Genomic DNA, 52,546 nt, shown 5'->3' with positions numbered 1-52,546 from the left:
CACAACACGTCGAATGTCCCCCGCAGTTGCATCTGATGCAACTCTGCGGGTTACCATGAGCGACGCGTACGTGTGGCGCAGGTCGTGGCCGAGCCCGGAACCGGTCGCGGGCAGTGCCAGCCCCAGTGCCGCAGCGACGGAAGGTGGTCGATCGACCACGCCCGGCACGGAGTCGTCCTGATGGCATGCTGGGCCGGTGAACCCCCCGGATGACGAGACGCTCCCGGCCGACACGCACGTCCACGACCGGGACCAGACCGCGGACGACCGGGATCGGACCGCGGAGGCGCACGATCGGGCCTCTCTGGCCCGGGACGAGCGATCCGACGCACGCGACGTGCGGGCTGACGAGCGTGAGCAGGGCCAGCGGTACGACCCGACGGCGGCTGCGGACCGGGCCGGGGCCAAACGGGACCGGCAGGGCAGCGCGAGCGACCGTCAACATGCGGAACACGACCGGGTGGCTGCCGCCACGGACCGGGCCCTGTCCGCGCGGGAACGGGACGCCCTGCTCGTCGACGGGCTGACCGGGGTGCATCGCCGCGAACCTGGCCTGGTGGAGCTCGAACGGGAGATCGTGAAGGCGCAGCGGACCGGGCAATGCTTCGTGCTCGGCTTTCTCGACGTGGACGGACTCAAGAACACGAACGACACCCAGGGGCATGCCGCCGGTGACGAGCTGTTGAGCCGCGTCGTCGAGACCGTCCGCGGTGTGCTGCGTGAGTACGACTTGATCGTGCGGTACGGCGGAGATGAGTTCCTGTGCGGTGTGATGGGTTTGCCGGCGGCCGAAGCTGCGTTGCGGTTCGAGGTGGCCAACGCCAACCTCACGGCCACCCGGGACGCGTCGATCACCGTCGGTCTCGCGGAACTCGGCCCCGACGACTCGCTCGCGGAGCTGATCGCGCGCGCCGACGCGGCCATGTATCAGGCCCGGCGAGCCCCCGGCCGGAGTTGACCGGACCGGCGACGCGCCTGCCTCGGCGCACTCGAGGTTTCGCGGACCCACCTCGCTGCGAGCACCTCCGCGGCGAGCGGTCCTCGTAGCCCCGCTGCCGCAGGTCAGCAGGCAGAGCGGAGGCGGATGGGAATCGAACCCACCAGGACCGGATACCGACCCTCACCGGTTTTGAAGACCGGGGCGCCCACCAGGAACGCGTACGCCTCCCTCGTCGGTGGCCGGAGCCGCCGCGAGACCGACAGGCTACTTCGGCTGCAGCCGGGCGCCGCCGTCGATGCGCACCACCTCGCCGTTGGCGTAGGAGTTCACGAGCAACTCCACGACCATCGACGCCAGCTCGTCGGCGGCGCCCAGCCGCTTGGGGAACAGCACGTCGCGCTTGAGCTTGTCCTTGAACTCCTCGGCTGCCGCCCCCTCGCCGTAGATCGGTGTGTCGAACAACCCGGGTGCCACGCAGTTCAGCCGGACGCCGACGGCGGCCAGGTCGCGGGCCACCGGCAGGGTCATGCCCACGATGCCGCCCTTGCTGGCGGAGTAGGCGGCCTGGCCGATCTGGCCGTCGAAGGCCGCCACGGAGGCCAGCGTGACGATCGCGCCGCGACTGCCGTCGGCGTCCACCGGCTCGGTGCGGCCCATGGCGGTCGCGGCGAGGCGGATGCAGTTGAACGCGCCGATCAGGTTGACCGTCACCACCTTGGTGAAGGCGCCCAGGTCGTGGGCCGAGTCGAAGGTGCCGTCGCGGCCGACGGTGCGGCTGGCCCAGGCGATGCCGGCGGCGCAGACCAGCGTGCGCAGCGGCCCGTGTTCCTCGGCCGCGGCGACGGCGGCCGCGACCTGCCCGGGGTCGGTGACGTCCGCCCGCACGTATCCGCCGCCGATGCTCCCGGCTACCGCCGCCCCCTTCTCGTCGTTCAGGTCGACGACGACCACGGAGGCGCCGCGGGCGGCGAGCGCACGCGCGGTGGCTTCACCCAGGCCGGACGCGCCGCCCGTGACGAGAGACGAGGTACCGGTGAGGTCGAGCAAGGAAGGCTCCTTCGTTGTCGGTGGCGGCCATTGCATCAGGTAGCACCGGACGTAGGCTCACCGGTATGCCAGTGGTCGGCGCGGTCGTCCTGGCGGGGGGTCGCTCCTCGCGTATGGGCAGCTCCAAGGCCGGTCTCGAGTGGCACGGCTCGACCCTGCTGCGCCGCGTGGTCGGTGTGCTGGCGCGTGGCGTCGACGGTCCCGTGCTGGTGGTGCGGGCGGCCGGCCAGCAGCTGCCGCCGATCCCCCCGTCCGTCGAGGTGATCGACGACGCCGAGCAGGGACGCGGGCCGTTGCAGGGTCTCGCCGCCGGCCTCGGCGCGCTCGCCGGCCAGGCGGAGGCCGCCTTCGTCTGCTCGACCGACCTGCCGTTCCTGCATCCCGCGTTCGTGCGCCGCGTCACCGGCGCCCTCGACTCCGCCGACATCGCGCTGCCCGTCGTCCACGGCTTCCGCCAGCCGCTGGCCGCGGCCTACCGCACCACCCTCGCCCAGGCCGCGCTGGACCTGCTCGCGCAGGACCGGGCCCGGCCGGCGTTCCTGCTCGAGCACGCCGCCGTGCGGGTCCTGGACGACGCCGTCCTGCTGGAGGACGCCCGACTGCGGGCCGGCGACCCCGACCTGGCCTCCGTCACCGGTGTCAACGACCGGACGGCGTACGCGCAGGCGCGCGCCCGACCCGCCCCGGAGGTGGTGGTCCAGCGGATCGGGGTGCTGGCCGCGGCCGGCGGCACGGGTACGACGACGGTGCGCGCCGCCACCCTGGGCGCCGCCGCCCAGGCCGTCGGGCTCGTGCTCGACCGCCACCTGCTGGCGGCCGTCGACGGCGACCAGGTGGTCCGCGACGTCGAGACGCCGCTGGTGCAGGGTGACGTCGTGACCTTCCTGTCGGCCGACGCCGGTGGCTGACACGCCGGGCGGCTACTTCGGTCGCGCCCTCGTCGTCGACGTCGGCGACGGGTCGACGTCGGTCCTGCCGCTGCCCGAACAGGTGCTGCGCGACCACCTCGGCGGCGCCGGCCTCGGCGCCTGGCTGCTGCTCGAGCTCGCCCCCCCGGGCGTCGACCCCATGGCCCCGGAGGCGCCGCTGGCCTTCGTCTTCTCCCCCCTGGTCGGCACCCCACTGACCACGAGCGCGAAGTTCGCCGTGGTCGCCAAGTCACCGCTGACCGGCATGCTCACCGACGCCCTGGCCAGCAGCCACTTCGCGATCGCCGGCAAGCTCACCGGCCATGACGCGATCATCCTGGTCGGGGCCGGGTCGGCGCCGGTCACGGTCGTCGTCGACGGCGGCCAGGTGCGGCTGCTCGATGCCCGCGCACAATGGGGCCGGTCGGCGGCTGAAGCGGAGGCGGCGGTTCGCGAGCAACTCGGACGCGGCTGGCAGGTCGCGTCCATCGGCAGCGCCGGCGAGCGCGGCGTCCGCTACGCCACCATCTCCCACGACGGGCGGCACGCCGGCCGGGGCGGCCTCGGCGCCGTGATGGGGGCCAAGAACGTCAAGGCGCTCGCTGTTCATGCGACCACGAAGGTGGCGCCGGCCGACCCGGCCGCCGTGCTGGCCGCCGCCCGGGACCTGCGCGAGAAGTCCCTCGGCCGTGCGACCCAGAAGTACCGGGAGGTGGGCACTCTTGCCAACGTACTGGCCTTCAACGCCCTGAACACCCTGCCGACGCGCAACTTCCAGCAGGCGAGCTTCGACGGCGCGCCGCAGCTCGCGGCGGAGGAGCTCGCGCAGGCGCGGTCGGTGACCAAGAGCTCGTGCGCCTCGTGCGCCATCGGCTGCGAGCACATCTACCGCGGCAAGGGCGGCCGCACCGTGCGGATGGAGTACCAGAACGTCAGCGCGCTCGGGCCGATGTGCGGCGTGTCCGACCCCGACGACGTGCTCGCGGCCAGCGCCCGCTGCGACGACCTCGGCATCGACACCATCTCGGCCGGCGGCACGATCGCCTGGGCGATGGAGTGCGCGGAGCGCGGGCTGATCGACGCACCCTGGCTCCGGTTCGGCGACGGCGCCGCGCTGCTGCGCGCCCTCGACGAGATCGGCTCCGGACAGGGACTGGGTCCGCTGCTTTCGCTCGGCAGCCGTGCCGCGGCACAGGTGGTGGGGCAGGGATCGGCGGCGTTCGCGGCGCACGTCAAGGGCCTCGAGCTGCCGGGCTACGAGCCCCGGACGATGCAGGCGATGGCCCTCGGGATGGCCGTGAACGCGCGCGGCGCGGACCACAACCGATCCGGCGCGTACGAAGCCGACCTGTCGGGCGACCTCGACCGGCTCTCCGGCGGCGAGGCGCACGTGCGCGGCGCGATCGAGGCCGAGGACCGCAGCGCCGTGATGGACTCGCTGATCCTCTGCAAGTTCCTGCGGGGCGTGTTCGAGGAGCCGTTCGCCGAGTGGGCGGCCCTGCTGGCGTCGGTGACCGGCTGGGACGTCGACGAGGCGGAACTTCGCGCCACCGCCCAGCGGATCGTGCTGCTCAAGCGCGCGTTCAACCTGCGCGAGGGCTGGCAGCCCGAGGACGACTGGCTCCCCGACCGCTTCCTGTCACAGGACCTGCAGCTGACCTCGGGTCGCACGGCGACGCTGACGCCCGCGCGGCTGCGTGCGATGGTCGACGCCTACTGGAGCGCCCGCGGCCTGGACGGGCACGGAAGACCGCCTGCCGGCTGAGGAGCGGACCGAACAGCCTCAGCCGGTGAACAGCGGCAGGGCCTTCTTCACCGTCATGACGACGCCGTAGGCGAGCGGCACGCCTACGAACAGCCAGGCGCCGATCAGACGTGCCTTCAGTCCGGTCATGTCCTCTGCCGACGAGCTGTTCACTGCGTACCTCCGGAGGTGGGTCGGTCGGTCGGGGAGGCGCCGGGGGTGGCGGCGGCCGCTCCCTCGAGCTCGTTCGAGTAGGGCGCCGCGCCGTCCTCCGCGACGTGGTGCTTGGCGGCCACCGGGCGCATGAGCAGGTTCGCGACGAAGCCGACGACGAGCAGGCCGACCATGACCAGCAGCGACGGCCGGTAGGTCGCGGCGCCCTCCAGACCGGCATCTTCGGCCCGCTCCCGGATGACGTTCACGATCAGCGGTCCGGCGACGCCGGCAGCCGACCAGGCGGTGAGCAGGCGGCCGTGGATCGCGCCGACCTGGAAGGTGCCGAACATGTCCTTGAGGTAGGCCGGGATCGTGGCGAAGCCTCCGCCGTAGAAGGACAGGATGATCGCGGACAGCACGATGAACAGCAGCACGCTGGTGGATCCGGCCGTGGCCAGGAAGAAGAAGGCGACCGCGCCGACGCCGAGGTAGAGCATGTAGGTCGGTCGGCGCCCGATGACGTCGGAGGTCGAGGACCACACGATCCGGCCGGCCATGTTGAACAGTGACAGCAGCCCGACGAAGCCTGCGGCCGCCGCAGGCGACACCTCGTCCGGGAAGAAGTCCTGGATCATCGGCGAAGCCTGCTCGAGGATCCCGATGCCCGCGGTCACGTTGCAGAACAGCACCGTCCACAGGAACCAGAACTGCGGCGTGTGCAGCGACTGCTTGGCCGAGACGTTCGCGGTGGTGCGCATGCCGCCGGCCGTCTCCGTCCTCGGCACCCACCCCTGCGGCCGCCAGCCGTCCGGAGGGATGCGGACGGTCAGGACGCCGAACGTCATGAAGGCGGCGTAGAGCAGGGCAAGGGTGAGGAAGGTCGGGACGAGCGCGTCCGTCGGCTGTTCGCCGGCCGGGCGGGAGGTGTAGGCCTGCAGCAGCTCGTTCGACAGGGCGGAGGCGATGAAGGCACCGCCGCCGAAGCCCATGATGGCCAGCCCGGTCGCCAGGCCCGGCCGGTCCGGGAACCACTTGATCAGCGTCGACACCGGGGAGATGTAGCCCATCCCCAGGCCGATCCCGCCGAGGACGCCGTAGCCCAGGTAGAGCAGCCACAACTGCTCGGTCGCGATGCCGAGCGAACCGACGACCAAACCTCCGGTGAAGCAGACAGTGGACAGCGCCATGGTCTTGCGCGGACCGTTGCGCTCCATCCACGTCCCGCCGAAGGCCGCGGCCAGACCGAGCATCACGATGGCGATGGAGAAGACGATGGCGATGGCGGTGTCGCTGACGGCGAAGTGCTCGACGAGCGGGTTCTTGAAGACGCTGAACGCGTAAACCGAGCCGATCGACAGGTGGATCGCCAGGGCGGCCGGCGGCACCAGCCACCGGCTGTAGCCGGGCCTGGCACACGAGTGCTCGCGGTCCAGGAAGCTCAGGGCTGCCACGTCGTTACTCCTCCTGGGTTGCTGCGGGCAGCGGATCTGCCGCCCGGATGGTCGTCCTGCCGGCGGCGGTCGAGGCGCTCGCGCTGTGGCACGACGGTGTATTTCGGGTCGCGCGCCGACTCCTGCCCCGCCTCGAACACGCCGAAGCGCAGACAGGCCGAGCCGGCGAGCAGCGCCGCTCCCGACAGGGCGGAGGCGGCACGGCTGCGGCGGCCGACGACGGCGCCCAGCGCACCGGCCGCGGTGAGCAGCGTACTGGTCCGCATCAGCGTCCCGGCATGGCCGGCGTGCAGCGGCTCGGCGGTGATGCCCATCGACCGCTCCATCTGCTGCTCGACGGCCAGCTCGAGCAGCGCTCCCCCGACGGCCAGCCGGCGGGCCGGGCCGGCTTCGGCGACAGGTGCGCCGATCAGGCCGAGCCCGCCGGAGGCGGCGCAGGCCGAGCCGACGAAGACGAACGGCAACTGACGGTGGGCGTCGTGCCAGGTGGGTGTCGCGGTGTCCGACAGCAGCACGGCGGTGTAGGAGGCGACGGCGGGAGCGAGGCCCGCGGCGACCAGCCCGGCCGGGCGCGCCGAGGCGCCCAGCAGCCTGCCGAGAGCTCCCTCACGGACCCGCCGCGGCATGAACCGCCGCAGCTCGGCCGCGGCGGCCAGCCCCGCGAACGGCCCGTACGCGGTCAGGATCCACGTGCCGACCGACATCGGCGAGGTGGGCTTGGCGACCCGCAGCATGTGGTGGAAGCGGGCGGGCCGGCCCAGGTCGTGGACCAGCGCCACCATGCTGAGGGCCAACCCGACGAGCGCTCCCAGCCTGCCGGTGCGGCGCAGGGCCGGCCGTTGCGTCAGGTCGGCCCCGGCCGACAGCAGTGAGGAACCGGCCGCGACGCCGCCGAGGAACAGGTAGGCCGGGATGTCCACCTCCCACGGCGCCGCCTTGACGATCGGCCGGCCGTAGTAGGAGGTGAACTCGGCATCCGGGACGACGGCGTTCTTGTCACCGCGCCGCCCGGACCGGTGTCCGGCCCGGCTCATCGGCCACCCCCCGTGAAGACCGCGATCGCACCGGCGAGCATCGTCACCGCAGCGAGGCCTGCCCTGCGCCACATCTCGGGGAGGTCCTTCGTGGTCACGACCGCGTCCGGCGGCAGGCCGTAGACCTCCGGCTCGTCGAGCAGCAGGAAGAACGCGCCGAGCCCCCCGACGCCGTCGTGGCTGTTCTCGCCGTAGAGCCGGGCGTCGTGCACCCCCTCCGCGTGCAGCGCGTCGACCCGTCGCTGCGCCCGCTCACGCAGCTCGTCCACGTCGCCGTACTGGATCGACTCGGTGGGGCAGGCGGTGGCGCAGGCCGGCTGCAGGCCCGTGCCGATCCGGTCGTAGCACAGGGTGCACTTCTGGGCCAGCCCCTCGTTCTTCGTCACGCCCTTCTCGCCGACCCGGCGGTCGATCACCCCGAACGGGCAGGCGGGAACGCAGTAGCCGCAGCCGTTGCAGATGTCGTCCTGCACGACGACGGTTCCGAACTCGGTACGGAACAACGCGCCGGTGGGGCAGACGTCCAGGCAGGCGGCGTGGGTGCAGTGCTTGCAGACGTCAGACTCCATCAACCACCGGAACTCGGTGCGTTGCGCGCCCTCGGCGTCCCCGGGCAGGGTGGTGCTCGGGAGGCCGAGGTCGACCTTGTTCGACGTGCCCAGGCTGCTCCGGTCCCCTGACAGCGCACTGTCGGAGGTCTTGTTGAGCACGTCGCTGGCCGGCGGCCCGACCGGCGTGCCGGCGATGCCGGGCTCCTGGGTGCCGAAGGATTTGGGCTGCTCGATGAACGCGACGTGCCGCCACGTGCTCGCACCCAGTGCACCGGTGTTGTCGTAGGACGAGCCCAGGAAGTTCATCCCGTCGTCGGGGATGGCGTTCCACTCCTTGCAGGCCACCTCGCAGGCCTTGCAACCGATGCAGATCGACGTGTCGGTGAAGAAGCCCTTGCGGGGCTGGCGCTCGCCGTCGACCCAACCGGCGTCGGCCGCCGGGTCGGCCAGCGGGCCAGAGAAGGAGTTGCTCACTGCTGCGCCCCCTCGTGCGGCGTCAGCCGCGTGTTGCCCGTGTCCGTGGTGATCCCGGCACGGGTGACGTAGTCCTCGACGAAACGCACCAGCGCCGGCCCCGTGGGACGTCGTCCCGGGCGGATGTCGCAGGAGGCCGCCTTGGACTCCTGGATGTGCACGTTCGGGTCGAGGGCCAGGCCGAACAGGTCGTTCGCGGAGTCGCCGCTGACGACGGCGTCGCCGCCGACGCCCCAGTGGTAGGGCAGCCCGATCTGGTGAATCGTGTGGCCGCCCACCGTCAGCGGCACGACCCGGTCGGTGACCAGCACGCGCGCCTCGATGGCGGCGCGCGCCGTGACGATCGTCGCGTAGCCCAGGTGCTCCAGCCCACGCTCGCGGGCCAGCTCGGGCGAGACCTCGCAGAACATCTCCGGCTGCAGCTCGGACAGGTACGGCAGCCATCTGCTCATGCCACCGGCCGTGTGGTGCTCGGTCAGCCGGTAGGTGGTGAAGACGTACGGGAAGACCTCGCCGCCGGGCTCGTGGCCGGACGGGTTCTGCAGATTGTCCTGCCGCTTGAACACCTGCCGGGTGGGGCTGGCCTGCTGGGTGTAGAGCGGGTTGCGGACCGGTGACTCGGCCGGCTCGTAGTGCGCCGGCAGCGGCCCGTCGAGCAGCCCGACCGGCGCGTAGAGCCAGCCCTTGCCGTCGGCCTGCATGATGAACGGGTCATCGCCCGCGATGCCGTCCGGACCGCTCGCGCCCGGCTCGGGGCGGTGGTCCGGGGGCTTGGTCAGCTGGAAGTCCGGGACGTCGTGGCCGGTCCACCGCCGGGCCTGCTCGTCCCACCAGACGTAGGCCTTGCGCTCGCTCCACGGCCGCCCCTCCGGGTCGGCGGAGGCCCGGTTGTAGAGCGTGCGGCGGTTCATCGGCCAGGCCCAGCCCCACTCGGGCGCCACCCAGCTCTGCTCCCGTCCCGGCCGGCGGCGGGCGGCCTGGTTCACGCCGTCGGCATACACGCCGCAGTAGATCCAGCAGCCGCCCGAGGTCGACCCGTCGGCCTTCATCTCCGTGAAGCCCGGCAGGTGCTGCCCGGCCTTGTCGCCGGTCAGGTAACGACCGTTGATCTCCTGCAGCACCGCGTCGGCGTCCGGATCCTGCGTCACCCCGTGGGTCGGGTAGTCCCAGGTCAGGTCCAGCAGCGGGCGGTCCTTGTCCTGCGTGGAGCCGGCGTAACGCTGCCGGAGCAGCCTGCCCAGGTGGTAGTAGAAATGCAGCTCGCTGCGGGCATCGCCCGGCGGCTCCACCGCCTTGTGCCGCCACTGCAGCATCCGCTGCGTCTGGGTGAAGCTGCCCTCCTTCTCCACGTGCGTCGCCGCGGGGAAGAAGAACACCTCGGTGCCGATCTGCTCGGTCGTCAACTCCCCCGACGCGATCTCCGGCCCGTCCTTCCAGAACGTCGCGGACTCGATCAGCTGCAGGTCGCGCACCACCAGCCACTTCAGCTTGGCCAGGGCCAGCCGCTGGAGCTTGCCGTGGGCGGATCCGACGGCAGGGTTCTGGCCGACGAGGAAGTAGCCCTCGACCCGGCCGTCGTGCATGTCGAAGACGGTCTGGTAGGTGCCGTGGTCGCCGGTCAGCCGTGGCAGGTAGTCGAAGCAGAAGTCGTTCTGCGGCGTGGCCGCGTCTCCCCACCAGGACTTGAGCAGGCTGGCGGTGTAGGCGTCGGCCTGCGACCAGAACCCCTTCTGGCCGGGGGTGGCGATGTTACGCAGGTAGTGGGCGTACCTGTCCTGCCGTCCGGCTTTGGGCATCGGCAGGTAGCCGGGCAGGATGTTGAACAGCGTCGGGATGTCGGTCGAGCCCTGGATACTGGCATGGCCGCGCAGGGCGAGGATGCCGCCGCCGGGCCGGCCCATGTTGCCGAGCAGCAGCTGGATGATCGCCGAACCGCGGATGTACTGCACGCCCACCGAGTGGTGCGTCCAGCCGACGGAGTAGACCCAGGCGGTGGTGCGGTCGCGACCGCTGTTGGCGGTCACCGCCTCGCAGACCTGCAGGAACAGCTCCTGCGGGACCCCGCACACCTGCTCCACCAGCTCCGGCGTGTAGCGGGCGTAGTGCCGCTTGAGCACCTGGAAGACCGTCCTGGGGTGCTGCAGCGTCTCGTCGCGCCGGACCCGGCTGTGCTCCAGGTTGGCCCCGCGGCCGCCCAGCTCGTGGCCGCTGGCGCTGCTCTTCTCGGACTGCTCGTCGCTCTCGCTGCTGGCGCTGCTCTGCTGGCCGCTCTGGTCGTCCTCGGAGCCGGTCATCGGTGCGCGGGCGTTGCCTGCCGCCGCGTTGACCTCGTGCCCCTCGTACCCCCAGCTCGCGGTGTCGTAGGTCCCGGTCTCCGGGTCGTAGCCGGAGAACAGGCCGTCGAGCTCGTCGACGTCCTGGAAGTCCTCGGAGACCAGACTCGCGGCGTTGGTGTAGGAGACGACGTAGTCCCGGAAGAACTTCTCCTCGCCCAGGATGTAGTTGATGATCCCGCCGAGGAAGGCGATGTCGCTGCCGGCTCTCAGCGGGACGTGTGTGTCCGCGAGCGCAGACGTGCGGGTGAATCGCGGATCGATGTGGATGATATTGGCACCGCGCGCCTTCGCCTCCATCACCCACTGGAACCCGACCGGGTGGCACTCGGCCATGTTGGAGCCCTGGATGACGATGCAGTCGCTGTGCTGCAGGTCCTGCTGGAAGTTCGTGGCGCCGCCACGGCCGAACGAGGCCCCCAGACTGGGGACGGTGGCGCTGTGTCAAATACGCGCCTGGTTCTCGACCTGGATCGCACCCAGAGCCGTGAACAGCTTCTTGATGAGGTAGTTCTCCTCGTTGTCGAGGGTCGCCCCGCCGAGTGAGGCGAAGCCGAGGGTCCGCCGCAGCGTGTGCCCCTGGTCATCCGCGTCCTGCCAGGTGCTGTCCCGGGTCGCCTGCACGCGGTCGGCGACCATCTCCATGGCCTGCTGGAGCGGGATGTCGACGAACTCGGTGGCGTAGGGCGCCCGGTACTTCACCGTGGTGACGCGGCTGGGGCTGTTGACGAGTTGCTCGCTGGCCGAGCCTTTCGGGCAGAGCCGGCCGCGGCTGACCGGTGAGTCCGGGTCGCCCTCGATCTGGACGACCTTCTCGTCCTTCACGAAGACCTTCTGACCGCAGCCGACGGCGCAGTAGGGACAGACGCTCTGCACGACGCGGTCCGCCGTCGCGGTCCGCGGCTGCACACCGGCGGTGCGGCCGGACCGGGCGGCGGCCCCGCGCCCCAGCGGGTCCTCGCCCGTCAGCTGCCGGTAGACCGGCCAGCCGAGCAGCACGTCCTTCATCCCCACGTACGACCTCCTGGAGCAGCGGTTTCCCCGGCACTACCCAACACCTCGGGCCTCAGACGCTAGTTGCCGTCCCGCTCGGCGAGCAGCCCGCGTACACCGGGCTGGCGGTTGATGCAGCTGGTCAGCGCCGCGTACTGCCGGTCGGTGATGTCGGCGATGTCGAACCGGACCGGGAAGCGCCCCTGGATATGCGGCTCGGGATTGCCGCGGTCCGCGACCACCGACACGCCCGGCAGGCTCCCACAGGCCGCCTTGAGCGCCTCCCGGCCCTCCTGCCCGGCGTCGGCCGCCATCGTCACGACCAGCACCCGCTGGTCGCCGGCGAACAGGTAGTTGGTGAAGGCGGGGAACAGGATCCCGCCCAGCGCGAGCGCTCCGAACACGCCGAGCACGGCGCGCGAGCGGCGGCGGGCGTCGCGCCACCACGGCTGTCCTCTCTCCTGCATGCGCAGCAGTATCCGCCGCGCTCCCGGCTGCCCGCGCGGCGGGCCCGGCCGTTGCTCACTACGCTCGCCGGGTGAGCGAGCAGCCCGACGTCGTCTGGCGGCGGCCGGACGCGGGCCTGCTGCGGCTGCGCCGGCTGCTCACTCTCGGACTGGTCACCGCACCGGGGCTGCTGGTCTCCGGAGCGCTCGCGGTCCTCGCCGGATCGGCCGAGGGAGCCGCCGCCCTCGTCACCAGCGCGGTGCTGACGGGGCTGGTGCTGGTGGCCGTGGAGCGCCGCTTCGCCGCCTGGGGCTACCTCGAGCGCGCAGACGACCTGCTGGTCCGCCGGGGCGTGCTGATCCGCCGCACGTCCGTCGTGCCGTACGGCCGGATGCAGTACGTCGACGTCACCGCCGGGCCGCTGGCCCGCTCCTTCGGCCTGGCGACGGTCACCCTGCACACGGCCGCCGCCGCGACGGACGCCTCGGTGCCCGGCCTGCTCGCCGAGGAGGCGTCCCGGCTGCGCGACCGGCTGGCAGCGCTGGGCGAGGCCCGGCAGGCGGGGGTGTGACCGCACCCGCGACGGAGTCGGCGGGCGAGCAGGGCTGGGTCCGGCTGCACCCGCTGACCCCGCTGCTGCGCGGCGGGCGCTTCGGCCTGCTGCTGCTCGCCCTCGCCGGCCAGCAGGGGCTGCGGAACTCGCCGCCCGAGGCGATGGCCGCCGTGCTGGGTGCCGGGGTGCCGGCTGGCCTGTTCGTCGGCTGGCTGTCCTGGCGCGCGATGCGCTACCGGGTCACCGCCACCGAGCTGCAGGTCGAGAGCGGCGTTGTCACCAAGCGCAGCCGCCGGGTGCCGCTCGCGCGCGTGCAGGCGGTCGACGTGGTCCGGCCGCTCTACGCCCGGGTGCTCGGCCTGGCCGAGCTGCGGCTCGAGGTGGTCGGGGCCGGCGACGCCGAGGCGCCGCTGTCCTTCCTCGCCGACGACCGCGCCCGCCTGCTGCGCACCCAGTTGCTCGATCTGGCCGCCGGGCGCGAGGCCGCGGTCGAGGGCGCGTCCGGACCCGAGCCCGACCGGGTGCTGGTACGGGTGCCCACGGGGCCGCTGGTCTGGTCGACGCTGCTCGGGCCGCCGGTGGTGACCCTCATGGCCTTCACGCTGGCGCTGCTCGCCACGCTGCTGGCCGCGCCGTCCATGACCGGCGGAGTGCTGTTCGCCGCGCTGCCCCTGCTGTTCGGCGTCGGCTCGTTCGCCGTACGGCGGGTGCTGGCGGAGTACGGCTTCACCGTGGCCCAGAGCCCGGACGGGCTGCGGCTGCGGCACGGCCTGCTCGACACCCGCAGCCAGACCATCCCACCCGGACGGGTCCAGGCGATGCGGCTGCGCGAGCCGCTGCTGTGGCGGCGGTTCGGCTGGGTGCGGGTCGAGGTCGACGTCGCCGGCTACAGCGGCGGCGAGGAGCAGTCGGCCTCCGGTGCGCTGCTCCCGGTGGCGCCCCGGCAGCTCGCGCAGGACCTGATGGCCCACGTCCTCGGGGGTCCGCTTCCCGTGCCGGACCGACGGGTGCCGGCTGCCGCCCGGTGGCGGACGCCGCTGCAGTTCGGCCGGCTGGCCGTCGGCCTCGACGACCGGCACGTCGTCGCTACCTCAGGGGTGGTCACGACGACCACCGACGTGGCGCCGCTGGCCAAGGTGCAGAGCCTGCGGGTCACGCAGGGGCCCTACGAGAGGCGGCTCGGGCTGGCCTCCCTGCACGTCGACACGGCTGGCCGGCAACTGCCCGGCGCCGTGCTGCGCCACCGTTCGTCGGGTGAGGCGGCCGCGTTGCTCGAGGAGCTGACCGTCCGTGCGCGGGTGGCCAGGGAACGCGCCCCCCGCACGTAGGCTCGGCAGGTGCTCCGCTCCCCCTCGCGATCCTTGCCGGTCCTGGTGTCGGCCCTCCTGCTCGCCGGCTGCGGTACCTCCATCGCCGGCGGCGGCGCGCAGCGGTCGACGAACGGTGAGACGGTTGCGTCGCCCTCTCCCTCGTGCCTGCCCGCACCGCTCGAGCGCCGGGCTGCGGCGGTGCTCGTGGTGGGAATTCCGGGGGTCACGACGCCGGCTGACGCGCTCGGTCGGGCGGTCGTGGACCTGGGGGTGGGCGGCCTGTTCCTGTCCGAACCGAACGTCGAGACCGCCCAGCAGGTGCGTGTCCTCGTCGCCGGACTGCGCGAGCGGGCCGGGCGGCCGCTGATCGTCTCGACCGACGAGGAGTCCGGCCGGGTCGCGGTCACCCGGAAGATCGTCGGCGCCGGCCCGTCCCCGCGCCGGTTGGCCCGGCAGGGCACGCCCGAGCAGGTGCGGGAGTACGCCGCCGAGATCGGCGGCCGGCTCGCCGACGTGGGCATCGACGTGGACCTGGCGCCGCTGCTCGACCTCGACGACGGCCCGTACAGCGGCATCATCGGGGACCGCTCCTTCAGCGCCGACCCGCAGAAGGCCGCGGAGTACGGCCTGGCCTTCTCCGCCGGTCTGGCCGATGCCGGAGTGACTCCCACGGTGAAGCACTTCCCGGGGCAGGGACGGTCCAGGACCGACACGCACGCCGAGGCCGACGTCGTCGACGCGACGGTCGAGGAGCTCCGGACGACCGACCTGCTGCCGTTCCAGCGGGCCGTCGACGCCGGCGCGCCCGTCGTGATGCTCAATCACCTCGGCTACAGCGCTCTGGACCCGGACCTGCCGGCGTCGCTGAGCCCGAAGGCGTACGCGCTGCTGCGTGCGATGGGCTTCCAGGGGGTGGCGATGACCGACAGCCTCGGGATGGGCGCGGTCAACCTGCGCTGGGACTTCCCGGAGGCGGCGGTGCGGGCGGTGGAGGCCGGCGCCGACGCCGTGCTGGCCACCGACGGGAACCAGGCGGAGCGGATGCGGGACGCACTGGTGGCGGCGGTGCGCTCGGGTCGGCTGCCGGAGGAGCGCCTGACGGAGGCGGCGGCGCGGGTGACGGCGCTGGCCGGCGGGGACCCCGTCGCGATGTCCTGCACGCCCGTGGAGATGCCGGAGCTGTCGGTGCCGTCGACGGTCGCGACGCCGGCGGGCTGAGACGCCGGGGTGATCCACGGGGACTTCGCTGAGTGATCCACGGGGACTTTGACGCGGATGCGCCGCGAGCTTCCACCTCAAACCTCGCGTGGATCACCGGGGAGGGAGCAGACCCACCTGCCTGGCGCTCCCAGCCGCCAGTGCATGACAGCGCAGTCGCCTGGTCCAGGAGGTCACGGCGCCTCGGTGCCTGCGTCGTCGGAGCGCTCACCGAGGTCCTTGCGCAGCTGCTCGCGCGCCGCGGTCTCGCCGTCGGCGCCGCCCCCGGCCACGCCGCCGGATCCGGGGTCCGGTGGGTCCATCCGGTCGGGGCTGCCGCCGCGGACGGCGGACTCCTCGCCCGTCGATGGCTGCGGACCGCTGCTTGTCGTGTTGTCGGGCGACGTCATGCCCCGAGCGTGCCCGCGCCGCTGCCGGGCACACCAGGCCACGCCGGTGACCTGTCGGCGAGCCGCTGCACCGAGGCCGGTGCGCCGGCCGCTGGGCCGACGACCATGAGCTACGGCCGCGCCACCGGCTCGGCCAGGGTCTCCTCGTCCACGGTGGCCGCCCTGGAGGCGCGGGTGGCGAGCACGCAGCCGACCAGGATCAGCGGGAAGCCCACCAGAGCTCCGAGCGTGAACGGTTCACTGAGCACGACGACCCCCAGCAGCAGGGCCACCGCCGGATTGACGAAGGTGAAGACCAGCGCCCGCTGCGGGCCCACCTCGGCGATGAGGGCGAAGAAGATGAGCAGCGCAGCCGCTGTGCAGGCCACGGCGAGCACGACCACGGCCATCGCCACCCGGCCGCTCGGGATCTCGAGTCCCCGGGCGCCGAACGGCAGGTAAACCGTCGCGGTGAGCGCCAATGCCGCAGCCGTGATGCCGGCGGCGGGCAGGCCGCCCAGCCAACGGCTGACGATCAACGGCGCCACCGCGTAGCAGACGACGACAGTGCCGACCTCGGCCACCGACAGCAGGTCGCCCCCGCGCACGTCGAGACCGACCAGCGCGCCCACGCCGGCGAAGCCGATGCCCAGGCCGAGCAGCCGGCGTCGGTCGAGCCGGTCGCCGTGTCCGGCGAGCCGGCCGGCGAAGGCCGCCACCAGCGGCACCACCGCGACCAGCAGGCCGGTCAGCGAGCTGCTGAGCTGCTGCTCCGCGGTGGCCAGCAGCAGCCACGGTACGGCGAGCTCCAGGGCGGTGAAGGCCACCAGCGGCCGCCAGTACGGCAGCAGCGGCGTCAGCTCACCGCGCACCGCGGCGTACGGGAGCAGCAGCAGCGCGGCGATCCCGGTGCGCAGCAGGACGAGCTGCGGCGGGCTCAACTCCTCCACGGCGATTTTGATCAGCAGGTACGGCATCCCCCACAGGAGGCACATCGACGCGAACAGCACCCAGCCCCGCCGCGTCATGGGCGACACCGTAGGACGATCCTGGACGGCGGCTCGCGGGGCCCCCGGCTGCCACCGGGTAGGGCACGGTCATGGCATCCGAGGGTCCGGTCCGGACAGCCGGCGACGCCGACCTGGCCGCTGACGGCGTCCGCAAGCTCGCGCGCAGGCCGCCGGACGAGCGTGAGCGTGGCATCGAGCTGCTGGCCGCCCGGCTGGACCGGCCGATGAGCGTGCTGGGCGTGCTCTTCCTGCTCGTGGTGCTGGGGCAGACGGTGTCGAACTCCCCGGCGGTGCAGCAGGGCTTCACCCTCGTCGGGTGGGCGCTGTGGGTGGTCTTCGTGGCGGAGTTCCTGCTGCGGCTGTGGCTCGCTCCGTCCCGGGGGCGCTTCCTGCGTCGGAACTGGTGGCAGGTGCTCTTCCTGCTGCTGCCGATGCTCCGATTCCTGCGCGCCCTGGCGCTCGTGCGCGTCGTGCGCGCAGGCCGCGTCCTGAGGTTCGTCCGCGCCGGCGGGGTCGTCAGCTCCGCCGTCCGCTCGTCCCGGTCGGCCGGCCGCATCCTGACCACCCGGATCGGGTGGGTGGCCGCGCTGAGCGCCATCGTGGTGCTCGCCGGCAGCCAGCTGTTGTTCACGCTGGGGTTCTACGACGCCTATGCCGACGCCCTGCACGCGGCTGCCCTGGCCACGATCGCCGGCCAGCCGCTCGGCCTCGAGCAGGGGCTGGCCCGGCTCGTGGAGGTGGCGCTGGTGATCTACTCCGTCGCGGTGTTCGCCGCCCTGGCCGGCACGCTCGGCGCCTACTTCTTCGACGCCCAGCGCTCGGAGCAGGAGCGGAGGGCGCCCGTGCCGTAACCGGCTCGTAGGCTTGCCGCAGCCACCCCGTCAGTCCGAGGAGCCCCGTGGTCCGCGCCGCCGTCCTGTCCGCCCCCGGTGAGCGCCTGCGGGTCGCCGAGATCGCGCTGCCCGAGCCGGGGCCGGGTCAGGTGCGGGTGAAGATCGCGGCGACCGGTGTCTGCCACAGCGACCTGTCGTTCGCCCGCGGGACACTCCGGCAGGCCATGCCGGTCGTGCTCGGCCACGAGTCGGCGGGCACGGTCGTGTCGGTCGGTGACGGCGTCACCAGCGCGTCGCCCGGTGACCGGGTCGTCCTGTGCTGGGCGCCGCCGGACGGCACCTGCTGGTTCTGCCGGCAGGGCGAGCCCTGGCTGTGCGAGACGTCCAGCAACGCCGCGAGCTCGCCGTACGCCACGCTCGACGGCGTCGACGTCTTCCCCGGCCTGTCGACCGGTGGCTTCGCCGAGGAGACGGTGGTCTCTGCACGCGCGGTGCTGCCGGTGCCCGACGACGTACCGCTCGAGCACGCCGCGCTGGTCGGCTGCGCCGTGATGACCGGCGTCGGTGCCGTCCTGAACACCGCACGGGTGCGTGCGGGGCAGTCGGTCCTGGTCGTGGGTCTCGGCGGCGTCGGGCTGTCCGTCGTGCAGGGCGCGCGGCTGGCCGGAGCCGGTCGGTTGATCGTGGTGGACCGCTCCCCCGACAAGCTCGCGCTGGCGAAGAGCATGGGTGCGACCGATGCGCTGGAGGCCGGCGGGGAGCTGGCCAGGCAGGTGCGCGGTCTCACCGACGGGCGCGGCGCGGACCACGCCTTCGACTGCGTCGGTCTCGCCGAGACCATCCGGTCGTCCTGGTCCGCGACCCGGCGCGGCGGCATGACGACGATCGTCGGTATCGGCGGGAAGGAGCAGCAGGTCACCTTCACCGCGCTCGAGCTGTTCCACTTCGCGCGGACGATCCAGGGCTGCGTCTACGGCTCGACCGATCCGCTGACCGATCTCCCGACGATCCTGGACCACGCCGCGCAGGGCCGGCTCGACCTCGGGGCGCTCATCAGCGGCACCGTCGGCCTGGACGGGATCGACGGCGCCTTCGCACAGATGGCCGCAGGTCGGGGCGCCCGCACTCTCGTTCTCCCCTGACCGACCGTTCCGGGGCGCGACGGGTGGGGTAGGCCAGCGGAATGACACAGCCGGACAGCACGCCGCAGGTGTCCGAGGGCACCGACATCACGGCCGACCCCGACAACCTGGAGACCGAGGACAGGCCCGCCAGCACCGATCCCGAGCAGCTGACCGACGACGGCCGGCTCGGCGGCGTCGCCGGTACGGGCGGCGCGGGCTGAGGGACCGCTCCCGTCAGTCGACGGGCACCGGCACCACTGCCTTCTCCTGCGCGGCGAACTGCCGGCGATACAGCTCCGTGTAGAGCCCATCTCGTTCGAGCAACTCCTCGTGCCGGCCGCGGTCGACGATCCGGCCCTCGTCCATCACGAGGATCTGGTCGGCCTCGCGCACCGTCGACAGCCGGTGCGCGATGACCAGGGACGTCCGGCCGGCCAGTGCGGCCGACAGGGCCCGTTGGACCGCGGCCTCGGACTCGCTGTCCAGGTGGGCGGTCGCTTCGTCCAGCACCACGATCCGGGGGGCCTTGAGCAGCAGCCGGGCGATGGCCATCCGCTGTTTCTCGCCACCGGACAGCCGGTAGCCGCGGTCACCCACCAGCGTGTCCAGCCCGTCCGGCAGCGACCGGACGAGTGCCCCCACCTGCGCGGCCTCCAGCGCCTGCCAGAGCCGGTCCTCGTCGGCGGCCGGCGCGGCGAAGAGCAGGTTCGCCCGGATGGTGTCGTGGAACATGTGGGCGTCCTGCGTCACGACGCCCACGGCGTCGCGCAGCGACCGCATCGTCACGTCGCGCACGTCGACCCCGCCGATGCGCACCGCGCCCGCGTCCACGTCGTACATCCGGGTCACCAGCTGGCTGACGGTCGTCTTGCCGGCCCCGCTGGGACCGACCAGCGCGATCAGCTCGCCGGGTTCGGCCCGGAAGGACAGCCCGTGCAGCACCACCGAGGACGGCGACTGGTCGAGCACCGCCACCGACTCCAGCGAGGCCAGCGAGACCTGCTCGGCGCTGGGGTAGCGGAAGAGCACGTCGTCGTACTCGACCGACGCCGCGTCCGGCGGCAGCGCCACGGCATCCGGTTTCTCCGCCACCATCGGCTCGAGGTCGAGCACCTCGAAGACCCGCTCGAAGCTGACCAGCGCGGTCATCACGTCCACCCGGACGTTGCTCAGCGCGGTGAGCGGCCCATAGAGCCGGCTGAGGTAGGCCGCGAGCGCGACGACGGTGCCGACACCCAGCGAGCCGCTGGCCGCCAGCGTGCCGCCGACGCCGTAGACCATTGCGGTGGCCAGCGCGGCGACGGCGGTCAGCGAGACGAAGAACACCCGGCCGTACATCGCCCGCGTGATGCCGATGTCCCGCACCCGGCCGGCCTTGGCCCGGAAAGCGGAGTCCTCGAGGTCGGGCCGGCCGAACAGCTTCACCAGCAGTGCGCCGGACACGTTGAAGCGTTCGGTCATCGTGTTGGTCATCTGCGCGTCGATCGCGTAGGACTCCCGGGTCAGCGCCTGGAGCCGGCGGCCGACGAGCTTGGCCGGGACGAGGAACACCGGGAGCAGCACGAGCGACAGCAGCGTGATCTGCCAGGACAGCAGCAACATCGCGATCAGCGTCAGGACCACGCCGATGACGTTGCTCACGACCCCGGCCAGCGTTCCGGTGAAGGCGGACTGGGCGCCCAGCACGTCGTGGTTGAGCCGGCTGATCAGCGCCCCGGTCTGCGTACGGGTGAAGAAGGCGAGGGGCATCTGCGAGACGTGCGTGAACACGGCGGACCGCATGTCGTAGATCAGGCCCTCGCCGACCCGGATCGAGAACCACTTCGACCACAGCTGCAGGCCGGCGTCGGCCAGGGCCAACCCGGCCACGACCAGCGCGAGGCCGACCACGAGGTCCCGGTCCGCGGTCAGGGGCGGGTTCGTGCCGATGCCGTCATCGATGATCTTCTTGAAGATCAGCGGGTTCAGCACGCTCAGGAAGGCCGCGAGCACGATCAGGACCAGGAAGAAGGTGAGTTCACGGCGGTACGGCACCGCGAAGCGGGCGATCCGCCGCGCGGTGCCGGGCGCCAGCTTCTGGTCGGCGACCGCCGGGTCGCGCCGGAACGACCGCATCATCGAGTAGTGGGCGACGTCGTGCACAGGCCACCCCCTCCGCCTCGGGACGTGCTCTCAAAAGGCGGCCATCGCCCTCAGAACGCTGACAGCCCCGTGAGCGCCCGGCCGATGATCAGCTGCTGGATCTGCGAGGTGCCTTCGTACAGCGTGGTAACCCGTGCGTCACGCAGGTACTTCCCCGCGGCGTACTCGTCGATGTAGCCGTAGCCGCCGTGCGCCTGCACGCAGGCGTTGGCCGCGCGTACCGACGCCTCGGAGGCGTAGTACTTCGCCTTGGACGCCGCGAGGGAGTAGTCCTCCCCGCGGGTCTTGAGATCGGCGACGCGCCAGGTCAGCAGCCGGGAGCAGTCCACCTCGACCGCGGTGTCGGCGATCAGCGCCTGGACCAGTTGGTGCGCCGCGATCGGCTTGCCGAACTGCACCCGGTCCCTGGTGTAGGCGACCATGGTGTCCAGCGCCGCCTGCGCCAACCCGGTGCACGAGGCGCCGAGCGACATCCGGCCGTCGTTCAGCGCCGTCAGCGCGACCCGGATGCCCGTGCCCTCCTCGCCGCCGAGCAGCGCCTCCGGACCCACCTTGACGTCACGCAGGACGAGCTCGGCGGTGTCGCAGGATCGCAGGCCGAGCTTGCCGTGCACAGGCCTGGCCCCGAAGCCTGCACTGCCGTTCGGGACGAGGAAGGCGCTCACGCCCTTCGCGCCAGGGCCGCCGGTGCGGGCCAGGAACAGCGTGACGCCGGCGATCGTGCCGTTCGTGATGAACATCTTGTTGCCGTTCAGGACGTAGCCGCCATCGGCCTGTCTGACCGCCGTCGCCTGCAGGTCGGCGGGGTTGCTGCCGTGGTCCGGCTCGGTCAGGCCGAAACAGCCGAGCACCTCGCCGGTCGCCATCGGTGGCAGCCACTGCGCCTTCTGCTCCGTGGTGCCCCACCGGTCGATGGAGCCGGCGACCAGGCCCAGGTGGACGCTGACGATCGAGCGGACGTTGGCGTCGCCGCGGCCGAGTTCCTCGATGGTCAGGACATAGGACAGCGGGTCGCCGCCACCGCCGCCGAACTCCTCGGCGATCGACAGGCCGATGAAGCCGGTCTGCCGCAGGCCGTCGAGCGCCTCCTGCGGGAAGCGCTCCGTGCGGTCGTTCTCGAGGGCGCGCGGCGTGACGACGTCGTCCACCCACTCCTTGGCCGCCTTGCGGACAGCGTCCTGCTCGGCGCTCAGCGACAGGTCCATGCGCGGGAACGTTAGGCGCTCTTCTTCCGGGTCGCCCCGCCCCGCCCGCGCAACGTGGCGCCGGACTCGTTGAGAATGCGGTGGACGAAGCCGTAGGACCGGCCCGACGACTCTGCGAGCAGCCGGATGCTCTCCCCCGCCTCGTACCGCTTCTTGAGGTCGGCGGCCAGTCTGTCGCGTTCGCCGCCGGTGACCCTGCTGCCCTTCTTGAGCTCTGCCACGAGGTGTCCTCTTCTTCCGTCCGCTGGTCCTGCCGGTCGCAAGGGCTGTGCCCCAGCATGATCGTTACCAATCCCAACCGTGGTGACCGGCTCGTGGGTTTGCCTTTCTGTCAGCTCTTTGGTGAGGTTTCCTTTAGTCACACCTCGGCCCTGGAGCACTCCCTTGACACCTCTGTCCCCCCGCCTGTTCGTCGCGACCGTGGCGGTCCTCCCCCTGCTGGCCTCCTGCGGGCTGACGCCGGGCAGCGACGGTCCGAGCATCCAGGTCTACTCCGCGCGTACCTACGGCGGCGAGAAGGCCTACGACCGGTTCACCGAGGAGACCGGGATCAAGGTCGAGTTCCTCAACGGCAGCGACGCCGAGCTGCGGGAGCGGCTCGCTGCGGAGGGCGCGGACAGCAAGGCCGACGTCTTCCTCACCGTTGACGCGGCCAATCTCGCTCTGGCGGCCGAGCAGGGGCTCCTGCAGCCCGTCTCCTCCCCCGCCCTGGAGCAGGCTGTCCCGGCCAACCTGCGTGACCCGCAGGACCGGTGGTTCGGCCTGGCCCAGCGTGCCCGCGTGCTCATCTACGACCCGGACCAGGTGAAGCCGGACGAGCTGTCGAGCTATGCCGCGCTCGGGGACCCGGAGTGGAAGGGCCGGCTGTGCTTCCGGACCGCCACCAGCGCCTACACACAGTCGCTGGTCTCGTCCTTCGTCGCGCATCACGGCGAGGAGGGGGCGGCGCGGCTGCTGCAGGGCTGGATGGCCAACGAGCCGCAGATCCTGGCCAACGACGTCGAGATCGTGCGCACCGTCGGCGCGGGCGGCTGCGCAGTCGGGATCACCAACCACTACTACGTCGCCCGTGAGCTGGCCAAGGACCCCGAGCTCGGCGTCGGCGTCTTCTTCCCGAACCAGGCGACCACCGGGACGCACGTCAACATCAGCGGTGCCGGCGTCACGACGAGCGCCGACGACCTGCCCTCCGCCACGCGCTTCCTCGAATGGCTCGCGACGACGGGGCAGTCGCCGCTGGTGGACGGCAACTTCGAGTACCCCGTGAACCCGGACGTGCAGCCGGTCGAGCTGGTACGCGACTTCGGCAGCTTCGAGCGCGACCAGCTCAACGTCGGCGAGCTCGGCGGGCACAACGACGTGGCCGTACGACTGCTCGCGGACGCCGGCTACCGGTGAGGTCGCGGGCCGGACGGCGCAGCGCCGCGGCCGTCGCGGGCGCGGCCGCGTCGCTCGTCCTGCTGCCGGTGCTGGCCGTGACCCTCGGCGTCGCCGCCGCGGGGACGGCCCCCTGGTCCCGGGTCGCCGGCTCCGGCTGGCTGCCGCTGACCATCACGACGCTGCAGTTGCTGGCCCTGACCCTGCTCGGTTCGGTGGTCCTCGGGACCGGCCTGGCCTGGCTGACGACCGCCTACCGCTTCCCGGGCCGGCGGGCTCTGTCGTGGCTGCTGGTGCTCCCGACCGCCGTCCCCGGCTACATCCTCGGACTGGTCTGGTCCTCGCTGCTGGCCTATCCGGGGCCGGTGCAGACCGGCTGGCGCGCGCTGCTGGGCGAGCAGGCGCCGTTCCCGCCCGTCCGGACCCTGCCCGTCGCGGCGGCGGTGCTCACCCTGACGCTCTACCCGTACGTCTACCTGCTCGCACGGGTCTCCTTCCGCAACCAGGCCGCCACGCCGTACGGCGCCGCCCGCACGCTCGGCCTGCGGCCGCTGCAGGCCGCCCGCCGGGTCGTCCTGCCGCTGTCGCGGCCGGCCCTCGCCGCGGGCGGGCTGCTGGTCGCCCTCGAGACACTGTCCGACTTCGCCACGGTGCAGTACTTCGGCGTCGACACCCTGTCGGTCGGCATCTACCAGGTCTGGCGGGGCCAGTTCGACCGGCCCGCGGCCACCGTGCTGGCCCTGCTGGTGCTCCTGCTCGCGCTCGCCCTGCTGGCCGGCGAGCGCTGGTTGCGCCGGGGGGCGCGGTTCAGCCCGTCGGTGCGCGACACCACCCCGATGAGTCCTGTCCGGTTGTCCGGCGCGGCCGGCTGGGCGGCGACCGGCGTCTGCTCGGTCGTCCTGCTGGCGGCCGTCGGCGTCCCCCTGGTCACCCTGCTGCTCTGGTCGACGACGACCCCCCTGCGTGGTTCCGGCGGCAGCTTCGACCCGGCCTTCCTCACCGCCGCCGCCAACAGTGTGCTGCTGGCCGGCCAGGTCGCGGTAGCGGTCGTCGTCCTGGCGATGCTGCTGGTGCACGCAGCCCGCGTCGACGCTCGCCGGCGGGTGCAGCTGGCCGTGTCGGCCACGGTCTCGGGCTACGCGGTGCCCGCGCCGGTGCTGGCCGTCGGTGCGCTGCTCGTGCTCGCAGCCGCCCGCACCGGCCTCGACCGTCTCGGGCTGCCGGGTGGCGGGCCCCTGGTCACCGGCTCGGTCGCCGCGCTCGTCGTCGTCTACACCGCCCGATTCCTCGCGCTGGGCTACACCAGTACCGAGGCCCGGCTGACCGCCGTCTCCCCCGCCCTGACCGGTGCGGCGCTCTCCCTCGGGGCCCGGCCGCGACGGGTGCTGACCGGCGTCCACCTGCCGCTCGCCCGCTCGGGCGTCGCTGTCGCCGCTGTCCTGGTTGCGGTGGACGCGCTCAAGGAGTTGCCGATCGTGTTGCTCCTGCGGCCGTTCGGCTTCGACACGCTGGCGGTGCGCGTCTGGCAGCTGGCCGCCGACTCGCGGTACGAGATGGCGGGCCTGCCGGCCCTGGCCATCGTCGTCGTGGCGATGGTCCCCGTCGTGCTGCTGTTCCGGGTCGACGACGACACCGAGCTGACCGCAGGCCCCGTACGGCCGCTCCGGACGAGCGAGCCGGACGCGGTCCTGGTGGGCGTGGCCAGGTGACACCGGCCGTCGAGGTGCGCGGTGTCGGCAAGCACTTCGGGCACACTCCTGCAGTCGTGGACGTGTCGTTCGCGGTGGGCGACGGCGAGCTGGTCGCCCTCGTCGGCCCGAGCGGTTGCGGCAAGTCGACGTTGCTCATGCTCGTCGCCGGCCTGCTCGAGCCGGACGCGGGGGCGGTCGAGGTGGCTGGCCGGCCGGTGGCCGGCTCCGGGACCTGGGTGCCCCCGGAGGACCGGCACGTGGGGGTCGTCTTCCAGGACGCAGCACTCTTTCCGCACCTGCGGGTCCAGGACAACATCGCCTTCGGCATCCCGCGCAGCCGTGATCGGGTCGCGCGGGTCGCTGAGCTGCTCGAGCTGGTCGACCTGCCCGACCTCGGCCGGCGCTACCCGCACGAGCTGTCCGGCGGCCAGCAGCAGCGGGTGGCCCTGGCCCGCGCCCTGGCGCCGCGCCCCCGCGTCGTGCTCTTCGACGAAGCCTTCGGCACGCTGGATGCCGGGCTGCGCACCACGGTCCGGGAGCAGACCGTCGAGGCGCTGCGCAGAACCGGGGCGGCGGGGGTCTTCGTCACGCACGATCAGGACGAGGCGCTGGCCGTCGGCGACCGGGTCGCGGTGATGCGCGAGGGCCGGCTCGAGCATGTCGGCGAGCCGGCCGAGGCCTTCCATGCGCCGGCCACCCGCTATGTCGCCACGCTGCTCGGAGAGGCCGACTTCCTGCCCGGGAGGCAGGAGAGCGGCTGGGTCGACACGGAGGTCGGCCGGCTGCCGGCGGCCCCACAGTCGTCGGGACGCGTAGACGTCATGCTCCGGCCACACGAGGTCTGCTTCCGCGCGGCTGCGGGTGGTGGTGCCGAGGTCGTGCGCCGGGAGTACCGCGGCGCGAGCTACCTCTACACCCTGCGGCTGACCTCTGGCGCCGTGCTCCGGTCGCTGCAGCCGCACACCGTCGACGTGCCGGTCGGTGCGCAGGTCGCCGTCGACGTCGCACCCGGCCATCCGGTGCGCACCTTCCCGGCCGACAACGACCGAGCGTGAGGGAGCGGGCGTGACGGACCGGGCCGGTCAGGCCAGCGCGACCAGGTCGGCGAAGTCGTCGCTCCACTGGTCCTCGACCCCGTCGGGGAGCAGCAGCACCTTCTCCGGCGACAGCGCCATGACGGCTCCCTCGTCGTGCGTCACCAGCACGACCGCCCCCTTGTAGCCGGCCAGCGCGGACAGGATCTCCGCGCGACTGGCCGGGTCGAGGTTGTTCGTCGGCTCGTCGAGCAGCAGCACGTTGGCACCGCTGACCACCAGGGTGGCGAGCGCGAGCCGGGTCTTCTCGCCGCCGGACAGCGTGCCGGCCTTCTGGTGCACGACGTCGCCACTGAACAGGAAGGACCCGAGCACCCGGCGGGCCTCCGGCTCGGGCAGGTCCGGGCTCGAGGTCCGCATGTTCTCCAGCACCGTGCGGTCGGTGTCCAGCGTGTCGTGCTCCTGGGCGTAGTAGCCGAGCCGCAGCCCGTGCCCGGGGACGACCTCGCCGGTATCCGGCAGTTCGGTGCCGGACAGCACCCGCAGCAGCGTCGTCTTGCCGGCGCCGTTCAGCCCCAGCACGACGACCCGCGCGCCGCGGTCGATCGCCAGGTCGACGTCGGTGAAGATCTCCAGCGAGCCGTACGATTTGGACAACCCGGCTGCGGTGAGCGGCGTCTTGCCGCAGGGGGCCGGCTCCGGGAATCGCAGCTTGGCGACCCGATCCTGCGTGCGCTCCCCCTCGACGCCGGCGAGCAGCTTCTCCGCCCGCTTGAACATGCCCTGCGCCGCCTTGGCCTTGGTGGCCTTGGCCCGCATCTTCTCGGCCTGGGCGTTGAGCACACCGGCCTGCTTCTCGGCGTTGAGGCGCTCCCGCCTGCGCCGCTTCTCATCGGTCTCCCGCTGCTGCAGGTAGGTCTTCCAGCCGACGTTGTACTGATCCAGCGCGGCCCGGTTGGCATCGAGGTGGAAGACCTTGTTCACGACTGCGTCGAGCAACTCGACGTCGTGGCTGATGACGATGAGCCCGCCGGCGTGCTTGGCCAGGAAGCCGCGCAGCCAGGTGATCGAGTCGGCATCGAGGTGGTTGGTCGGCTCGTCCAGCAACAAGGTGGTCGCGTCGCTGAACAGGATCCGGGCCAGCTCGATGCGCCGGCGTTGCCCGCCCGACAGGGTGCCGAGCTGCTGGCCGAGCGCGCGTTCGGGCAGGCCCAGGTTGGAGCAGATCCGGGCGGCCTCGGCCTCGGCGGTGTAGCCCCCGAGGGCGGTGAAGCGCTCCTCGAGCCGGCCGTAGCGCTCGAGCAGCGCCGCGTCGTCGGGCCGCTCGCCGAGCTCCACCTGCGACTTCTCCAGCTTGCGCATGATCTCGTCGAGGCCGCGGGCCGACAGGACCCGGTCCCGGGCCAGCACGTCGAGGTCGCCGGTGCGCGGGTCCTGCGGCAGGTAGCCGACCGGCGCGCTGTGCGTGACGGAGCCGGCGGCCGGCAGCGTCTGCTGGGCCAGCGTCCTGGTGAGCGTCGTCTTGCCGGCGCCGTTGCGACCCACCAGCCCGATCCGGTCCCCCGGCTGGACCCGGAAGGTGACCTCGGACAGCAGCAGGCGGGCGCCGGCGCGCAGCTCGACGTCCTGGACGGTGATCATGCGGGTGGGCTCCTCAGGGGACGACGGGGCGGACACGGGTCGACAGCGACGCGCGTCGGCTCACGGGGTCGTCAGAGGCACACGAGCAGCCTACGCCCTCGCGTACTGGTGGCGCTGTCCGCCCGCAGTGCCGGCAGGCGTAGCCGGCAGCATGCGGTGGCAAGAAGCCTGCGTGGACTTCCGCGACCGCGCCCGTCTCGATCGCTCACAGGTAAGACTGACCTCGGGTTGGCCGACCTGCTGTGGACACGGGCGGACGCCTCCGCACAGCCCCAGAACTGATGTCGACAACGATGCTGCGGCCGCGAGGCCCGGGCAGCGTCCGCGTCGACCTCGGCTGAGCCGCGTGTGTAGGAGCGGCCCATGATCTACAGTTGTCGCCATGAGTTTCGAGCGCATCTGCGTAAACCCGGGGCGGATGCAAGGGCTGCCCTGCATCCGGGGCACGCGGATCACGGTGAGCGCTGTCCTGGGACAGCTCGCCGCAGGTCGGACGGTCGAGCAGGTGATCGGGGACTACCCCCAGCTCAAGCCATCTGATGTGTACGCGGCGCTCGAGTACGCCGCTGCCTACACCCGCGAGCGGGAAGTCCCGCTCACCGCGGCCGGATGAAGCTGCTCGTCGACGAGAACCTCTCCGTGCGGGTCGCGAGCGCGCTGAGAGACGCTGGGCACGACACAGTCCATGTGACATCCTTTGGGCTGGCGAACACCGAGGACGACGTGATTCTCCGTTCGGCCGCAGACGATGGGCGCATCATCGTGACCGCCGACGCGGACTTCGGCGCCTTGCTGGCGCTGCGCGGCGACCGTCCCCCTCGGTGCTGATGCTGCGGTCCTCCGACCGCCTCACCCCCGATCAGCAGGCGGAACTGATCCTCGCCACACTGGCACAAGTCGGGAACGAACTCGCCGCCGGGGCTGTCGCCAGCGTGACCCCCGAGCGCATCCGCGTGCGGACGCTGCCCATCACGGCCCGCTGAGCCTGTACAACCCGATCGGGCCGGCCAGATCGCCACCGTTCTGACGGCTGCCGGCACGCCGGTGACCGCCACCTGCGCAGCTCAGACGTTGAAGCCGAGCGCCCTCAACTGGTCGCGGCCGTCGTCGGTGATCTTGTCCGGTCCCCACGGCGGCATCCACACCCAGTTGATCCGCACGTCGTCGACCAGCGGCGCGAGCGCGCTGCGGGTCTGGTCCTCGATGACATCGGTCAGCGGACAGGCCGCCGAGGTGAGCGTCATGTCGAGCGTGACGGTGTTGTCCTCGTGCACCTGGTTGCCGTAGAGCAGCCCGAGGTCGACGACGTTGATGCCGAGCTCGGGGTCGACCACGTCCTTCATCGCCTCGGTGACGTCGTCCTCGCTGGCCCGCGGCCGGGGCGCATCCGCGGCGGTCGGTGTCTGCAGGACGGTCTCGGCCGGTGTGCTGGTGGTCTCGCTCATGACACTCCCTGTCTGTCGGTGTCGACCGCCTGCGCGGTCGCGTCCTTCCACGCCATCCAGCCGAGCAGCGCGCACTTCACCCGAGCCGGGTAGCGCGACACGCCCGCAAAGGCGATGCCATCCTCCAGCACGTCCTCGTCGGGCTCGAGCCGCCCACGGCTCTGCATGAGCTCCAGGAACGCCTCGGACGTCTTCAGCGCCTCGTCGACGGCCTTGCCGATCACCAGGACGGCCATGACCGACGTGCTGGCCTGGCTGATCGAGCAGCCCTGCCCGTCGTAGGACACGTCCTCGACGACACCGTCCGCGACGCGCACGCGCAGCGTCACCTCGTCGCCGCAGGTCGGGTTGACGTGGTGGACCTCGACGTCGTACGGGTCGCGCAGCCCCTTGTGGTGCGGGTTCCGGTAGTGGTCCAGGATGATCTCCTGGTACATCGACTCGCTCATCACCGCGACCAGAACTGCTGGACCTGCACGATGCCCGCGAGCAGCGCGTCGATCTCCGCCTCGGTGTTGTAGAGGTACGACGAAGCACGCGTGGTCGCCGCCACGCCGTAGCGGCGGCACACCGGCGCCGCGCAGTGGTGACCGACCCGGACGGCGATGCCGAGCTCGTCCAGGGACTGGCCGACGTCGTGCGGGTGGACCCCGTCGATGGCGAAGCTGACGGCGGCACCGCGCAGCTGCATCGTGTCCGGTCCGATGACGCGGACTCCGGACAGGCCGCGGATGCCGTCGATCAGCCGTGCGGTGAGCGCCTGCTCGTGCGCGAGCACCCGGTCCAGGCCGAGGTCGTCGAGGTAGTCACAGGCGGCGGCCAGCGCCACGGCCTGGCTGATGACGGGCGTCCCGGCCTCGAACCGCTCGGGCGCCGGCGCGTAGGTGGAGCCGCTCATCGCGACGGCCTCGATCATCGACCCGCCCCCCATGAACGGCGGCATCGCGTCGAGCAGCTCCTTCCGGCCCCACAGCACGCCGATGCCGGACGGCGCAAGCATCTTGTGCCCCGTGGCGACGAAGAAGTCCACCCCGAGTGCGGTGACGTCGACCGGCTGGTGCGGTGCCGACTGCGCACCGTCGAGCAGGGTGTAGGCACCGACCTCGCGGGCCCGGGCCACGAGCGTCTCGACCGGGTTGGCGGTGCCCAGGATGTTGCTGACGTGGACGAAGGCGAGCACCTTCGTGCGCTCGTTCACCAGCGTGTCGAGCTCGCTCAGGTCGAGCCGGCCCTCGTCGGTGAGCGGGAGCCAGCGCAGCGTGGCCCCGGTGCGCTGGCAGAGCATCTGCCACGGCACGAGGTTGGAGTGGTGCTCCATCTCGGTGACACAGACCTCGTCGCCGGGGCCGAGCGCGCAGCGCGAGCCCGTGGCGGCGTTGCCGAAGGAGTAGGCGACCAGGTTGTAGGCCTCCGTGGCGTTCTTGGTGAAGACGACCTCGCGCTCGTCACGTGCACCGAGGAAGCTCGCCACCCGGGTCCGGGCCGCTTCGTAGGCGTCGGTGGCCTCCTGCGAGAGGGTGTGCACACCCCGGTGCACGTTGCTGTAGTGCTGCTCGACGAAGGCCCGCTCGGCGTCGAGCACCTGCCGCGGCTTGTGCGAGCTCGACGCGTTGTCGAGGTAGACCAGCGGCCGTCCACCGACCTGCCGGGACAGCACAGGGAAGTCCGAGCGCACCGCTTGGACGTCGTAGGGAGCCGCCTCTGGGGCCTGGGCGGCGGCCGCGGGAAGCAGCGAGGTCATGCCGTGGTCACCGCACCGGGGACGAGCGGACCAGTCGGCAACGCGCGCCCACCCGCTGCGCCGCCATCGGCACCGAGATACTTCGTGTAGCCATGGGCCTCGAGCTCGTCGGCCAGCTCCGGGCCACCCTGCTCCACGATCCGGCCGGCGACGAAGACGTGCACGTAGTCGGGGCGGATGTAGTTGAGGATCCGGGTGTAGTGCGTGATGAGCAGCACCCCGGTCCGGCCGCTCTCACGGACCCGGTTGACGCCCTCGGACACGACCCGCAGCGCGTCGACGTCCAGGCCCGAGTCGGTCTCGTCGAGGACGGCGATCCGGGGTGCGAGCAGCTCCAGCTGCAGGATCTCGTGCCGCTTCTTCTCGCCGCCGGAAAAGCCTTCGTTGACGCTGCGCTCGGCGAAGGAGGGATCCATCTTCAGCCGGCTCATGGCCTCCTTCTGCTCCTTGACCCACAGCCGGAGCTTGGGCGCCTCCCCGCGGACGGCTGTGGCCGCGGACCGCAGGAAGTTCGAGACTGAGACGCCAGGAACCTCGACCGGGTACTGCATCGCGAGGAAGACACCGGCGCGGGCGCGCTCGTCGACCGACATCGCGAGGACGTCCTCGCCGTCGAGGGTGACGGTGCCACCGGTGACGGTGTACTTCGGGTGACCGGCGATGGCGTAGGCCAGGGTGGACTTGCCCGAGCCGTTCGGGCCCATGATCGCGTGGGTCTCACCGGCCCGGATCGTCAGGTCGACACCGGTCAGGATCTGCATGTCTTCCACCGAGACGGTCAGGCCACGGATTTCCAGAGTGCTCATCGTCAGGGCTCCATCTGCACGAGGACGTCATCGCCCTCGACGGTCACGGGATAGGTCGCAACGGGCTTGGTGGCGGGCAGCCCGGTCGGGGCGCCGGTGCGCAGGTCGAACAGCGAGCCGTGCAGCCAGCACTCGATCCTGCCGTTCTCGACGTCGCCCTCGGACAGCGCGACGTTGGCGTGCGAACAGATGTCGGCGATCGCGTAGATCTCGCCGCCGGAACGCGCGACGCAGACCGGGCGGCCGGCCAGCTCGACCCGGATGGCGCCCTCCTCCGGCACCTCGGACACGGCGCAGGCGCGGGCCCGGCGGGCGGTCTCGGCACTCACGCGAACGCCCTCCCCAGCTCGGCGTCGATAGTGGTCATCAGCCGTTCCTGCAGGGCCGGCACGCCGATGTCCTCGACCACATCGGCGAAGAAGCCCCGCACCACCATGCGGCGCGCGACGTCGGTCGGTATGCCGCGGGACTGCAGGTAGAACAACTGCTCGTCGTCGAAGCGGCCGGTGGTGCTGGCGTGACCGGCGCCGGCGATCTCGCCGGTCTCGATCTCGAGATTCGGCACCGAGTCGGCCCGCGCCTCCGGGGTCAGCAACAGGTTGCGGTTGAGCTCGTAGGTGTCGGTGCCGGTGGCTCCCGCCCGGATCAGCACGTCGCCCACCCACACGGTGTGTGCGTCGTCGCCGTGCAGCGCCGACTTGTAGACCACCCGACTGCGGCACTGCGGCGCGCTGTGGTCGACGAGCAGGCGGTGCTCGAGGTGCTGACCTCCGTCGGCGAAGGAGACGCCGCGCAGGTCGACCTGCCCGCCGGGGCCGGTGAAGTCGACGGTCTCGTGCACCCGGACGAGATCCCCGCCGAGGGTCACTTGCGTCGAGGTCAGCGTCGCATCGCGGCCCACGCGGGTGGCGACGTGCGCGCTGTGCACCGCATCGGGCTCCCAGCCCTGGACCTGCACGAGCCGCAGGCTGGCCGCGTCGCCGACGAGCACGGACACGACCGATGCGTAGCGGGCGCTGCCGGTGTGCTCGAGCACGACGGTGGCGGATGCCTGCTCGGCGACCTCGAGCACGACGTGGCCCCACACGACCTCGCCGGTGCCGGTTCCGGTCAGCCGCAGCACGACCGGCTCGGACGGCTCCAGGCCCTTGGGCACGCGGACGACCAGCGCCCGGTCACACCGCTGCAGCGCCAGGGCGGCCACCCGGTCGACGGGCGCCGGGACGTCCAGCTCTGCGCCGTCCATCTCGATCAGCTCGACGCCCGCGGGCAGCTCGCTCTCGACCTGCAGCCGGGCGTCGGAGGGCGCGCCGTCGAGCAGCACCCGAAGGCGGTCGAGCGGCGTGAAGCGCCACTCCTCCTCGCGGCCGGTCGGGTGGCCGAAGGCCTCCGGGTCGCGCGAGCGGACCCGCTCGGGCCGCACGTCGGCCGGACTGCGCGGCGTCGAGGGGTCGACCCCGACCGCGACGGAACCGTCGACGATGCCGCCGGTCTCCTTGAGCGCGGCGCGCTCGGTGCCGAGGGCGGCGTCCATGGCCGACGGAGCGGTGCCGGCGGGGACGGTGCCGGCGGGGACGGTGCTGCTAGCCAACGGAACCCTCCATCTGCAGCTCGATGAGCCGGTTGAGCTCGAGGGCGTACTCCATCGGCAGCTCTCGGGCGATCGGCTCGACGAAGCCGCGCACGACCATCGCCATCGCCTCCTGCTCGGTCAGGCCGCGGCTCCGCAGGTAGAACAGCTGGTCCTCCCCGACCCGGCTGACCGTCGCCTCGTGCCCGAGGGACACGTCGTCCTCGCGGACGTCGACGTACGGGTAGGTGTCCGAGCGGCTGATCGTGTCGACCAGCAGGGCGTCACAGACGACATTGCTCCGGGAGCCGGTCGCGCCCTCCTGGACCTGGATCAGCCCGCGGTAGGACGTGCGGCCACCGCCGCGGGCGACCGACTTGCTCACGATGTTGCTCGTCGTACGTGGGGCGGCGTGCACCATCTTCGCGCCCGCATCCTGGTGCTGGCCCTCTCCGGCGAACGCGATCGACAGCGTCTCGCCGGAGGCGCGCTCCCCGAGCAGGTAGCAGGCGGGGTACTTCATCGTCACCTTGGACCCGATGTTGCCGTCGATCCACTCCATCCGGCCGCCCTCGTGCACGGCGGTCCGCTTGGTGACCAGGTTGTAGACGTTGTTCGACCAGTTCTGGATCGTCGTGTAGCGGACGTGGGCGTCCTTCTTCACGATGATCTCGACCACGGCGGAGTGCAGGGAGTCGCTGCTGTAGATCGGGGCGGTGCAGCCCTCGACGTAGTGCACCGAGGAGCCCTCGTCGGCGATGATCAGGGTCCGCTCGAACTGGCCCATGTTCTCGGTGTTGATGCGGAAGTAGGCCTGCAGGGGGATGTCGACCGTGACGCCCTTGGGCACGTAGATGAACGACCCGCCGGACCAGACCGCGGTGTTCAGGGCGGCGAACTTGTTGTCACCGACCGGGATCACCGAGCCGAAGTACTCGCGGAACAGCTCCTCGTGCTCGCGCAGGCCGGTGTCGGTGTCGACGAAGATGACGCCCTTCTCCTCCAGGTCCTCGCGGATCTGGTGGTAGACGACCTCCGACTCGTACTGCGCGGCGACGCCGGCGACCAGCCGCTGCTTCTCCGCCTCCGGGATGCCGAGCTTGTCGTAGGTGCTCTTGATGTCCTCGGGCAGGTCCTCCCAGGAGGTCGCCTGCTTCTCCGTCGACCGCACGAAGTACTTGATGTTGTCGAAGTGGATGCCGGACAGGTCCGAGCCCCAGGTCGGCATGGGCTTCTTCTCGAACAGCTTCAGCCCCTTCAGCCGCATGTCCAGCATCCACTGCGGCTCGGACTTGAGGGCCGAGATGTTGCGCACGACCTCGTCGTTGATGCCGCGCTTCGCCGTGGAGCCTGCGACGTCGGAGTCGGCCCAGCCGAACTTGTAGGTGCCGAGGCCCTCGAGCTGCTGGTCCTGCGTGGTCGTCATCGCTTTGCCTTCGCTTCCACATGGGGGACTGCCGGGATGAAGGTGGTGCACACGCCGTCGCCGTGGGCGATCGTCGCGAGTCTCTGGACGTGCACGTCGAGCAGCCGCCCGAGGGCCGCCGTCTCGGCGTCGCACAGCTGCGGGAACTCCGCAGCCACGTGCTGAACGGGACAGTGGTGCTGGCACAGCTGCACGCCGACCCCGTGCCCGGACGCCGTGGCGGCATAGCCGTCGGCGGACAGGGCAGCGGCGAGCACGGCCGGCCGGTCCTGCGGCGCGGTGCCGCGCATCTGCTCGGCGTAGCGCGACTCGAGCTCGGCCACCCGCGCCTGCGCGAAGTGCTCCACAGCCGACTCCCCCGCCGCGTCGGCCAGGAAGCGCAGGGCGCTGGTGGCCAGATCGTCGTAGGCCGCGGGACCGGTGGCATGGCCGGCGTCCGTGAGGGCGTAGAGCCGCGCGGGACGACCACGACCGCGCAGGCCGCGGACGCGGGGCGCACGAGTCGTCACGATGCCATCGAGCAGCAGCGCGTCGAGGTGCTTGCGGACGGCCGCCGGGCTCAGGCCGAGCCGGTCGCCCAGAGTGGCGGCGGTCGACGGTCCGAGGGCGAGCAGCAGCGACCGGACCCGCTCGCGGGTGCCGGCGACCTGGGTCATCACCTGCGTCATCACCTCGTCCCTCTGCCTGCTCTCTGTTTCCACAACGCCAGTGTCGCGTAAATACGTCCCCACGTCGAACCGGGTCGCCGCTGACCGGCGTGCGGAGTGCCACGGCGGGCCCTTCCGGAGGCCCGCCGCGGCGCGGACCGGCGCACCCGCCCGTACCCTTGCAGGTGTGACCACGCCCGCTCTCGACGTCGTCGGGCTGGGAAAGAGCTACTCCGGGCGAGCGGTTGTGGACGACCTGTCGTTCCGCGTGCGGGCCGGCAGCGTGCTCGCGCTGCTGGGCCCCAACGGCGCCGGCAAGACCACCACCGTCGAGATCTGCCAGGGCTTCCGCAGCCCGGACGCCGGCAGCGTGCGGGTGCTCGGCCTCCCGCCCCGGGACCCGTCGCTGCGGCCCCGGGTGGGCGTCATGCCACAGATCGGCGGCGCCTATCCGGGGCTGCGCTGCGCCGAGATGCTCCGCCTCGTCGCCGCCTACGCGGCCCACCCGCTCGACCCGGACGACCTGCTGGCCCGGCTGGGGCTGCTCGAGGTGGCCCGCACGCCCTACCGCCGACTGTCCGGCGGCCAGCAGCAGCGGCTGTCGCTCGGGCTGGCCATCGTCGGCCGGCCCGAGCTGGTCTTCCTCGACGAGCCGACGGCAGGGCTGGACCCGCAGGCCCGCCGGAGCACCTGGGAGCTGGTCGAGGCGCTGCGTGCGGACGGCGCCACGGTCGTCCTCACCACCCACCTGCTCGACGAGGCCGAGCGGCTGGCCGACGACGTGGTGGTCGTCGACCACGGACGCGTCGTCGCGGCCGGGACCGTCACAGAGCTCACCTCGCGGGGCACGACCGGTCAGCTGCGCTTCCGCAGCGTCCCCGGGCTCGACCTCGACCAGCTGCTGCTGGCGCTGCCTCCCGGCTGCGCCGCGAAGGAGTCGCCGGCGGGGCAGTACCTCGTCGAGGGGCCGCACGGCGGCGCCATCGATCCGCAGCTGCTGGCCACCGTGACCGCGTGGTGTGCCACCCACGGCGCCATGGCCGCCGACCTGCGGGTCGAGCAACGCAGCCTCGAGGACGTCTTCCTCGAGCTCACCGGGACGGCGCTGCGGACATGAGCGTGGACAGGTGACCTGGCAGACCGGTGAGTTCGCCCCGCGCCCGGGCGCGGCATCCCTTGCCCGGATGCTCGCGGCCCAGACGGCGGCCGAGCTCAAGCTCGTCCTGCGCAACGGCGAGCAGGTGCTGCTGAGCCTGGTCGTCCCGCTCGGGCTGCTCGTCGTGCTGGTCACGGTGCCGTTCATCCCGGTGGAGGGCCCGCGGGCGAACTTCTTCGTCCCGGGCGTGCTGGCGCTGGCGGTGATGTCGACCGCCTTCACCGGCCAGGCGATCGGCGTCGGCTTCGAACGGCAGTACGGCGTGCTCAAGCGGCTGGGCGCCACTGCCCTCCCACGACCGGTGTTGCTGGTCGCCAAGACGCTGACGGTGCTCGCGATCGAGCTGCTCCAGGTCACGCTGCTCTGCGGCGTCGGGCTGGCGCTGGGCTGGGATCCCGCCGGGTCGGTGCTGGCAGTGCTGGCCCTGGTCGTCCTCGGCACTGCCGCCTTCAGCGGCCTGGGGCTGCTGCTCGGCGGGACCCTGCCCGGCCTCACCACGCTGGCCGTGGCCAACCTGCTCTGGTTCGTCCTGCTCGTCCTCGGCGGGGTGCTGTTCCCGGTCTCGGCCTTCGGCGCAGCCGCGCCGCTGCTGTCGCTGCTGCCGACGGCGGCGCTGTCGACCGGGCTGCGCGACGTGCTGGTCGACGGTGCGGCGCTGCCGCTGCTGTCGCTCACGGTGCTGACCGGCTGGGCGGTCGTCTCGCTGGCCGCGGCCAGCCGGCTGTTCCGCTGGGAGTAGGCGGCTGAACGTCACCGCGTCCTAGGCTTGTCCCGTGCCTCCCCGCCCGGCCCCGCGCACGGTGCGCCGGCTCGCCCTCGCGAGCGTGCTGGCCAACAGCGCGATCGTCGTCACCGGCGGAGCCGTCCGGCTGACCTCCAGCGGCCTGGGCTGCCCGACCTGGCCGCGCTGCACGGCCGACAGCTACACGCCGACGGCCGAGTACGCCCTGCACGGCGTCATCGAGTTCGGCAACCGGTTGCTGACCTTCGTCCTGCTGGCCGTCGTGCTGGCGACCACCGTCGCGGTGTGGCGGCAGCGCCCGGTGCGGCCCGGGATGCGCCGCCTGGCGGTGCTCGTCCTGCTCGGCATCCCGGCGCAGGCACTTCTCGGTGGCATCACGGTCCTCACCGGGCTCAACCCGTGGACCGTGATGGGCCACTTCCTGCTGTCCACGGTGCTCATCGCGCTGGCCGTCGTGCTGCACCAACGCGCCCGCGAGGGTGACCTGCCGCCCCGGTCCCTGGTCGGCCCGCCGCTGCGACGGCTCGGCTGGGCCCTGCTCGTGGTCGTCGCCGCCACCCTGGTGGCCGGCACCGTCGTCACCGGCAGCGGCCCCCATTCCGGCGACGCGGCCGCGGGCCGTACCGGGCTGGACCCCGAGGCGGTCAGCCAGCTGCACGCCCATCTCGTCTTCCTGCTGGTCGGGCTCACCGCCGCCTTCTGGGCCGCGCTCAGGGCCACCGGCGCTCCGTCCCGGCCGATGGGCATCCTGCTCGCGGTGGAACTCGCGCAGGGCCTGCTCGGCTTCGTGCAGTACCTCACGGGCCTGCCGGTCGTGCTGGTGGCGCTGCACCTGGTCGGGGCCTGCGCGGTCGTCGTCGCGGCCGTCCATGCGGTGCTCGCGCTGCGGGACCGGGGCCGACCGGTCGGACCACCTTCAACGGATCCTGCGCGCGGCCAGGTGGACGGTGGTCCCCCGTCGGCGCGTCGTACGGCCGACACTCCCGCGACGGCGAAGGCCACCGGCAGGGTCGGCACGAGGTAGACAGGTTCAAGATCTTCGGAACATCCACAGCCCCCTGGTCTTGGGGATCTTCCGAAGATCTTGCTCATGGCGGGGTGCTCCGGGCAGGCACCGACATATCGGTCAGAGCAGCGCGTCGACCGCCACGGCGACGAACAGCAGGGCCAGGTAGCTGATGGACCAGTGGAACAGCCGCATCGGATTGGCCTCGCCGCCGCTGCGGACCCTGCTGCGCAGCAGGTGCGCCTCGCGCAGGAAGACCGCGCCCAGGAGTACGGCGCCGACGGCGTAGACGGGGCCGGAGGGACCGAGCGGGGCCACCAGGAGCAGCGACGTGCCGACCATCGCCCAGGAGTAGGCGACGATCCGGCCGGCGACGACGGACGCGGAGGCGACCACCGGCAGCATCGGCACGGCCGCGGCGGCGTAGTCCTCGCGGAAGCGCATCGCCAGCGCCCAGAAGTGCGGCGGGGTCCAGAAGAAGATGACCAGGAACAGCACGAGCGCCGGCCAGGCGACGGTGCCGGTGACGGCGGACCAGCCGATCAGCACCGGCATGCAGCCTGCGGCCCCGCCCCACACGATGTTCTGTGAGGTCCGCCGCTTGAGCAGCATCGTGTAGACGACGACGTAGAAGGCGATGGCCGTGACGGCGAGCACCGCGGACAGCAGGTTGGTCGTCACGGCCAATCCGACGAACGACAGGACGCCGAGCACCAGGCCGAACACGAAGGCGTTGAACGGCGGCACCGTGCGCTGCGCGAGCGGCCGGCTGGAGGTGCGGTCCATGACCACGTCGATGTCGCGGTCGTAGTAGCAGTTCAGGGCGTTCGCGCTGCCGGCCGCGAGCGAGCCGCCGGTCAGGGTCGCGAGCACCAGCCCCAGGGAGGGCATGCCCTGCTCGGCCAGCACCATGGTCGGGACGGTCGTGACCAGCAGCAGTTCGATGATGCGCGGCTTGGTGAGGGCGACGTAGGCGCCCACGGTGGCCCGCAGTCCGGCCTCACGTCCGCGGCCCGGGACCGCCGTGGCGGCGGTCTGGTCCGCGAGGGTCGTCACGGCGCCGAGTCTACCGACGGGCCCGCGGCCCAGCCTGCCGGGCCGGGGCGGCAGCGGGTTGACGGCTACCCGCCGGGGAACCGCTGGGTCTAGGGTCCGTGGATCACCGTTCCCGCCGCCCGCCCCACCGACGAAGGCGACAGCAGCCATATGACCGCTTCTCAGACCGATGCCCGCCAGCTCGAGTGGACCGACCTCGACCGCGCCGCCGTGGAGGTCTCGCGCGCTCTCGCGATGGACGCCGTGGAGGCCGCCGGTTCCGGCCATCCCGGAACAGCCATGAGCCTCGCGCCGTCTGCCTACCTGATCTACCAGCGGCTGCTGCGGCACGACCCGAGCGACCCGGACTGGACCGGCCGCGACCGGCTCCTGCTGTCCTGCGGCCACACGAGCCTGACGCTCTACGTCCAGCTGTTCCTGTCCGGATACGGCCTGACGGTCGACGACATCGCCCACCTGAGGCAGTGGGGCTCGCTCACCCCGGGCCACCCGGAGCACGGTCACACGCCAGGCGTGGAGGTCACCACCGGGCCGCTCGGGCAGGGCGTCGGGAACGCCGTCGGCATGGCGATGGCGGCGCGCTACGAGCGCGGACTGCTCGATCCCGAGGCGCCGGCCGGTCAGAGCCCGTTCGACCACACGATCTGGTGCATCGCCTCGGACGGCGACCTCGAGGAGGGCGTCAGTGCGGAGGCCTCGTCGCTGGCCGGCCACCAGCGCCTCGGCAACCTCGTGGTCCTCTACGACGACAACCACATCTCCATCGAGGGCGACACGCAGACCGCGTTCAGCGAGGACGTCGTGGCCCGCTACGCCGCCTACGGCTGGCACACGCATCGGGTCGAGGACGGCAACGACGTCCAGGAGGTGTACGCCGCGCTCACCGCGGCCCGGGCGGAGACCGACCGGCCGTCCTTCGTCTCGATGCGCACGATCATCGGCTGGCCCGCGCCGAACCTGCAGAACACCGGCAAGGCGCACGGCGCGGCGCTGGGCGAGGAGGAGGTGCGGCTGACCAAGCAGGCGATCGGCTTCCCGGTGGACGCCAAGTTCCACGCGCCCGACGAGATCGTGCAGCACGCCCGTCAGGTGGTCGAACGCGGCCGTGCCGCCCGTGCCTCCTGGCAGGAGCAGTACGACGCCTGGGCCGCGGCGAACCCGCAGCGCAAGGCGCTGCACGAGCGGATGCAGGCCCGCCGGCTGCCCGACGGCTGGGCCGCAGCACTGCCGTCGTTCGACGCCGACCAGAAGGGGATCGCCACCCGCAAGGCCAGTGGCGCGGTGCTGGCCGCGCTGGGCGAGGTCGTCCCCGAGCTGTGGGGGGGCTCCGCCGACCTGGCGGAGAGCAACAACACCACCATCGAGGGGGCGGCGTCGTTCCTGCCGGAGGGCAACCCGCTGAAGGGTGCCGACCCGTACGGCCGGACACTGCACTTCGGCGTCCGTGAGCACGCCATGGGTGCGGTGATGAACGGCATCACGCTGCACGGCGGCACCCGCGTCTACGGCGGCACCTTCCTGATCTTCAGCGACTACATGCGCGGCGCCGTCCGTCTGGCCGCGCTCATGAAGCTGCCGGTCACCTACGTCTGGACGCACGACTCGATCGGGCTCGGCGAGGACGGGCCGACGCACCAGCCGATCGAGCAGCTTGCCTCGCTGCGCGCGCTACCGGGGCTGGACGTGGTGCGGCCCGCCGACGGCAACGAGACCGCCGTGGCCTGGCGGACGATCCTCGAGACGACCGACCGGCCGGCCGGTATCTGCCTGACCCGGCAGAACGTCCCCACCTTCGACCGGAGCGTGTTCGCGTCCGCCGAGGGCACGGCGAAGGGCGCGTACGTCCTGCGGGATGCGAGCAACGGCGCCCCGGAGGTGCTGCTCGTCGGCACCGGCTCGGAGGTGCAGATCTGCGTCGCCGCACAGGAGATACTGGAGGCCGAGGGCGTCCCGACCCGCGTCGTGTCGATGCCGTGCGTCGAGTGGTTCCGGGCCCAGGACGAGGCCTACCAGCGCGGCGTGTTCCCCGCCGACGTGAAGGCCCGTGTCTCGGTCGAGGCGGCGGTGTCGCAGGGCTGGCACGAGTGGGTGGGCGAGGCCGGTGAGTGCGTGGCGCTCGAGCACTTCGGGGCGAGCGCGCCCTACACGGTGCTCTTCGAGCAGTTCGGGATGACCGCCGAGCGCGTCGTCGCTGCAGCGCGATCGTCGCTGTCGAAGTTGGGCAGGACGACCAACACCGACTAGCTCTGGAGCTGCCCTGATGTCTGCTCTGACCGACCTGACCTCGGCGGGCGTCGCCGTCTGGCTCGACGACCTGTCCCGCGACCGGCTGCGCACGGGGAATCTCGCGGACCTGGTCCGGGAGAAGGAGGTCGTCGGCGTCACGACCAACCCCTCCATCTTCCAGAAGGCGCTCTCGGACGGCGCGGCGTACGACGACCAGGTGCGTGACCTCGCGCTGCGCGGCACCGACGTGGGCGAGGCGGTGCGGATGCTGACCAGCTACGACGTGCGGTGGGCCTGCGACGTGCTGCGCGAGGTCTACGACCGCACCGACGGGGTCGACGGCCGGGTGTCGATCGAGGTGGACCCGAGGATCGCGCAGGACACCGCCCGCACCGTCGCGGAGGCGAAAGCCCTGTGGTGGCTGGTGGACCGGCCGAACCTCTACATCAAGATCCCGGCCACCCGGCCGGGCCTCCCGGCGATCACGCAGGTCCTGGCGCAGGGCATCAGTGTCAACGTGACCCTCATCTTCTCGCTGGAGCGCTACGACGCCGTGATGCAGGCGTTCCTCGACGGCCTGGAACAGGCGAAGGCCGCCGGGCACGACCTGTCGCGGCTCGGGTCCGTGGCGTCCTTCTTCGTGTCACGGGTGGACAGCGCGATCGACGGACAGCTCGACGACGGGGCCGCGCTCCGCGGCACGGCGGCCATCGCCAACGCCCGGCTGGCGTACGCGCACTACGAGCAGGTGTTCAGCAGCGACCGGTGGAGGGCGCTCGAGCAGGCCGGCGCCCGGCCGCAGCGCCCGCTGTGGGCGTCCACCGGGGTGAAGGACCCGGCCTACGACGACACGCGGTACGTCGTCGAGCTGGTGGCTCCCGGCACGGTCAACACGATGCCGGAGGCGACGCTCGAGGCGGTCGCCGACCACGGAGTCGTGCGCGGCGACACCGTCACGACGGCCTATCCCGAGGCGCAGCAGGTGCTCGATGACCTCAAGAGCGCCGGGATCGACTACGACGAGGTCGTGCGACAGCTGGAGGAGGAGGGCGTCGCGAAGTTCGAGGACGCCTGGAACGCGCTGATCGAGTGCGTCACCGAGCAGCTGGAGCAGGCGGGTGCGGACGTGGCGGCCGACGGCGGGACCGTTCCCGCCGGCAGCGGACCCGCCGCGGGTTCGACGCAGAGCGGCAGCGAGTGAGCCAGCCGCGTGCCGGCGAGCCGGTCACCGCAGCCGGGTTCACGGTCCGTACGTCCGGCGCGTCCCTGCTGGAGGCGGCCGGCCGGGTGCTGGCACAGGCGCACGACGCGGGCCTGGCGCAGGCGCTGGTCGACAAGGACGCCACCCTGTGGGGTCCTGAGGCCACGCCCGAGGCCAGCGTGCGGCTCGGCTGGCTGGAGGTCGTCGAGCCCGGCCGGGCGCTGGTGCCGAGGGTGCTGGCCCTGCGCGACGAGCTGCGCGCGGAGGGTGTCGACCGGGTCGTGCTCTGCGGCATGGGCGGGTCCTCCCTGGCCCCCGAAGTGATCTGCAGCACGGCCGGCGTGCCGCTGGTCGTGGTCGACACCACTGATCCGGGGCAGGTCCGGTCGGCCTTCGTGGAGCTCGAGCGCACCGTCGTCGTCGTGTCCTCGAAGTCCGGCGGGACGATCGAGACCGACAGTCACCGGCGGGCTGCGCGGGCGGCTTTCGAAGCGGCCGGGCTGGACCCGTCGCAGCGGATCGTCGTCGTGACCGATCCGGGCTCGCCGTTCGAGCAGGCCTCGAAGCAGGAGGGGACCCGGGCGGTGTTCCTCGCCGACCCCGACGTCGGTGGCCGCTACTCCGCCCTGACGGCCTTCGGCCTGGTGCCCGCCGGCCTGGCCGGGGCCGACCTCGCCGGCCTGCTCGACGAAGCCGCCGCCCTGCAGCCGGCCCTGTCCGCCGACTCCCCCGCGCTGTCGCTCGGCGCCGTGCTCGGCGGCGGCGCCGTCGCCGGCCGGGACAAGCTGGTGCTCGCGCCGGCGCCCGGGCTGGTCGGCTTCGGTGACTGGGTGGAGCAGTTGGTGGCCGAGTCGACCGGCAAGGAGGGCAAAGGGCTGCTGCCCGTCGTCGTCGAGGCGCCGGACGCGCCGGGGACCGAGCCGTCCGCCGACAGCCAGCTGGTCGTCGCCGGAGCGGCAAAGACGCAGGGACCTGCTGTCGGGAGCACGGTCACCGGGCCGCTGGGCGCGCAGTTCCTTGCCTGGGAGTACGCGACAGCGGTAGCCGGCTGGGCGTTGCGCATCAACCCGTTCGACCAGCCGAACGTCCAGGAGAGCAAGGACAACACCGGCGCGATCCTGGACGGTGCGCCGTCGGCCGTACGCCCGCCGCTGTTCAGTGCGGACGGCGTAAACGTGTTCGCGACGGGCGACCTGCTGGCCGGCGTCGACACCCTCTCGGGGGCGCTCGCCGCGCTGCTGGCAGCTGTGCCCGAACGCGGCTACCTCGCCGCGATGGCCTACCTGGACCGGCAGGCCGACGCCTCGGCAGCGCAGTTGCGGGCGGTCCTGGCCCGGCGGCTGGCGCATCCGGTCACCTTCGGCTGGGCCCCTCGTTTCCTGCACTCGACCGGGCAGTTCCACAAGGGCGGGCCGCAGACCGGGGTCTTCCTGCAGATCACCGGAGCCGTGGCCCACGACCTCGAGGTGCCCGGCCGGCCGTTCACGTTCGGCGGCCTGCAGGCCGCCCAGGCGCTCGGCGACCTGCGGGCCCTGGACTCCCGCGGCCGGCCGGTGCTGGCGCTGCACCTGACCGACCGTGCGCAGGGGCTCCGCGCGCTGCTGGCGGCGGCCGGCGGCCGATGACCTCCACCGGGCCGAACCCGCTGCGCTCCCCCGGCGACCGGCGGCTGCCACGCGTCCCGGGGCCGTGCGTCCTGGTCGTCTTCGGGGTGACCGGCGACCTGGCCAGGAAAAAGCTGATCCCGGCTGTCTACGACCTGGCCAACCGCGGACTGCTGCCGCCGGGCTTCGTGCTGCTCGGCTTCGCCCGCCGCGACTGGGGTGACGGCGACTTCGAGCAGCTGGCCCGCTCGGCGGCCGAGAAGGGCGCCCGTACCGAATTCCGCGAATCGACCTGGCACCGACTGCAGGACGCCATCAGGTTCCTGCCGGGCAGCTTCGACGACGATGCGGCGTTCGACCTGCTCGCCCGCACGCTGCGGGAGCTGGACGCCACTCACGGGACGCAGGGCAACGCGGCGTTCTACCTGTCGATCCCGCCGGCGGCGTTCCCGACGGTGCTCAAACAGATGCAGCGCACCGGCATGTCCGACAACCGGCAGTCAGGCGGCTGGCGGCGGGTCGTCGTGGAGAAGCCGTTCGGGTACGACCTGCCGTCGAGCCAGGCCCTCAACGGCCTGGTGGACGACGTCTTCACCGCCCAGGACGTCTTCCGCATCGACCACTACCTGGGCAAGGAGACAGTCCAGAACCTGCTGGCGCTGCGCTTCGCCAACACCCTGTTCGAGCCGATCTGGGGCAGCCACTTCGTCGACTCGGTCCAGATCACGATGGCCGAGGACGGCGGCATCGGCGGCCGCGCCGGCTTCTACGAGCAGACCGGTGCGGCCCGCGACGTCCTGCAGAACCACCTGCTGCAGCTGCTCGCGCTCACCGCGATGGAGGAGCCGGTCGGCTTCGACGCCGAGAGCCTGCGCACCGAGAAGCGCAAGGTGCTCGGCGCGCTCAAGCCACCGGCCGACCTGGCGGCCTACACCGTCCGCGGTCAGTACGACCAGGGGTGGCTGGCGGGCGAGCGGGTCAAGGGCTACCGCGCCGAGGAGGGGGTCGCCGGGGACAGCCGCACCGAGACCTATGCCGCGGTCCGGCTGGAGGTGGAGACGCGGCGCTGGGCGGGCGTGCCGTTCTACCTGCGTACCGGCAAGCGGCTCCCGAGGCGGGTCACCGAGATCGCCGTCGTCTTCCACCGGGCACCGCACCTGCCGTTCGCCAAGACCGACACCGAGAAGCTCGGCGCCAATCAACTGGTCGTGCGGGTCCAGCCGGACGAGGGCGTGACGCTGCGCTTCGGTTCCAAGGTGCCCGGCACCACGATGGAGGTGCGCGACGTGGCGATGGACTTCCAGTACGGCGAGGCCTTCACCGAGGCCAGCCCGGAGGCGTACGAACGGCTGCTGCTGGACGTGCTGCTCGGCGACGCGTCGCTGTTCCCGCGCAACGAGGAGGTCGAACAGAGCTGGCAGGTCATCGACCCGATCGAGCAGTTCTGGGCTGAGCAGAACGCGCAGGGCGGCGAGCCCCACCTCTACCGCGCCGGCGAGTGGGGGCCGCGGGCCGCCGAGCAGATGTTGGCCCGCGACGGCCGGGTCTGGAGGCGACCTTGACGACTGCGTCGTGCCGGAGGCACACATGACGACTGCGTCGTGCCGGAGGCACGCATGACGACGCTCTGGGACACCACCGGCACGGCCGTGGTCAAGGCGCTCGCGGCCGAGCGGCGGCAGGCCGGCTCGGTCTCGAGTGGGCTGGCGCTGACCCTCGTCGTCGTCGTCGAGGAGAGCAAGGTCGAGCAGGCCGAGCAGGCGGCCACGCGGGCCGCCGCCGCGCACCCGTGTCGGCTGATCATCGTGGTGCGGCGCCGGCCGGACGCGCTGGAGGCCCGGCTCGACGCCGAGGTCCTCATCGGCGGCCGCCTCGGGCCCGGCGAGGCGGCCGTGCTGCGGATGTACGGACGGCTGGCCCTGCATGCCGAGTCCGTCGTGCTGCCGCTGCTCGCGCCGGACGCCCCCGTCGTCACGTGGTGGTACGGCCAGCCGCCGCACCGCATCGCCCACGACCCGCTGGGCGTGCTGGCCGATCGGCGTGTGACGGACACCTCGCTGGCGGCGGATCCCCTCGCCTCGCTGGCCCAGCGGGCCCAGGACTACGCCCCGGGTGACACCGATCTGGCCTGGACCCGCGCGACACTCTGGCGGGCGCTGTGCGCCGCCGCCTTCGACTCGGTGACCTCGGCCGCGCAGCGGGCAGAGGTGCACGGGGAGCCGGAGGACCCCACGCGGGCGCTGCTGGCGGGCTGGCTGGCGTCGCGGCTGGGGGTGCAGGCCTCGCTGGTCGACAGCGACGGCCCCGGCATCACCGGTGTGTCCCTCGCGCTCGAGGACTGCGAGGTCCGGTTGAGTGCGGGTGACGGGCAGACGGTGACGCTGCGCCGCAGCGACCAGCCCGATCGGACGCTGCCGCTGGAGCGCCGCGGGCTCGGTGACCTGCTGGCCGAGGAGCTGCGGCGGCTCGACGCCGACGAGACCTACGCCGCGGCGCTGGCTGCAGCGACCGGTGTCGGCGGGCTGTCGGACCGGCCGGCGATCCGCACCCACGTCTGGCACGACCCCAGCGACGCGGGTGATCCGGACCCGGCGCTGACGACCTCGTGACGTCCGCCCCCACCGTGGTGGTGGTCGCCGACCCGCAGGTGCTGGCGGCGGCGGTGGCCGCCCGGCTGCTCACCCGGCTGGTCGACGCGCAAGCGCTACGCGGCTCGGCCTCGGTCGTGCTGACCGGCGGCGGTGTGGGGATCGCCGCGCTCGACGCCGTGCGCCGTTCCGGGGCACGGCAGGCGGTGGACTGGCGCCGGGTCGACATCTGGTGGGGTGACGAAAGGTACGTGTCGGCCGACGACCCCGAGCGCAACGAACGGCAGGCGTGGGAGGCCCTGCTCGACGCGCTCGACCTGGACCCGGCGCGCGTGCACCCGATGGGAGCGCTGGGCGGGCCGGACGGGCAGGACGCCGACGCCGCGGCGGCGCGTTACGCCGACGAGCTGCGCCGGGCCGCGCCGCCGGACCACGAGATCCCGCCGTTCGACGTGCTGCTGCTCGGGATGGGTGCGGAGGGTCACACCGCCTCCATCTTCCCGGAGTCGCCGGCGGCCCACGACGACCGGCTCGTCGTCGGCGTGCACGGCTGCCCGAAGCCGCCCCCGACCCGGATCACCCTGGGCTTCTCCGCGCTCGGGGCCGCGCGGGAGGTCTGGATGGTGGTGGCGGGCGCGGAGAAGGCCCCGATGGTCAGGATGGCGCTGGGTGGCGCGGGGCGGGTGGGGGTGCCGGCCGCCGGCGTGACCGGCCGCGCAGCGACGCTGTGGCTGCTGGACGAGGCCGCGGCGGCCGACCTGCCGCGGGAGCTGCGCCGCCGCTGACCAGGGTCAGCGGTTGCCGCGGAGCTTGGCGAGGGCCTCGGCCAGGATCGCCTCGCCGTCCTCGACGTTGCGGCGCTCGCGCACGTAGGCCAGGTGCGTCTTGTAGGGCTCGACCTTCGTCTGGGCCGGCGGGTTGTCCTTGTCCTGGCCGGCCGGAAAGCCACACCGCCGGCAGTCCCAGGTGTCGGGAACGGACGCGTCGTCGGCGAACGAGGGGCGCGTCTCGTGCGCATTGGCACAGTAGAAGGCGATGCGCCGCCGGGGCGCGGCCTCGCCGCGCTCCGCCTCGCCCATCGGACCGGCGCCCACCCGGCTGCCCCTGATCGCGTTGCCACCTGCCACGGACTGCTCCTCGCTCGAAATTGATGCTGCTGGTGGGGTTGCCGCTCTACAGGGGCGCGGCGGCCGGTGTCTCCTTGAGCAGCAGGCCCAGGGCGATGATGCAGACCACCCAGACCAGCCCGCACACGATGGTCAGCCGATCCAGGTTCTTCTCCACGACGGCGCTGCCGCCGAGCGAGGAGGAGACGCCACCGCCGAACATGGTGGACAGGCCGCCGCCCTTCCCCTTGTGCAGCAGGACGAGCACGATGAGCAGGATGCTCGTGATCGTCAGGAGGATGGACAGGAAGGTCACCACGGTCTGGCTCCGTTCGGGGCGGTGCGTAGGCAGGTCGAGGGGGGAGCACTCAGGATAGCCGGGCGGGCCCTCCCGGCGGGTCGGTTCAGCTATCCGCCGACCACCTGGACGGCCTCGGCGAAGTGGCAGGCGGCCGGGTGGCCCTGACCGCGGTCGGTCAGCTCCGGCGGGTCTGTGGCGCACAGCTCCTGCGCCTTCCAGCAGCGGGTCCGGAAGCGGCAGCCGGACGGCGGGTTCGCGGGGCTGGGTACGTCGCCGGTCAGCATGATCCGCGTCTTGTGCGCCCGCGCCACCGGGTCGAGCACCGGCACCGCCGACAGCAGGGCCTGGGTGTACGGGTGGGCCGACTTCTCGTAGATGTCGTCCTCCGTGCCGATCTCGACGATGCTGCCGAGGTACATCACGGCGACCCGGTCGCTGATGTGCCGGACGACCGACAGGTCGTGGGCGATGAAGACGTACGCCAACCCGAAGTCGCGCTGGAGCTCCTCGAGCAGGTTGACCACCTGCGCCTGCACCGACACGTCGAGAGCGGAGACCGGCTCGTCGCAGACGATGATCTCGGGTTGCAGCGCCAGGGCCCGGGCGATGCCGATGCGCTGACGCTGTCCTCCGGAGAACTGGTGCGGATAGCGGTTGACGAAGTCGGGGTTGAGGCCGACCCGGGCCAGCAGCTCGCGGACCTGCCTCTGCCGGTCGGCCTTGCGGACCACGTCGGGGTGGATCTCCCACGGCTCGCCGACGATGTCACCGACGGTCATCCGCGGGTTCAGCGAGGAGTACGGGTCCTGGAAGATGATCTGGATGTTGCGGCGGAGCCGGCGCAGCTCCTTGCCGGACAGGCTCGTGACGTCGGTGCCCTTGTAGAAGATCCTGCCGGCGGTCGGCTTCTCGAGCTGCATGATCAGCTTGGAGACGGTGGACTTGCCGCAGCCCGACTCGCCCACCAGGCCGAGTGTCTCGCCGGCGTCCAGCGTGAAGCTCACGCCGTCGACGGCGCGCACCTGGCCGACCGTCTTCTTGAAGACGATGCCCTGCGTCAACGGAAAGTGCTTGACCAGGCCCTCGACCCGCAGCAGCGGCTCACCGCCGGCCGCGCCCGGCACGGTCGTCGTCGCTGTCTCAGTGGTCACCCAGCACCTCTTCGGCGTAGTGGCAGGCGCTGCGGCGGCCGGGGACGACCTCGAGCAGCGGGGGCAGCGCCGTCGGGCAGTAGTCGGTGGCGCGCGGGCAGCGTGGATGGAACGGACAGCCCGCGGGCAAATCCGCCAGGTTCGGCGGCGCACCGACGATCGGGTTGAGCCGCTGGCCCTTCTGGTCCACCCGGGCGATCGACGCCATCAGGCCCTCGGTGTACGGCATCGCGGGCGCCGCGAACACCGCGTCGGTAAGGCCGGTCTCGACGATCCGCCCCGCGTACATCACCGCGACCCGGTCGGCGATCTCGCCGACGACACCGAGGTCGTGCGTGATGAGGATCAGGCCCATCCCGGTCTCCTGCTGGAGGCCGGTGAGCAGGTCCATGATCTGCGCCTGGACGGTCACGTCGAGCGCGGTGGTCGGCTCGTCGGCGATCAGCACCGCCGGGTCCAGCGCGATCGCCATGGCGATCATGACGCGCTGGCGCATGCCACCGGAGAACTGGTGCGGGTAGTCTCCGACCCGTTCTTTGGCCGACGGGATGCGCACCCGGTCCATCAGCTCGATCGCGGCCTTCTTCGCGTCGGCCCGGGAGGCGCCCCGGTGCCGGCGGAACATCTCGCCGATCTGGGCGCCGACGGTGAAGACCGGGTTGAGCGAGGACAGCGCGTCCTGGAAGACGATGGAGATCTCCTCGCCCCGGATGTCGCGCTGCTCCCTGGCGCCCATGGTCAGCAGGTTGCGACCCTTGTAGCGGATCTGCCCGCCGGTGACGAAGCCGGGCGGCGAGTCGAGGATGCCCATGATCGCCTGGGCGCTGACGGACTTGCCGCAGCCGGACTCGCCGAGGATCGCGAGCGTCTCGCCGGCGGCGAGGGTGTAGCTGATGCCGTTGACGGCGTTCACCACGCCGTAGTCGGTGCGGAACTCGACAGAGAGGTCGTCCACCTCGAGCAGCGGTGCGCCGCTGTCGGGGGCGCCCTCGGGAACGGCCAGAGCACTCGTCATGTCACCGCAGCTTCGGGTCGAGGGCGTCGCGCAGCGCGTCACCGAGCAGGATGAAGGACAGCACGGTCACGGACAGGAAGATGCTGGGGAAGAAGATGATGTGCGGTGCGGTGCGGATGAGCCGCTGTCCCGAGCCGATCTGCAGCCCCCAGGAGATCGCGGGCAGCTGCAGGCCTATGCCGAGGAAGGACAGCGTCGCCTCGGCGGCGATCACACCGCCGATGAAGATCGTCGCGTAGACGAGGACCGGGGCGATCGCGTTGGGCAGGATGTGCCGCAGCAGGATGCGGGCGTCACCGGCGCCCATCGCACGCGCCGCTAAGACGTAGTCGGTCTCCCTGATCGAGATGACCGTCGACCGGAACAGGCGCAGGAAGGTCATCCACGACAGCGCGATGAGCGCGAGACCCACCTGCAGCAGTCCACGGTCGGCGAAGACGTTGAGGATCAGGATCGCGCCGAGGATCAGCGGGAGGCCGTAGACGACGTCGGTGATGCGCGCGATGAGCGTGTCGAACCAGCCGCCGAAGTAGCCGGCCAGGCCGCCCAGGACGACGCCGATGACCATCGCGCCTCCCATGACGAACACGCCGATGATCATCGAGACGCGCGCACCGTGGATGACGTTGGAGTAGTAGTCGCAGCCGAAGATGTCGTAGCCGAACCAGGCACCGTTGGTGCCGGGACCCTGCTTGGAGTTCGACAGCTGGCAGTTCTCGATGGGGCCGACGCTCGTGAACAGCCCCGGGAAGGCAGCCATCACGGTCAGGATGCTCAGCAGGAAGGCGGCGATCAGGAAGAGCTTGTTGCGCCGCAGCTCCCGCCATGCGTCGGACCACAGGCTGGCCTGTCGCAGGTTCTCGGTCGTCTTCGGCAGCTCCGAGTCGCGACTGACCGAGCTCGGCGGGATGGTCTCGTCGCCCACGCCGACGCTGCGGCGCTGGCCGGACTCGTCGTCGACGATCAGGCCGTGCTCGGTGGCCTCCTCGTCCTTGCGGTACCGGTCACTCATAGCGGATCCGGGGGTCGAGGGCCGCGTAGAGGACGTCGACCACGAGGTTGAAGAAGATGTAGACGAAGACGAACAGCGTCACGATGCCGACGACGACGGTGCCCTCTTGCGTCTGGATCGCCTGGAAGACCGCGCGACCGAGACCCGGGATGTTGAAGATGCCCTCGGTGACGACCGCGCCGGACAGCAGCGTGCCCAGATCGGCCCCGAGGAAGGTGACCACCGGGATGAGGCTGTTGCGCAGGGTGTGCTTGCCGACCACCGTCGCCGGGCTCAGTCCCTTGGCCCTGGCGGTGCGCACGTAGTCGTTCCGTAGGTTCTCGACGAGCGACGTGCGGGTCAGGCGGGCGACATAGGCCAGTGACAGGGCGGCCAGGACGAAGCCCGGCAGGATATAGCCCTTGAAGCCGTCGGCGACACCGGCGATGGGGAAGATCCCGAGCCGCAGGCCCAGCGCGTACTGCGCCAGGAAGCCCAGCACGAAGACCGGGATCGACACGATGAGGGTGGTGGTGACGAGCACCAGGTTGTCGAAGAACGACTTCTGCCGGATGCCGGCCAGCACGCCGGCCAGCAGCCCGAAGATCGCCTCGAACGCCAGCGCCACCAACGCGAGCTTCACCGTCACGAGGGCGCTGCGCTCGAGGATGTCGGAGACCGGTCGGCCGCTGAAGTCGGTGCCGAGGTCGCCCTGGGCGAGGTTCCCGACGTATTTGCCGTACTGCACCAGCAGCGGGTCGTCGAGGTTGTAGCGGTCCCGCAGCTCCTGCTGCACCGCCGGCGAGATCGGGCGGTCCCCGCCCAGCGCCCGGATCGGGTCGCCGGGCAGCGCGAACACCATCGCGAAGATGAGGAACGACGCGCCGATCAGGACCGGTATCGCCAGCAGCAGGCGGCGCACGATGTAGCGGGCCATGACCCTCCAGATTCCCGGGACCCCTACCTGCCCCCGGCGGGTGGCCGGACCAGCTAGGACGAGCAGACACCGAGCGCGGTGGCGTTCGGCTCGGACGAGCAGCGGCAGCCCCCGGGCAGACCGCCGGAAGCCTAGGTCACGAACGCCGCCGACGGGCAGCCCGACCACGACGACGCGCCGCGGCGCACAGGAACGGCGTGCCACCGGCGCAGAGCGCCGTGCGACACGCCGTTCCCGGCCCGGGGGG

At 72.1% G+C, this 52,546-nt stretch carries 51 protein-coding genes and 1 tRNA gene; 24 read left to right on the top strand and 28 right to left on the bottom strand.

Features of this window, described 5'->3' with window-relative positions; genetic code table 11:
* Positions 1-196 precede the first annotated feature (196 nt).
* The gene (locus WD794_12990; protein ID MEX2291228.1) at positions 197-958 is read left to right on the top strand and encodes a GGDEF domain-containing protein; all 762 of its coding nucleotides are present in this window, start codon (positions 197-199) and stop codon (positions 956-958) included.
* Positions 959-1,075: 117 nt separating this feature from the next.
* On the opposite strand, the gene WD794_12985 is transcribed toward WD794_12990, so the two are convergent.
* Together WD794_12985 and WD794_12980 are read right to left on the bottom strand one after the other, a co-directional pair.
* Positions 1,076-1,168, bottom strand: a tRNA-Sec gene (locus WD794_12985).
* A gap of 36 nt (positions 1,169-1,204) precedes the next feature.
* A complete protein-coding gene (locus WD794_12980; protein ID MEX2291227.1) occupies positions 1,205-2,023 on the bottom strand; it encodes an SDR family NAD(P)-dependent oxidoreductase in 819 nt (272 codons plus the stop codon).
* Between the two features lie 29 nt (positions 2,024-2,052).
* Here WD794_12980 and WD794_12975 point away from each other — a divergent pair, with 29 nt between their 5' ends.
* Both WD794_12975 and WD794_12970 read left to right on the top strand, forming a co-directional pair.
* The gene (locus WD794_12975) at positions 2,053-2,895 is read left to right on the top strand and encodes an NTP transferase domain-containing protein (GenBank protein ID MEX2291226.1); all 843 of its coding nucleotides are present in this window, start codon (positions 2,053-2,055) and stop codon (positions 2,893-2,895) included.
* Entirely contained in the window at positions 2,888-4,660 is a 1,773-nt protein-coding gene (locus WD794_12970) for an aldehyde ferredoxin oxidoreductase family protein (protein ID MEX2291225.1), read from the top strand. The genes WD794_12975 and WD794_12970 overlap by 8 nt, the downstream gene beginning before the upstream one ends.
* 149 nt (positions 4,661-4,809) lie before the next feature.
* Here WD794_12970 and WD794_12965 read toward each other — a convergent pair whose 3' ends face one another.
* The 5 genes from WD794_12965 to WD794_12945 form a co-directional block, all read right to left on the bottom strand.
* Positions 4,810-6,246, bottom strand: coding sequence for an OFA family MFS transporter (locus tag WD794_12965; protein ID MEX2291224.1), 1,437 nt, complete (start codon positions 6,244-6,246; stop codon positions 4,810-4,812).
* Positions 6,234-7,280 carry an NrfD/PsrC family molybdoenzyme membrane anchor subunit gene (gene nrfD, locus WD794_12960; protein MEX2291223.1) on the bottom strand — a complete coding sequence of 349 codons (1,047 nt, stop codon included), beginning with the start codon at positions 7,278-7,280 and terminating at the stop codon, positions 6,234-6,236. Before nrfD ends, WD794_12965 begins: the two co-directional genes overlap by 13 nt.
* Complete coding sequence (locus tag WD794_12955) at positions 7,277-8,305, bottom strand: 4Fe-4S dicluster domain-containing protein (GenBank protein MEX2291222.1); 1,029 nt, start codon at positions 8,303-8,305, stop codon at positions 7,277-7,279. The genes nrfD and WD794_12955 overlap by 4 nt, the downstream gene beginning before the upstream one ends.
* Positions 8,302-11,646: a formate dehydrogenase gene (gene fdh, locus WD794_12950; protein ID MEX2291221.1), complete on the bottom strand. Its 3,345-nt coding sequence runs from the start codon at positions 11,644-11,646 to the stop codon at positions 8,302-8,304. Before fdh ends, WD794_12955 begins: the two co-directional genes overlap by 4 nt.
* Before the next feature lie 65 nt (positions 11,647-11,711).
* On the bottom strand, positions 11,712-12,098 hold the full coding sequence (locus tag WD794_12945; GenBank protein MEX2291220.1) for a hypothetical protein: 387 nt from the start codon (positions 12,096-12,098) through the stop codon (positions 11,712-11,714).
* Between the two features lie 71 nt (positions 12,099-12,169).
* Here WD794_12945 and WD794_12940 point away from each other — a divergent pair, with 71 nt between their 5' ends.
* The 3 genes from WD794_12940 to WD794_12930 are packed head-to-tail and all read left to right on the top strand — an operon-like array spanning position 12,170 to position 15,159.
* Positions 12,170-12,649, top strand: a complete 480-nt coding sequence (locus WD794_12940) for a PH domain-containing protein (GenBank protein MEX2291219.1) — start codon at positions 12,170-12,172, stop codon at positions 12,647-12,649.
* Positions 12,646-13,959 (top strand): PH domain-containing protein, encoded by a 1,314-nt coding sequence (locus WD794_12935; protein ID MEX2291218.1) that lies wholly within the window; start codon positions 12,646-12,648, stop codon positions 13,957-13,959. Before WD794_12940 ends, WD794_12935 begins: the two co-directional genes overlap by 4 nt.
* Before the next feature lie 9 nt (positions 13,960-13,968).
* A complete protein-coding gene (locus tag WD794_12930; protein MEX2291217.1) occupies positions 13,969-15,159 on the top strand; it encodes a glycoside hydrolase family 3 N-terminal domain-containing protein in 1,191 nt (396 codons plus the stop codon).
* Positions 15,160-15,332: 173 nt separating this feature from the next.
* Here the strand turns inward: WD794_12930 and WD794_12925 are convergent, their stop codons facing one another.
* A complete protein-coding gene (locus WD794_12925; GenBank protein MEX2291216.1) occupies positions 15,333-15,548 on the bottom strand; it encodes a hypothetical protein in 216 nt (71 codons plus the stop codon).
* Positions 15,549-15,658: 110 nt separating this feature from the next.
* Entirely contained in the window at positions 15,659-16,555 is an 897-nt protein-coding gene (locus tag WD794_12920) for an EamA family transporter (protein ID MEX2291215.1), read from the bottom strand.
* Between the two features lie 71 nt (positions 16,556-16,626).
* Here WD794_12920 and WD794_12915 point away from each other — a divergent pair, with 71 nt between their 5' ends.
* From WD794_12915 to WD794_12905, 3 genes are read left to right on the top strand one after another with little or no spacing between them, the layout of a single operon-like run.
* Positions 16,627-17,388, top strand: a complete 762-nt coding sequence (locus WD794_12915) for a hypothetical protein (GenBank protein MEX2291214.1) — start codon at positions 16,627-16,629, stop codon at positions 17,386-17,388.
* Between the two features lie 47 nt (positions 17,389-17,435).
* Complete coding sequence (locus tag WD794_12910; GenBank protein MEX2291213.1) at positions 17,436-18,512, top strand: Zn-dependent alcohol dehydrogenase; 1,077 nt, start codon at positions 17,436-17,438, stop codon at positions 18,510-18,512.
* 41 nt (positions 18,513-18,553) lie between these two features.
* A complete protein-coding gene (locus WD794_12905; GenBank protein ID MEX2291212.1) occupies positions 18,554-18,715 on the top strand; it encodes a hypothetical protein in 162 nt (53 codons plus the stop codon).
* Between the two features lie 13 nt (positions 18,716-18,728).
* Here the strand turns inward: WD794_12905 and WD794_12900 are convergent, their stop codons facing one another.
* The 3 genes from WD794_12900 to WD794_12890 all read right to left on the bottom strand — a co-directional run bounded on the left by WD794_12900 (position 18,729) and on the right by WD794_12890 (position 22,323).
* Positions 18,729-20,612, bottom strand: a complete 1,884-nt coding sequence (locus WD794_12900; protein MEX2291211.1) for an ABC transporter ATP-binding protein — start codon at positions 20,610-20,612, stop codon at positions 18,729-18,731.
* Between the two features lie 74 nt (positions 20,613-20,686).
* On the bottom strand, positions 20,687-21,841 hold the full coding sequence (locus tag WD794_12895) for an acyl-CoA dehydrogenase family protein (protein ID MEX2291210.1): 1,155 nt from the start codon (positions 21,839-21,841) through the stop codon (positions 20,687-20,689).
* A gap of 11 nt (positions 21,842-21,852) precedes the next feature.
* Positions 21,853-22,323, bottom strand: a complete 471-nt coding sequence (locus WD794_12890) for a helix-turn-helix domain-containing protein (protein MEX2291209.1) — start codon at positions 22,321-22,323, stop codon at positions 21,853-21,855.
* Here WD794_12890 and WD794_12885 point away from each other — a divergent pair.
* The 3 genes from WD794_12885 to WD794_12875 are packed head-to-tail and all read left to right on the top strand — an operon-like array spanning position 22,226 to position 25,964.
* Positions 22,226-23,239 (top strand): extracellular solute-binding protein, encoded by a 1,014-nt coding sequence (locus WD794_12885; GenBank protein MEX2291208.1) that lies wholly within the window; start codon positions 22,226-22,228, stop codon positions 23,237-23,239. The genes WD794_12890 and WD794_12885 overlap by 98 nt on opposite strands.
* On the top strand, positions 23,236-24,927 hold the full coding sequence (locus tag WD794_12880; GenBank protein MEX2291207.1) for an iron ABC transporter permease: 1,692 nt from the start codon (positions 23,236-23,238) through the stop codon (positions 24,925-24,927). Before WD794_12885 ends, WD794_12880 begins: the two co-directional genes overlap by 4 nt.
* Positions 24,924-25,964, top strand: a complete 1,041-nt coding sequence (locus tag WD794_12875; GenBank protein ID MEX2291206.1) for an ABC transporter ATP-binding protein — start codon at positions 24,924-24,926, stop codon at positions 25,962-25,964. The genes WD794_12880 and WD794_12875 overlap by 4 nt, the downstream gene beginning before the upstream one ends.
* Positions 25,965-25,991: 27 nt before the next feature.
* Here the strand turns inward: WD794_12875 and WD794_12870 are convergent, their stop codons facing one another.
* Positions 25,992-27,584 carry an ABC-F family ATP-binding cassette domain-containing protein gene (locus tag WD794_12870; GenBank protein MEX2291205.1) on the bottom strand — a complete coding sequence of 531 codons (1,593 nt, stop codon included), beginning with the start codon at positions 27,582-27,584 and terminating at the stop codon, positions 25,992-25,994.
* 382 nt (positions 27,585-27,966) lie between these two features.
* Between WD794_12870 and WD794_12865 the strand changes: the two genes are divergently transcribed.
* From WD794_12865 to WD794_12855, 3 genes are read left to right on the top strand one after another with little or no spacing between them, the layout of a single operon-like run.
* Positions 27,967-28,197 (top strand): DUF433 domain-containing protein, encoded by a 231-nt coding sequence (locus tag WD794_12865; protein MEX2291204.1) that lies wholly within the window; start codon positions 27,967-27,969, stop codon positions 28,195-28,197.
* Positions 28,194-28,412 (top strand): DUF5615 family PIN-like protein, encoded by a 219-nt coding sequence (locus WD794_12860; protein MEX2291203.1) that lies wholly within the window; start codon positions 28,194-28,196, stop codon positions 28,410-28,412. Before WD794_12865 ends, WD794_12860 begins: the two co-directional genes overlap by 4 nt.
* The gene (locus tag WD794_12855) at positions 28,406-28,567 is read left to right on the top strand and encodes a hypothetical protein (GenBank protein ID MEX2291202.1); all 162 of its coding nucleotides are present in this window, start codon (positions 28,406-28,408) and stop codon (positions 28,565-28,567) included. Before WD794_12860 ends, WD794_12855 begins: the two co-directional genes overlap by 7 nt.
* 81 nt (positions 28,568-28,648) lie before the next feature.
* Here WD794_12855 and WD794_12850 read toward each other — a convergent pair whose 3' ends face one another.
* Genes WD794_12850 through WD794_12815 form a run of 8 tightly spaced genes read right to left on the bottom strand, consistent with a single transcriptional unit; the run spans position 28,649 to position 35,240 of the window.
* Positions 28,649-29,029 carry a metal-sulfur cluster assembly factor gene (locus WD794_12850; protein MEX2291201.1) on the bottom strand — a complete coding sequence of 127 codons (381 nt, stop codon included), beginning with the start codon at positions 29,027-29,029 and terminating at the stop codon, positions 28,649-28,651.
* Positions 29,026-29,481, bottom strand: a complete 456-nt coding sequence (locus tag WD794_12845) for an SUF system NifU family Fe-S cluster assembly protein (protein MEX2291200.1) — start codon at positions 29,479-29,481, stop codon at positions 29,026-29,028. The genes WD794_12850 and WD794_12845 overlap by 4 nt, the downstream gene beginning before the upstream one ends.
* On the bottom strand, positions 29,478-30,770 hold the full coding sequence (locus WD794_12840; protein MEX2291199.1) for a cysteine desulfurase: 1,293 nt from the start codon (positions 30,768-30,770) through the stop codon (positions 29,478-29,480). The genes WD794_12845 and WD794_12840 overlap by 4 nt, the downstream gene beginning before the upstream one ends.
* Entirely contained in the window at positions 30,767-31,576 is an 810-nt protein-coding gene (gene sufC / locus WD794_12835; GenBank protein MEX2291198.1) for a Fe-S cluster assembly ATPase SufC, read from the bottom strand. Before sufC ends, WD794_12840 begins: the two co-directional genes overlap by 4 nt.
* A 2-nt stretch (positions 31,577-31,578) precedes the next feature.
* The gene (locus tag WD794_12830; GenBank protein ID MEX2291197.1) at positions 31,579-31,905 is read right to left on the bottom strand and encodes a non-heme iron oxygenase ferredoxin subunit; all 327 of its coding nucleotides are present in this window, start codon (positions 31,903-31,905) and stop codon (positions 31,579-31,581) included.
* Positions 31,902-33,167 (bottom strand): Fe-S cluster assembly protein SufD, encoded by a 1,266-nt coding sequence (sufD, locus tag WD794_12825; protein ID MEX2291196.1) that lies wholly within the window; start codon positions 33,165-33,167, stop codon positions 31,902-31,904. Before sufD ends, WD794_12830 begins: the two co-directional genes overlap by 4 nt.
* A complete protein-coding gene (sufB, locus tag WD794_12820; protein ID MEX2291195.1) occupies positions 33,160-34,572 on the bottom strand; it encodes a Fe-S cluster assembly protein SufB in 1,413 nt (470 codons plus the stop codon). The genes sufD and sufB overlap by 8 nt, the downstream gene beginning before the upstream one ends.
* The gene (locus WD794_12815) at positions 34,569-35,240 is read right to left on the bottom strand and encodes a helix-turn-helix domain-containing protein (protein ID MEX2291194.1); all 672 of its coding nucleotides are present in this window, start codon (positions 35,238-35,240) and stop codon (positions 34,569-34,571) included. Before WD794_12815 ends, sufB begins: the two co-directional genes overlap by 4 nt.
* 166 nt (positions 35,241-35,406) lie before the next feature.
* On the opposite strand from WD794_12815, the gene WD794_12810 reads away from it, so the two are divergent.
* From WD794_12810 to WD794_12800, 3 genes are read left to right on the top strand one after another with little or no spacing between them, the layout of a single operon-like run.
* Positions 35,407-36,336, top strand: coding sequence for an ABC transporter ATP-binding protein (locus WD794_12810; GenBank protein MEX2291193.1), 930 nt, complete (start codon positions 35,407-35,409; stop codon positions 36,334-36,336).
* A 10-nt stretch (positions 36,337-36,346) separates the two neighbouring features.
* Complete coding sequence (locus WD794_12805) at positions 36,347-37,114, top strand: ABC transporter permease (GenBank protein MEX2291192.1); 768 nt, start codon at positions 36,347-36,349, stop codon at positions 37,112-37,114.
* 34 nt (positions 37,115-37,148) lie between these two features.
* On the top strand, positions 37,149-38,141 hold the full coding sequence (locus WD794_12800; protein MEX2291191.1) for a COX15/CtaA family protein: 993 nt from the start codon (positions 37,149-37,151) through the stop codon (positions 38,139-38,141).
* A 102-nt stretch (positions 38,142-38,243) separates the two neighbouring features.
* Here the strand turns inward: WD794_12800 and WD794_12795 are convergent, their stop codons facing one another.
* Positions 38,244-39,179, bottom strand: coding sequence for a heme o synthase (locus tag WD794_12795; GenBank protein ID MEX2291190.1), 936 nt, complete (start codon positions 39,177-39,179; stop codon positions 38,244-38,246).
* Between the two features lie 150 nt (positions 39,180-39,329).
* On the opposite strand from WD794_12795, the gene tkt reads away from it, so the two are divergent.
* The 6 genes from tkt to pgl are packed head-to-tail and all read left to right on the top strand — an operon-like array spanning position 39,330 to position 47,583.
* Complete coding sequence (gene tkt, locus WD794_12790) at positions 39,330-41,423, top strand: transketolase (protein MEX2291189.1); 2,094 nt, start codon at positions 39,330-39,332, stop codon at positions 41,421-41,423.
* Positions 41,424-41,439: 16 nt separating this feature from the next.
* Positions 41,440-42,606, top strand: coding sequence for a transaldolase (gene tal / locus WD794_12785; GenBank protein MEX2291188.1), 1,167 nt, complete (start codon positions 41,440-41,442; stop codon positions 42,604-42,606).
* Positions 42,603-44,231, top strand: a complete 1,629-nt coding sequence (locus tag WD794_12780; GenBank protein ID MEX2291187.1) for a glucose-6-phosphate isomerase — start codon at positions 42,603-42,605, stop codon at positions 44,229-44,231. The genes tal and WD794_12780 overlap by 4 nt, the downstream gene beginning before the upstream one ends.
* The gene (zwf, locus tag WD794_12775; GenBank protein ID MEX2291186.1) at positions 44,228-45,772 is read left to right on the top strand and encodes a glucose-6-phosphate dehydrogenase; all 1,545 of its coding nucleotides are present in this window, start codon (positions 44,228-44,230) and stop codon (positions 45,770-45,772) included. Before WD794_12780 ends, zwf begins: the two co-directional genes overlap by 4 nt.
* Before the next feature lie 54 nt (positions 45,773-45,826).
* The gene (locus WD794_12770) at positions 45,827-46,819 is read left to right on the top strand and encodes a glucose-6-phosphate dehydrogenase assembly protein OpcA (protein ID MEX2291185.1); all 993 of its coding nucleotides are present in this window, start codon (positions 45,827-45,829) and stop codon (positions 46,817-46,819) included.
* Positions 46,816-47,583, top strand: coding sequence for a 6-phosphogluconolactonase (gene pgl, locus WD794_12765; protein MEX2291184.1), 768 nt, complete (start codon positions 46,816-46,818; stop codon positions 47,581-47,583). The genes WD794_12770 and pgl overlap by 4 nt, the downstream gene beginning before the upstream one ends.
* A 6-nt stretch (positions 47,584-47,589) precedes the next feature.
* Here the strand turns inward: pgl and WD794_12760 are convergent, their stop codons facing one another.
* The 6 genes from WD794_12760 to WD794_12735 all read right to left on the bottom strand — a co-directional run bounded on the left by WD794_12760 (position 47,590) and on the right by WD794_12735 (position 52,299).
* Positions 47,590-47,925 (bottom strand): RNA polymerase-binding protein RbpA, encoded by a 336-nt coding sequence (locus tag WD794_12760; protein MEX2291183.1) that lies wholly within the window; start codon positions 47,923-47,925, stop codon positions 47,590-47,592.
* Positions 47,926-47,971: 46 nt separating this feature from the next.
* A complete protein-coding gene (secG, locus tag WD794_12755; GenBank protein MEX2291182.1) occupies positions 47,972-48,223 on the bottom strand; it encodes a preprotein translocase subunit SecG in 252 nt (83 codons plus the stop codon).
* An 89-nt stretch (positions 48,224-48,312) separates the two neighbouring features.
* Positions 48,313-49,356: a dipeptide ABC transporter ATP-binding protein gene (locus WD794_12750; protein MEX2291181.1), complete on the bottom strand. Its 1,044-nt coding sequence runs from the start codon at positions 49,354-49,356 to the stop codon at positions 48,313-48,315.
* Positions 49,346-50,371, bottom strand: a complete 1,026-nt coding sequence (locus tag WD794_12745) for an ABC transporter ATP-binding protein (GenBank protein ID MEX2291180.1) — start codon at positions 50,369-50,371, stop codon at positions 49,346-49,348. The genes WD794_12750 and WD794_12745 overlap by 11 nt, the downstream gene beginning before the upstream one ends.
* 1 nt (position 50,372) lies before the next feature.
* A complete protein-coding gene (locus WD794_12740; GenBank protein ID MEX2291179.1) occupies positions 50,373-51,383 on the bottom strand; it encodes an ABC transporter permease in 1,011 nt (336 codons plus the stop codon).
* A complete protein-coding gene (locus WD794_12735; protein ID MEX2291178.1) occupies positions 51,376-52,299 on the bottom strand; it encodes an ABC transporter permease in 924 nt (307 codons plus the stop codon). Before WD794_12735 ends, WD794_12740 begins: the two co-directional genes overlap by 8 nt.
* Positions 52,300-52,546 lie beyond the last annotated feature (247 nt).

The organism is Mycobacteriales bacterium (assembly GCA_040902655.1).
In the GTDB taxonomy this organism is placed as follows: Bacteria; Actinomycetota; Actinomycetes; order Mycobacteriales; family SCTD01; genus SCTD01.
The sequence above is the reverse complement of the archived record's forward strand: the minus strand, read 5'-3'. Positions and strand labels throughout refer to the sequence as shown.

What these genes read in the sequence shown, in the direction of transcription:
- WD794_12815 (MEX2291194.1), bottom strand. Translation starts at nt 35,240, where the DNA reads ATGACGCAGGTGATGACCCAGGTCGCCGGCACCCGCGAGCGGGTCCGG.
- WD794_12740 (MEX2291179.1), bottom strand. Translation starts at nt 51,383, where the DNA reads ATGAGTGACCGGTACCGCAAGGACGAGGAGGCCACCGAGCACGGCCTG.
- sufC (MEX2291198.1), bottom strand. Translation starts at nt 31,576, where the DNA reads ATGAGCACTCTGGAAATCCGTGGCCTGACCGTCTCGGTGGAAGACATG.
- WD794_12925 (MEX2291216.1), bottom strand. Translation starts at nt 15,548, where the DNA reads ATGACGTCGCCCGACAACACGACAAGCAGCGGTCCGCAGCCATCGACG.
- sufB (MEX2291195.1), bottom strand. Translation starts at nt 34,572, where the DNA reads ATGACGACCACGCAGGACCAGCAGCTCGAGGGCCTCGGCACCTACAAG.
- WD794_12840 (MEX2291199.1), bottom strand. Translation starts at nt 30,770, where the DNA reads ATGACCTCGCTGCTTCCCGCGGCCGCCGCCCAGGCCCCAGAGGCGGCT.
- WD794_12980 (MEX2291227.1), bottom strand. Translation starts at nt 2,023, where the DNA reads ATGCAATGGCCGCCACCGACAACGAAGGAGCCTTCCTTGCTCGACCTC.
- WD794_12900 (MEX2291211.1), bottom strand. Translation starts at nt 20,612, where the DNA reads ATGATGCGGTCGTTCCGGCGCGACCCGGCGGTCGCCGACCAGAAGCTG.
- WD794_12905 (MEX2291212.1), top strand. Translation starts at nt 18,554, where the DNA reads ATGACACAGCCGGACAGCACGCCGCAGGTGTCCGAGGGCACCGACATC.
- tal (MEX2291188.1), top strand. Translation starts at nt 41,440, where the DNA reads ATGTCTGCTCTGACCGACCTGACCTCGGCGGGCGTCGCCGTCTGGCTC.
- WD794_12890 (MEX2291209.1), bottom strand. Translation starts at nt 22,323, where the DNA reads ATGCTCGGACCGTCGCTGCCCGGCGTCAGCCCGCAGGAGGCCAGCAGG.
- zwf (MEX2291186.1), top strand. Translation starts at nt 44,228, where the DNA reads ATGACCTCCACCGGGCCGAACCCGCTGCGCTCCCCCGGCGACCGGCGG.
- WD794_12870 (MEX2291205.1), bottom strand. Translation starts at nt 27,584, where the DNA reads ATGATCACCGTCCAGGACGTCGAGCTGCGCGCCGGCGCCCGCCTGCTG.
- nrfD (MEX2291223.1), bottom strand. Translation starts at nt 7,280, where the DNA reads ATGAGCCGGGCCGGACACCGGTCCGGGCGGCGCGGTGACAAGAACGCC.
- WD794_12745 (MEX2291180.1), bottom strand. Translation starts at nt 50,371, where the DNA reads ATGACGAGTGCTCTGGCCGTTCCCGAGGGCGCCCCCGACAGCGGCGCA.
- WD794_12735 (MEX2291178.1), bottom strand. Translation starts at nt 52,299, where the DNA reads ATGGCCCGCTACATCGTGCGCCGCCTGCTGCTGGCGATACCGGTCCTG.
- WD794_12860 (MEX2291203.1), top strand. Translation starts at nt 28,194, where the DNA reads ATGAAGCTGCTCGTCGACGAGAACCTCTCCGTGCGGGTCGCGAGCGCG.
- WD794_12895 (MEX2291210.1), bottom strand. Translation starts at nt 21,841, where the DNA reads ATGGACCTGTCGCTGAGCGCCGAGCAGGACGCTGTCCGCAAGGCGGCC.
- WD794_12865 (MEX2291204.1), top strand. Translation starts at nt 27,967, where the DNA reads ATGAGTTTCGAGCGCATCTGCGTAAACCCGGGGCGGATGCAAGGGCTG.
- WD794_12920 (MEX2291215.1), bottom strand. Translation starts at nt 16,555, where the DNA reads ATGACGCGGCGGGGCTGGGTGCTGTTCGCGTCGATGTGCCTCCTGTGG.
- tkt (MEX2291189.1), top strand. Translation starts at nt 39,330, where the DNA reads ATGACCGCTTCTCAGACCGATGCCCGCCAGCTCGAGTGGACCGACCTC.
- WD794_12975 (MEX2291226.1), top strand. Translation starts at nt 2,053, where the DNA reads ATGCCAGTGGTCGGCGCGGTCGTCCTGGCGGGGGGTCGCTCCTCGCGT.
- WD794_12770 (MEX2291185.1), top strand. Translation starts at nt 45,827, where the DNA reads ATGACGACGCTCTGGGACACCACCGGCACGGCCGTGGTCAAGGCGCTC.
- WD794_12915 (MEX2291214.1), top strand. Translation starts at nt 16,627, where the DNA reads ATGGCATCCGAGGGTCCGGTCCGGACAGCCGGCGACGCCGACCTGGCC.
- WD794_12945 (MEX2291220.1), bottom strand. Translation starts at nt 12,098, where the DNA reads ATGCAGGAGAGAGGACAGCCGTGGTGGCGCGACGCCCGCCGCCGCTCG.
- WD794_12850 (MEX2291201.1), bottom strand. Translation starts at nt 29,029, where the DNA reads ATGAGCGAGACCACCAGCACACCGGCCGAGACCGTCCTGCAGACACCG.